The following is a 57,671-nucleotide window of genomic DNA, read 5'->3' as shown; positions in this document are numbered from 1 at the left end:
GGCACGGACCCGGGGAAGGTGCTGCGCAAGGCCATGAAGGCGCGCGTCGACGACACCCGCTTCGTCCTCGACCGGCTCGGTGGACTCGGTGACCGTCAGCACCGGCTGTCCCTGCCGCATGGCCTGGCCGCCGCCATGGACCTGCGGCACGTGGGAATGGTGGGCCACTCGGCGGGCGGCTTCACGGCCGTCCAGGCGATGCATGACGACCGGCGTATCCGGGCCGCGGTGAACATGGACGGGACGATGGAGTTCCCCGGGCCCGGGGGCATGAGCTCGGCGTCCCGCGACGGGGTCGACCGGCCGTTCCTGCTGATGGGCACGGACGCGGCGGATTCCGGCGAGTACCGGCGCCAGCCGTCATGGAAGGCGCTGTGGCAGCACTCGCGCGGCGGCGAGTGGCGGGGTGACGTGACGCTCACCGGGTCGGAGCACGGCGCCTATACGGACGCGGCGGCGCTGCTGCCGCAACTGGCGCGGCGGGGGGTGGTGCCGTGGGGGACGGTGCGGGGGGATGTGGGGTCGGTGCGGGGGGAGCGGGCGGTCGCGGCTACGCGGGCGTATGTGGCGTCGTTCCTCGACCGCTTTCTGCGGGGGCGGGACGACGGGCTGCTGGACGGGCCGTCGGGGCGCTTCCCGGAAATGCGCATCGCGCGCTAGGGCGCGGTGAGGAGTCCCCGATCCCGCCCCTTCCCGTAACCGGGGGCTCCGCCCCCAGACCCCCAGACCCCCAGACCCCCAGACCCCCAGACCGCGCTCCGCGCGGTGTCCTCAGGCGCCGGACGGGCTGAATTCAGCCGCTCCGGGGTCCGGGGGCAACGCCCCGGGAAACGGCGGAAGGGCGGGGTCGGGGCCCCTCACTCCACGAACAAGCCCCGGGCAGCGGCCTTCGCGTCGAACTCCTCCAACCGCGCCTGCGCGTCCGGCAGCGCATCGCACATCGCCTCCAGCAGCACCCGCCCCAGCAGCATCGGCGCGCACGCCGTGTCGAAGGCGAGCCCCGTGCCGACGGCGGCAGGCAGCAGGATGTCGCTGTGGCGCGCCACCGGGGCGAAGGTGGAGTCCGCGACGGTGACGACCGTCAGGCCGGCCCCCCGCGCGTACTCCAGCGCCTCCACCACCTCGCGCGGATGCCGCGGCAGCGCGAAGCACAGCAGGGCGCTCGCCCCGGCCCGCACCGCCGCGTCGATGCGGTCGACGAGCAGCGTGCCGCCCTCGTCCAGCAACCGCACATCGGGGTGGACCTTGCGCGCGAAGTAGGCGAACCCCGCCGCCTGGGCGGTCGCGGCCCGCAGGCCGAGGACCGGCAGCGGACGGGAGGCGGCCAGCAGTCGGCCGGCCCGGGCGACGGGGGCCGGGTCGGCGAGCAGGGAGGCGAGGTGGCGGAGGTTGTCGATCTCGGCCTGCACGGCCTGCTGGTACTCGTTGTACGAGTCCTCGGCGGGCGCCTCGGCCGCGGGGACGACGTCGCGCAGATGGCGGCGGAGCGCGGGGTAGCCGTCGAAGCCGAGGGCGACCGCGAAGCGGGTCACCGACGGCTGGCTGACGCCCGCGAGCTCGGCGAGCTCCACGCTGGAGAGGAACGGCGCGTCGGCCGCGCGGCGCACCATGCAGTGGGCGATGCGACGCTGCGTGGGCGTCAGCCGGTGCCCTTCGAAGAGCTTCTGCAGCCGCGCGGTGGCTTCCGGCTCGCCCCCGGTCTCGCTCATGGGCCCTCCTCGGTCAGTCAGTCATTCATCCGGCCCGTACCCTGCATGAAATTATGCAGGGTACGGCACCGGGACCGCGCCTCACAGCGGAGGCAGCAGCTTCTTCTGCGGCTTGCCCATCGCGTTGCGCGGCAACGCGTCCATGAAGCGGATCCGGCGCGGCCGCTTGTGGACGGAGAGATGGCCCGCCACGAAGTCGATCAGCTCGCGCTCGCCGATCCCGTCGGCCACCACATAGGCGACGATCTCCTGCCCCAGGTCGTCGTGCGGCAGGCCGACGACCGCCGCCTCACTGACCGCCGGGTGGTCCAGGAGGGCGTTCTCGACCTCGCCGGCGCCGACACGGTAGCCACCGGACTTGATCAGGTCGGTGGAGGCCCGGCCCACGATGCGGTGGGTGCCGTCCGCCTCGATCGCGGCGATGTCGCCCGTGCGGAACCAGCCGTCGGCCGTGTACGCGGCCGCCGTCGCCTCCGGGCGGCCCAGGTAGCCGGCGAAGAGCGTCGGGCCGGACACCTCCAGCTCCCCGATGCCGCCCTCCTCACCGGTCTCCACCACGCGGGTGCGCACGCCCGGCAGCGGCAGGCCCACCGAGCCGGGGCGGCGCTCGCCGTCCGCGCGGGCGGAGACGGTGATCAGGGTCTCCGTCATGCCGTAGCGCTCGACGGGCCGTTGCCCGGTGAGCGCCTCCAGGTCGCGGAAGACGGGCGCGGGCAGGGCGGCGCTGCCCGAGACCAGCAGCCGGGCGCCGGAGAGGGCGCGGGCGGCGGTGTGCTCGCGCACCACCCGCGACCAGACCGTCGGCACGCCGAAGTAGAGGCTGCCGCCCGCCGCCGCGTACGCCTCCGGCGTGGGGCGGCCGGTGTGGACCAGCCGGCAGCCGGTGCGCAGGGCACCCAGCACGCCCAGCACGAGGCCGTGCACGTGGAAGAGCGGCAGCCCGTGCACGAGGGTGTCCTCGGCCGTCCACTTCCAGGCCTCGGCGAGCCCGTCCAGGCCCGCCGCGACGGCACCGCGCGGGATGAGCGCGCCCTTGGGCGCGCCGGTGGTGCCGGAGGTGTAGAGCACGAGGGCGGTCGACTCCGGGTCCGGCTCGGGCGCGGACCAGGTGCCGCGTTCGCGTATGTCCACGGGGACGTCCTCGCCGAGGACCAGTTCGGCACCGGAGTCGCGCAGGATGTGGCCGCGCTCGGCGGACCCGGCGTCCGGCGGCAGCGGTACGACGGGCACCCCGGCGAGCAGCCCGCCGACGACGGCCACGACGGTCTCGGGCTCCGCCACCGCCCGTACGGCCACCGACGGGGCCCCGGCGATCCGGGCGGCCACCGCGCCCGCCGCGCCCAGGAGTTCCTCCCGTGACATCGTCCGTCCCGCGATGGTCAGGGCGTCCGGGCGGTCGGCGGCGTCCGGGGCGACCAGGGACGACAGCAGGGGTTCGGGCACGGAATCGCTCCTTCCACGGGGCCCCGGCGGACCGGGGGGCATCCCCTCTGCGGATACGGGTGCTGGCCCCACTGACGCGGGGCCCTCGCCGACCGTACCGTCATGGCCATGATGGCCCGTGACACCGATGACCCGAAGGACCCCGGTCGCGCCGACGACCCCGCCCTCGGCCTGAAGAAGGACCCCGAGCTGCGCCGGGAGCTGGACGCGACCGCGCACACGCTCAAGGAGCTCGGGCCGGAGTACGAGGCGGAGCTCATCGACTCCTTCCTGGAGAAGGTCGGGGAGCGCATCGACCGGCGGATGGACGCCACGGCGGACCGTCAGGTGCGCCGGCATCTCGCCGAGCGGCAGATGGGCGCGGCGCGGGGGGCGGCGGGGCGACACGGGGGCGACGGGGCGGCCCCGGCCCTCGGGAGCTTCGGGGAGCGCTTCGGTTTCGCGGCGGTGTCGCTGGTGCTGGCGGTGCCGCTGTCGGCGATCGCCGCGTATCAGGCGCATCTGGCGGGGCTGATGGTGACCTGGGCGGGGATCGTGGGGGTCAACGTCGCGCAGGCACGGGTGTCTTGGCGGCGGCGGTCCGCCCCGGAGCGGGAGCGGTCTTCCGAGGACTGGGGCGTCTGAGCGATCCGGTCGCCCGCGCGCCGGTGGGGGCTGATCGCGCCCACGCGGCGGAGCCGCACATCGACACCGCCCCGCGCCCCTTGCGGGGCGCCCCCGGCGGGGCCCGCCGCACCGCCCGGAAAAGCAGTTGGCGCGGGGGCCGCCGCACCCCGGCTGTGGCCGGGGTCGGGACGACGGCGGTCCCCGCGGAGGACGTGGGCCGGATCCCGTGTGCCGGGATCCGGTGCCGCGTCCGGACGGCACTGGAGTCCGGGAGCCGCTCCGGAGTTCCCGCCGCCTCGATGCCCCTCACTATGCCGGTCCCGTGTTAAGCCCGTGCTGCGCGCACGTGACGCATACGTACCTTTTACGGACCGGTAGTTGGCTCAAAGGGTCTTACTTCGTTCCGCTGTTGCCGCCCTCGGCGAGGAACGCGAGCAGGTCCTGCCGGCTGACGACACCCTTCGGCTTGCCCTCGACGATCACGATGGCCGCGTCCGCCGTGCCGAGGACGTTCATCAGGTCGCCGACCGGCTCGCCGGAGCCGACCTGCGGCAGCGGCGCGCTCATGTGCTTCTCCAGGGGGTCGGTCAGCGAGGCCCGCTGGGCGAACAGCGCGTCCAGCAGGTCGCGTTCGACGACCGAGCCGATGACCTCGGCGGCCATGACGTCGGGGTGACCGGCGCCGGGCTTGACGATGGGCATCTGCGAGACGCCGTACTCGCGCAGCACCTCGATGGCCTGACCGACCGTCTCCTCGGGGTGCATGTGGACGAGCGAGGGGATGCCGCCGTCCTTGCGGCGCAGCACGTCGCCGACGCGGGCGGCGTCGCCGGGCTCCTCCAGGAAGCCGTAGTCGGCCATCCACTCGTCGTTGAAGATCTTGCTCAGGTAGCCGCGGCCGCTGTCCGGCAGCAGCACCACGACGACGTCGTCCTCGCCGAGGCCCTCCGCGGCGCGCAGGGCGCTGACGACCGCCATGCCGCAGGAGCCGCCGACCAGCAGGCCCTCCTCCTTGGCGAGGCGGCGGGTCATCTGGAAGGCGTCCTTGTCGGAGACCGCGATGATCTCGTCGGTCACCGTGCCGTCGTAGGCGGTGGGCCAGAAGTCCTCACCGACGCCCTCGATCAGGTACGGACGGCCCGAACCGCCGCTGTAGACCGAGCCCTCGGGGTCGGAGCCGATGACCTTGACCTTGCCGCCGCTGACCTCCTTCAGGTACCGGCCGGTGCCACTGATCGTGCCGCCCGTGCCCACGCCCGCGACGAAGTGCGTGATCTTCCCCTCGGTCTGCTCCCAGAGCTCCGGACCGGTGGAGTGGTAGTGCGAGAGCGGGTTGTTGGGGTTGCTGTACTGGTCGGGCTTCCAGGCGTTGGGCGTCTCGCGCACCAGGCGGTCGGAGACGTTGTAGTACGAGTCCGGGTGCTCGGGGTCGACGGCGGTCGGGCAGACGACGACCTCTGCCCCGTACGCCCGCAGTACGTTGATCTTGTCCTGGGAAACCTTGTCAGGGCAGACGAAGATGCACTTGTAGCCCTTCTGCTGCGCCACGATCGCGAGACCCACGCCCGTGTTGCCCGAGGTGGGCTCCACGATCGTGCCACCCGGCTTGAGTTCGCCGGACTTCTCGGCCGCCTCGATCATCCGCACGGCGATGCGGTCCTTCACCGAACCACCGGGGTTGAAGTACTCCACCTTGGCGAGCACGGTCGCCTTGATGCCTTCGGTCACATGGTTGAGCTTCACGAGCGGGGTGTTGCCAACGAGCTCAATCAACGAATCGTGATACTGCACGGTGATCTCCGCGGTCGGGGGCACTAGCGGTCGTCGCGTACCCATACCGCCAGCCTAGAGCGCGTGCGACCGCTCCAACGGCGCGTTGCGAAGGCGAGTGCGCGGGGCAACCTGCTCATAGCGCGCACTGGCAAGGGCGCGCCGGATTCATGAAGCTTTTGTGAAGCGTTTGTAAACCGTCTTTCGGAGCGCTTCGGAGCGCTGAGGAGGCTGTCCGGTGTCGATGCTGAGGGCGAGGGCCGCGCGGCGGATCGCGGCCGCTGCGGCATACGGAGGCGGTGGCGTCGGCCTGCTCGGCGGGGCGGCGCTCGGGGTGCTGATCACGGAGGTGGCGCTGGCCCGGCGGGTCGTCGGCGGGGCCGGCGGCGCCCCGCCGCACGCGGACGGCCGCTACGGCTCCGCCTTCGTCCACGGGGCGGGGCGGGAGCCGCTGCTGCTGGGCGTGCTGGGCGACTCCACGGCGGCGGGCCAGGGGGTGCACCGGCCCCGGCAGACCCCGGGCGCGCTGATGGCCACGGGGCTCGCGGCGGTCGCGGAGCGGCCCGTGGAGCTGCGCAACGTGGCGCTGTCCGGGGCTCAGTCCTACGACCTGGAGCGGCAGGTCACCCAGATCCTCTGCGATCCGGAGCGGATCCCGGACGTCTGCGTGATCATGATCGGGGCGAACGACGTCACCCACCGGGTGCCCGCCACCCGCTCCGTCCGGCTGCTCACGGAGGCCGTACGCAGACTGCGGGAGGCCGGGTGCGAGGTGGTGGTCGGCACCTGCCCCGACCTGGGCACGATCGAGCCCGTCTACCAGCCGCTGCGCTGGCTGGCCCGGCGGCTGAGCCGGCAGCTGGCGGCGGCGCAGACGATCGGGGTGCTGTCGGCGGGCGGCCGGACGGTCTCGCTGGGCGATCTGCTGGGGCCGGAGTTCGAGGCCAACCCCCGGGAGCTCTTCGGGCCCGACAACTACCATCCGTCGGCCGAGGGTTACGCGACCGCGGCCATGGCCGTACTGCCCACGCTCTGCGCGGTGCTGGGGCTCTGGCCGGAGGAAGAGGAGCGGCCCGACGCGGCGCGCCGCGAGGGCATCCTGCCGCTGGCCCGGGCGGCCGCCGAGGCGGCGGCGGAGGGCGGCACGGAGGTCACGGCCCGGGGCCGCTGGGCGCTGCTCAAGCACCGCAAGCGGCGGCGGCTCCCGACGGGCGCGGAGACCGTTCCGGACGGGGAACGGCCCGCCCATACTGGAAAGAGTCCGGCGTCACAGCCCGGAGACCGTGACCCGGGACGTACTTGCGGGTAACTTCCGGGGAGTCTTCGTTCCCGCGCAACTGGAGCCGTGTGATGCCCGAAGCCGTGATCGTCTCTACCGCCCGCTCCCCCATCGGTCGCGCCTTCAAGGGCTCCCTGAAGGAGCTGCGGCCCGACGACCTCACCGCCACGATCATCCAGGCCGCGCTCGCGAAGGTCCCCGGGCTCGACCCGCGCGACATCGACGACCTGATGCTCGGCTGCGGCCTCCCCGGCGGCGAGCAGGGCCACAACCTGGGCCGCATCGTGGCCGTACAGATGGGCATGGACCATCTGCCCGCCACCACGATCACCCGCTACTGCGCCTCGTCCCTCCAGACCTCCCGGATGGCGCTCCACGCCATCAAGGCCGGCGAGGGCGACGTCTTCATCTCGGCGGGCGTCGAGATGGTCTCCCGGTCCGTCAACGGCTCCTCCGACGGCATGCCCGGCACCCACAACCCGCTCTTCGCCGACGCCGAGGCCCGTACGGCCGCCCGCGCCGAGCAGGGCGGCGAGGGCTGGCACGACCCGCGCGAGGACGGCCTGGTCCCGGACGCGTACATCGCGATGGGCCAGACCGCCGAGAACCTGGCCCGCCTCAAGGGCGTCACCCGCGAGGACATGGACGAGTTCGGCGTCCGCTCGCAGAACCTCGCCGAGGAGGCCATCAAGAAGGGCTTCTGGGAGCGCGAGATCACCCCGGTGACGCTGCCCGACGGCACGGTCGTCTCGACGGACGACGGCCCGCGCGCGGGCGTCACCCTGGAGGGCGTCGCGGGCCTCAAGCCCGCCTTCCGCCCCGACGGCCTGATCACGGCGGCCAACTGCTGCCCGCTCAACGACGGCGCCGCCGCCCTGGTGATCATGTCCGACACCAAGGCGCGCGAGCTGGGCCTGACCCCGCTGGCCCGGATCGTCTCGACGGGCGTCTCCGCGCTCTCCCCCGAGATCATGGGCTACGGCCCGGTGGAGGCCAGCGAGCAGGCCCTGCGCCGGGCGGGGCTGACCATCGGCGACATCGACCTGGTCGAGATCAACGAGGCGTTCGCCGCGCAGGTCATCCCCTCCTACCGCGACCTGGGCATCGACATCGACAAGCTCAACGTCAACGGCGGCGCCATCGCCATCGGCCACCCCTTCGGCATGACGGGCGCCCGCATCACCGGCACGCTCATCAACTCGCTCCAGTTCCACGACAAGCAGTTCGGCCTGGAGACGATGTGCGTGGGCGGCGGCCAGGGCATGGCCATGGTGATCGAGCGGCTGAGCTGAGCCGCGGCGGAGGGCAGGGGTCGCCCGGCCCGATCGACGTGCGGCTCCACCGCGTGGCGAGGGCGGCACCTGCCCGGAGCGGAGGCGAAGCCCAGCGCGGCCAAAAGCACGAGCGGCTGAGCCAATCGGCAAGCGGCATCTGCCAATAGCAACGTTCGGCCACCTTGCCGGAACGTGACCGAATCTCCCCCAGGATGTGACCAACATCCCGGGGGAGATTCGTTTCCCCAGGTCAGGGTGGTTGAAGGAACAACGTCCGGGCCCTTGGTCCCGTCCGTTTACTGACGTTTTGCACTGTGGACCTCCAGAAGCATGCGCGAAGCTGAGGTAGGAATTCGGGGGATCCAAGCAACCGGGAGTACGTCAGTGAGCGCCATGTCCCTTGCCCTGCTGCTGGGCGCTGCCGCCGCCACGGCCGCGGGCGCCGCCGCCCTGCACAGCACTCGCGGTCTGCGCCGGCAGATCACCGCCCTGCGCGAGGAACTGGCCGCGGCCACGGCCGGCGCCGCCGAGCGCGGTGCCGTACCCGCCGCCCGTACCGCCCCCGTCGCGGAGCTCTCCGAGATACGCGCGGCCGTCGCCGACGCGCTCGCCGAGGAGCGGGAGCGCGAGCTGGCCGAGGCCCGGGCGTTCTGGGCCGCCCAGGAGGCCCGCGACCTGGCCGGGGCCGGCGACGCGCCCTCCCTGCCGGTGATCCTGCCCGGCCTCGACGACGCCCTGTTCCTGCCCCGCCAGGCCGACCTCGCCGGGCTGGACGTCGCTGGGCTGGACCTCGCCGGACTGGACCCGCTGGCCGACCTCGAGCCGCTCGAATCGGAGGCCGCGGACTCCCCCGAGCTGGCGGCGGCCCGCCGCCGCCATCCCTCGCACCCCGACTTCACCCCCATGGCCTCGTCCGTCACCGACCACGAGCGCACGGTCGAGCGCCTCACCGAGCTCGCCGACGACGGCGTGCCGCTCACGGATGTCCGCCCCGGCCCGCTGGGCACCCTCGACGTCTATGTCTTCGCCGACGGCACCACGATCTGCATGACCCCCGGGCACCGCGAGACCGCCGAGCGCCTCGCCGAGGCCCTGCGGGCCGGCGACGCGCCCGTCCTGCTGGGCGGCTCCGGGGTCTCCGGCGCCTACGCCCTGACCTTCGACTGCGCGTCGGGCACGGTCTACGTCCTGGCCGACCGCGTCATCGCGTCGCTGTAGCCGGGACGCCGCCTCCCGGCGGCCCGGCGGTCACAGCCCGCAGCGCCCCGCGGCCTCCTCGATCAGTCCCACGGCCCGGGTCACCCCTTCGGCGACCCCTCCGGAGGCGAGCAGCGCTTCGGCCAAATCATGGCCGGCCACCGCCACTTGATCGGCCACCGCGAAGATCCCGGCGTCCGGCATCTCCCGTACCGCCGGGGCGTCCGGCTCCTCGATCCGCTGGGTCCAGGCGGCCAGCTCCCGGGCCAGGGCCAGCGCTTCCGCCGCCGCGCCCCGGCTCAGCCGGGACTGGGGCAGGGTCCGCAGCCGGTCGGCGAAGGTGTCCACGGCGGCCAGAAGAGGTGTCACGTCATCCACGCCATGAGACTATGCGCCGCCCGCCGACTGTTGCCAACGCTTGAACACTCGGGCACGGTGACATGAAGGACCATCATTCGACGCGTCCGGAGGCGCCGATGTCCCACGTCTTCTCCGCCGAGACCCACCGGAACCTGCTCTCCCGAATCCCCCAGTGCACCGGCCGCGAAGTGGCGGACTGGCTGCGCACGGTCGAAGAAGGCCCCTCCCTGTTCCGTTTCGAGGAGAAGGTCAGCTGGCTGCGCGGCGAGCACAATCTCGCCTACGGCCACGCGAAGGCCATCGTCCACGAGTACGACCTCCGCCGAGCGGCGCGAAAGCTGGGCTGAGCCACGCGCCACGCGTGAACGGAACAGGCCCGGGAAGGCGTCGCCTTCCCGGGCCTGTCATGCCATGGATATATCCAGATATACCCACGCGGATGTTTAGTCGTTGTTCAGGATCGCGATGATCCGGAGAATCTCCGTGTAGATCCAGACGAGCGACAGCGTCAGACCGAAGGCCGCCAGCCAGGACTCCTCGCGGGGAGCACCATAGGCCACGCCGTCCTCGATCTGCTTGAAGTCCAGCGCCAGGTAGGCCGCACCGAGCAGCACACCGACGACGCCGACCGCGATACCGAGACCACCGCTGCGGAAGCCCAGACCGTCACCGCCGCCGAAGACCGCGAACAGCGAGTTCGCGACCATCAGCAGAAGGAATCCGATCGAGGCGCCGATCACAAAGCGCGTGAAGCGCCGGTCGACCCGGATGATCCGGGTGCGGTAGGCGATCAGGACACCCGCGAAGACGGCCATCGTGCCGAGCACGGCCTGCATCGGGGCGCCGTAGGCGACCGCGTTGTAGTACTTGCTGATCACGCCGAGGAAGAGACCCTCGAAGGCCGCGTAGGCCAGGATCAGCGCCGGGGAGGGCTTGGCCTTGAACGACTGGACCAGGCCCAGCACCATGGCCACGAACGCGGCGCCGAAGCCCACGCCGACGGGCAGCGAGAGCGCCCAGGCGGCACCGGCCGCGACGATCACCGTGCCCAGCGTGATGCCGGTCCGCGTGACGACGTCGTCGATCGTCATCCGGCCGGCGGCCCGCGCCGGGGCCTGCGGGTGGCCCTGCTGGAGATCCGGCCCGCCCTGCGCGTACGGATTCGTCGCGTAGGGGTTGCTGGGCTGGGCGTACGGGTTCCCGGCGTACTGGTTGCTCGCGTACGGGTTCCCCTGGGACGCGGCCCCGGCCTGCGCCCCCGCGCCGAAGCCCGCGTAACCGCTGTTGTCGCGGCTGAACCCCCGTCGCGAGAAGACCGGGTTGCTGCTCCTCATCTCACTCCTCCGTGGCCACCCTGCGCGGCCTTGGCGTCAAGGGTAATGGGCTAGCAAAGGAAAGGCTCTCCTGCTACGGGACGATCTTTTCTCTGCCGGCCCCCGTACCCGACAACGCGATCCGGGGCCCACCGGTTCCGGGAGAACCACGAAATGCGGCACTCTTAACGCGATGCCGACGGCAATACGGCTCTCGTGAAGTGATCGCGAAGCGACTCGCGAAGTGATGAGGTGCCCGGAGCCGGACTTGAACCGGCACGGCCCTGAGGGCCAGCGAGGTTTAAGCTCGCCGTGTCTGCATTCCACCATCCGGGCGGGGGACTCTCGGGCAGCCCGGCGGTGAGGCGCGCGAGCCTCCCCTCAAGGAGAGCAGCACGAGCCTAGCCGTGGCGCGCCCCCCAAACAGCGGAACATGAACCCGAGGTTGTCTTATTTTATGGGCAACTGAGCCCCCATCAGCGCTGGGATGACGCCGTTGGCACATGCCAGGGGCCGATCTCCGCCGTTCACCACCCCGCCCCCACGGGCAACGGGAATTGTCGCAATCTCGTCGCCCTCGGTAAGGGTCTGTCTCCTACCCAGGGATGACAGGGCCCTCCCGGCATACCTCCGGAGGCTGTCCCGGGAACGGTAGCTACGGCTGATCCGGGCGGCCGAAGCGCGTCGGACCATGGTGTACATGCCCTGATTCCGTGGACGACGAGTCCCGGAGCCCGCCGTCCCGACAGGAGAGGCCCCACCGTGACCACCATGCCCTTCGGCGCCCCGACCGCCGTCCGCAGCACCGCTGTGGCAGCCCGCGCCACGGACCTGACCAAGGTCTACGGCCAGGGCGAGACCCAGGTGGTCGCCCTGGACGCCGTCTCCGTGGACTTCCGGCAGGCCGAGTTCACCGCGATCATGGGCCCCTCCGGCTCCGGCAAGTCCACGCTCATGCACTGCATGGCCGGCCTCGACAGCGTCTCGGGCGGCTCGGCCCGCATCGGCGACGTCGAGCTCACCGCGCTGAACGACAAGAAGCTCACGCGGCTGCGCCGCGACAAGATCGGCTTCATCTTCCAGGCCTTCAACCTGCTGCCGACGCTCACCGCCCTGGAGAACATCACGCTCCCCATGGACATCGCCGGACGCAAGCCCGACCAGCAGTGGCTGAACATGGTCGTCGACACCGTCGGCCTCTCCGGGCGCCTCAAGCACCGCCCGAACCAGCTCTCCGGCGGTCAGCAGCAGCGCGTCGCCGTGGCCCGCGCCCTCGCGGGCCGACCGGAGATCATGTTCGCCGACGAGCCCACCGGAAACCTCGACTCCCGCTCCGGCGCCGAGGTCCTCGGCTTCCTGCGCAACTCCGTGCGCGAGCTCGGCCAGACCGTCGTCATGGTCACCCACGACCCGGTCGCCGCCTCCTACGCGGACCGCGTGATCTTCCTGGCCGACGGCCGGATCGTCGACGACATGCGCGAGCCCACCGCCGACGGCGTCCTCGACCGCATGAAGCGGTTCGACGCCAAGGGCCGCACGAGCTGACCCCCGCCGGACTCGAACTTCAGGACTGAACCCCATGTTCCGCACCGCGCTGCGCAATGTGCTCGCGCACAAGGCCCGGCTGCTGATGACCGTCCTCGCCGTCATGCTCGGCGTGGCCTTCGTCTCCGGCACCCTGGTCTTCACCTCGACCATCTCCGACGCCTTCCAGAAGAGCTCCCAGAAGGGCTTCACGGGCGTCGACGTCGCCGTCCAGCCCCACAAGGAGAGCGGCGACAAGGGCGTCCCCGGCGCGGCCCCCCGGCTGACGCAGGACCTCCTCGACCGGGCCGCCAAGGTCCCCGGCGCCGCCTCCGCCACCGGCTCCGTCAGCGGCTTCGCGGCGATCGCCGACAAGAAGGGCAAGCTGATAGGCGAGGGCTTCTCCTCGTCCGGCGCCAACTACTACGCGGGCCAGGGCGGCAAGGACGCCCGCTACCCGATGAAGACCGGCCGCGCGCCCCAGGGCGCCGGCGAGATCGCCCTCGACGCGAAGACCGCCGACCGGGCCGGCTACAAGGTCGGCGACACCGTCCGCGTCTCCGTCGACGGCCCCGTGCTCCAGCAGAAGATCAGCGGCATCTTCACCACCGAGGACGGCAACGTCTCCGCCGGTGGCAGCCTCGCCCTGTTCGACACCGCCACCGCGCAGAAGCTCTACGGCAAGCCCGGCGCCTTCGACGAGATCGACGTCAAGGCCGCCGCGGGCACCTCGCAGACCGCGCTGAAGTCCTCGCTCGAGAAGATCCTCCCCAAGGACACCGAGGCCACCACCGGCAAGCAGCTCGCGGACGAGCAGAGCCGGATGATCTCCCAGTCCATGGACGGCATGCGGACCAGCCTGCTGGTCTTCGCGGGCATCGCCCTCTTCGTCGGCATCTTCATCATCGCCAACACCTTCACCATGCTGGTCGCCCAGCGCACCAAGGAACTGGCCCTGATGCGCGCCGTCGGCGCGAGCCGCCGCCAGGTCACCCGCTCGGTGCTCATCGAGGCGTTCGTCGTGGGCACGGTCGCCGGTGCGACCGGTCTGGTCGCGGGCATCGGCATCGGCGCCGGCCTGCGGTCGCTGATCGGCGGCACGGGCGCCACCATCCCGGACGGCCCGCTGGTCATCTCCCCCAGCACCGTCCTGGTCTCGATGGTCGTCGGCATCGTCGTCACCATGCTCGCCGCCTGGCTGCCCGGCCGCCGCGCCGCGAAGATCCCCCCGGTCGCCGCGATGAACAGCGTCCACGCCGTGGCCACCACCAAGTCCCTGGTCGTCCGCAACTCCATCGGCGGTGTCATCACCGCCCTCGGCGCCGCGATCGTCCTGACCGCCTCCAGCTCGACCATGATGGGCCTGGGCGCGGGCCTGGTCCTCATCGGCGTGTTCGTGCTGACGCCGCTGCTGTCCCGCCCGGTGATCGCCGCCTCGGCGCCGGTCCTGCGCCTCTTCGGGATGCCCGGCAAGCTCGCCCGGCAGAACGCGGTCCGCAACCCGCGCCGCACCGCCGCCACCGCCTCCGCGCTGATGATCGGCCTGACCCTGATCACCGGTCTGACCGTCATCGCCGGCAGCGTCCAGCAGGCCATCGACAAGATGGCCACGGGCTCCCTGAAGGCCGACTACGTCGTCTCCATGGCCAGCATGACCCCGCTGTCCACCGACGTGGAGAAGAAGCTCTCCACCCACCCGGACGTCGTCGCCTCCAGCCCGCTGCGCTCCTCCCCCGCCCGGATCGACGGCGAGCACCAGAGCCTCACGGGCGTCAACGGCAAGGACATGGGCAAGCTGACGAACCTCGACTTCACGTCGGGCTCGTTCGCCGCCCTCTCCGGTGACAAGGTCCTCGTGGACGACGCCACGGCCCGCACCAAGCACTGGAATCTCGGCTCCTCCTTCGACGTCACCTTCGAGGACGGCAAGAAGGGCAAGCTGACGGTCGGCGGCGTCTACAAGGGCAACGACCTGATGCGCGGCGTCTGGATCGACGCCCCGACCCTGGCCCCGCACCAGCAGCAGGTCGACGACCGCCAGGTGATGGTCAAGGTCAAGGGCGGCGCCGACGAGAAGGTCAAGGACTCCCTGGCCAAGGCCCTCGGCGACAACCCCGCCATCCAGATCCAGACCAAGCAGGACATCTCCGACGGCATCTCCAAGGCCATCGGCCTGCTGCTGAACATGCTCTACGGCCTGCTGGCCATGGCCGTGGTCGTCGCCGTCCTCGGCGTCATCAACACCCTGGCGATGTCCGTCTTCGAGCGTCAGCAGGAGATCGGCATGCTGCGCGCCATCGGCCTGGACCGCAAGGGCATCAAGCGGATGGTCCGCCTGGAGTCGCTGGTCATCTCGCTCTTCGGCGGTGTGATGGGAATCGGCCTGGGCGTCTTCTTCGGCTGGGCCGCGGGCGACCTCATCAAGAAGGGCCTGGACACCTACGAGCTGGTGCTCCCCTGGAGCCGGATGGGCGTCTTCCTGCTGCTGGCCGCGGTGGTCGGCGTGCTGGCCGCGCTGTGGCCCGCCCGCCGGGCGGCCAAGCTCAACATGCTGTCGGCCATCAAGGCCGAGTAGCGACAGCCGTATCCGCTGAAGAGAAGGGCCCGGTCCTCCCCCAGGACCGGGCCCTTCGCGTTGTCCCGCGGTCTCAGTTCCAGTCGCGGGTGCGCAGCGGCAGCCCGGGCTCCCCGGACTCGGGCGTGCGGATCGCCAGCACCTGGTTGACGCCGATGCGGTTGCGCTCGAAGGACAGCGCGCAGGCGGCCATGTAGAGCCGCCAGACGCGGGCGCGGCCCGGGGAGGTCAGCCGCACGGCCTCGTCCCAGTGGGCCTCCAGGTTGGCCACCCAGCTCCGCAGGGTGAGCGCGTAGTGCTCGCGCAGCGCCTCGACGTCCCGGACCTCGAAGCCCGCCTCCTCCAGCTGGGCCACGGTCCGCCCGACGGGGGCGAGCTCGCCGTCGGGGAAGACGTAGCGGTCGATGAACTCGTCGACGCGGTAGTCGCCCTCGTCCCGCAGCGGGCGGCGGGCGATCTGGTGGTTGAGCAGCCGGCCACCGGGCCGCAGCAGGGCGTACAGGTCGGCGGCGTACTCGGCGTAGCGCTCGGAGCCGACGTGCTCGGCCATGCCGATGGAGGAGACGGCGTCGAAGGGCCCGTCGGCGACCTCCCGGTAGTCCTGGACGCGCAGCTCTATGCGGTCCGCCAGTCCGGCTTCGGCGACGCGCTTGCGGGCGTAGGCGGCCTGCTCCTCGGAGAGGGTGACGGCGACGACGTCCGCGCCGTACTCGCGGGCGGCGTGGAGGGCCATCGAGCCCCAGCCGCAGCCGACGTCGAGCAGCCGCATTCCGGGTTTGAGCCCCAGCTTGCGGCAAACAAGGTCGAGCTTGGCGCGCTGGGCCGCCTCAAGAGTCGACCCGGGACTCTCCCAGTAGGCGCAGGAGTAGACCATGGAGGGGCCGAGGACGTGCTCGTAGAAAGCGTTGCCGACGTCGTAGTGGTGGCTGATGGCCTGCTTGTCGCGGCGCAGGGAGTGAAGGGGCCCGCTGCCCCGGCGGGCCTCCTCGGCGGGCGGCGCGGGCGGCGTCCAGGGCCCGGTGAGCTTCAGGAGCTCGCGTCCGGCGGCCCGGATCTCCGGGTCGCGCAGGGCCTTGAGTACGGCCGTGGGGCCGGTGGGGCGGTCCGCGTCCTCGTCGCGCTCCCAGAAGAACCCGGAGAGCAGGCTGAGGGCCTCGTAGAGATCGCCCTCGACGTCGAGGTCCCCGGCGACCCAGGCGCGGGCCAGGCCGAGCTCACCGGGCTTCCACAGCAGCCTGCGCAGGGCGCGCCGGCGCCGGACGATCAGTACGGGCGGGCCGGGCGGGCCGGACTCACTGCGGTCCCAGGCACGTACCCGGACCGGGAACGGGGCGCCCAGGGCGCGCTCCGCGAGCGCGGTGAGCCGTCGAGCGGCCTCGGCCATGTCGCACACCTCCATGATGAAGGGTCAGCAGATCGTTTCGCCTGACACCTGAAACACCGGCAGGTCGTGCTCTAGTCCTTCCCCGCGCGAGGGTTCAGGCCTCGTCCGGGTACGCCGAAGGGCGTCCACCCCACGGATAGGTGGACGCCCTTCGGCTGTCGTTCAGTTGTGACCGGGGGTCAGGAGGCCTTGGCCTTCTCGGTCTTGGCGGGGGCCTGCGGGGCCGGCTTGGCGGCCTCGTAGAACTCCTCGCGCGGGTTCTCCATGGCGCGCAGGGAGACGACCTCGCGCTTGAGGAACATGCCCAGGGTCCAGTCCGCGAAGATGCGGATCTTACGGTTCCAGGTCGGCATGGCCATGCCGTGGTAGCCACGGTGCATGTACCAGGCGAGACGGCCCTTGAGCTTGATCTTGGTCTTGCCCATGACGATCATCGCGACGCCCTTGTGGAGGCCGAGGCCGGCCACCGCGCCCTTGTTGGCGTGCGAGTACGTCTTCTGCGGGAAGCCGCGCATGCCGGACAGGACGTTGTCGCCGAGGACCTTGGCCTGGCGCAGCGCGTGCTGGGCGTTGGGCGGGCACCAGGCGTTCTCGTTGCCCGCCTTGCGGCCGACCATGTCCGGGACCTGGGCGTTGTCGCCCGCGGCCCAGATGTAGTCGGTGCCCTGGACCTGGAGGGTCTCGGAGGTGTCGACGTGGCCGCGCGGGCCCAGCGGCAGGCCGAAGCGGGCCAGGGCCGGGTTGGGCTTGACGCCCGCGGTCCACACGATCGTGTTGGAGTCGACCTCGAGGCCGTTCTTCAGCACGACGTGGCCGTCGACGCAGGAGTCCATGGAGGTCGAGAGGTAGATCTCGACGCCGCGGCTCTCCAGGTGCTTCTTGCCGTACTCGCCGAGCTTGGGGCCGACCTCCGGGAGGATCTTGTCGGCGGCGTCGACGAGGATGAAGCGCATGTCCTCGCGCTTCACGTTCGGGTAGTACTTGGCGGCGTCGCGCGCCATGTCCTCGACCTCGCCGATCGTCTCGGCGCCGGCGAAGCCACCACCGATGAAGACGAAGGTCAGCGCCTTGCGGCGGATCTCCTCGTCCTTCGTCGAGTCGGCCTTGTCGAGCTGCTCGAGAACGTGGTTGCGCAGGCCGATGGACTCCTCGATGCCCTTCATGCCGATGCCGTTCTCGGCGAGGCCGGGGATCGGGAAGGTGCGCGAGACGGCGCCCATCGCGATGACCAGGTAGTCGAAGGGCAGCTCGTACGCCTCGCCGACGAGCGGGGCGATCGTCGCGACCTTGCGGTCCTGGTCGATGGTGGTGACGCGGCCCGTGAGGACCTCCGCCTTGGGGAGCACACGTCGCAGCGGCACCACGACGTGGCGGGGGGAAATGCTGCCGGCGGCTGCTTCGGGAAGGAAGGGCTGGTACGTCATGTACGAGCGCGGGTCGACGACCGTGACGGTCGCCTCCGCGTACCGCATCTTCTTGAGGATGCGACGCGCCGCGTACAGGCCGACGTACCCACCGCCTACTACGAGGATCCGTGGACGCTCCGTGGTGCTCATGATTCGAGTATCCAGCACTCTCCCATGGGGTGCTCGTGAGCCCCTTCACAAGGCTCGAAAAGGGGTCTGCTACACTCCGCCGCCCCCGTGATGGACGCCATACCTCCGCAAGGGAACCGCAACGGGCGGACGGGCGTTGAGCACCCCCGCTGAACTGGCCTTGGGGCACGAACGGCGACTGGACCACGGTCCGGGCCGGGCCCGCATAAGGCTTCCTTTAACCCGGCCGAAACCGGCTGGTTTCCCACCGCCAAGGCCCCGGAGGGCCGGAAAGAGGGACCGAAGGCCCTCTTCCGACGCTCCGGAGCCGCTTTTTCATGTGAAGGATTTCACGAACATTTCCCGGCGGCCTGCCCGCGGGCCGTCCGGTACGTCCCTTAAGGCAGGCTCCGGGCGTTCCCTGCACGGCGCTCCACGCACCCTCGTCGGGGCCCCGCCGCAGCCTCGCCCGAGCCCGCCGCCGCGAACCGCCTCGACGAAACCGCGCATCTGCCTGCGGTCGAAGAGGAGCGCGGGCCCCGTGGGACGCTTGCTGTCCCGCACCGCGATCACTCTTTCCTCATCGCTCACGATGCCGACCTCGACACAGTCGGACACCGCCCCGGACGCGCTCGCCTTCCACCACTTCACGGGAAGTATCGAGGTGTCGACAACGTGTGTCATGCCGTCTTCCTTATCTCTGCGATGCGCTCGGCGGACGCCTCCGGCGTAAGCGCCGTAACGCTCAGCCGTTCGAAAGCGCTCTGATGCACGGCTACCTCCTGGCCGCCCTGGGTGTAAAGGCCGGACGTCAGGCTCTCGGTGTGAACGAGGTCGCCGGCGGCCTCGCCCGCGCCACCGGAAACCCTTTTGCGTTGTTGACGCTCGACCCGACCAGCCCCCGTGCACCGGCCTACCATCGGAACGACGCCGAGCTCTACTAACTCCCCGAGGTGAACGTGAGCAGCTGGGCCAATATGACCACCGGGGCGCGGATCAAGCACCTGCGCGGCTCCGATCTGACGCAGCAAGGGCTCGCCGAAGCTGCGGGCGTATCCCTTGCGTTGGTGCAGAAGGCCGAGCAGGATCGCGGCGAACTCTCGGTCGGTTCGCTTCTGAAACTCGCCAACGTCCTTAACACCGACGTGGGCACGATCTTGGGTCAGCAGGCACCGCGCCGCGGCATGACCCGAACGGACCGCGCCGCGCTGCGTCGGCTGTCCGATGCCGTACACGAAAGCGCCCTTGATGCATGGGAAGGCATTGACGACCCGAGCAGCGTCGCCGAGTTGGCCAGGGCGCGCGACCTCGCATGGTCGGCTTTCTGGAGCAGCAATACAGCAGACATCAGTACCTATGCCTCGAAAGTCCTCCTGGAGGGACAGGTGAGGTATGAATCCGCAACTGGTTCCGAACGGGAACAAGTTGGCCTCATCCTGGCCAGCACCTACCGCGTCGCCGCTTCCTGTTCGAATGGCTTCGGGCTCCGAGACCTCGCCCTAAGCGCGCTCACCTCAGCGAAGCGCCACGCCAAGGAGGTGGACGACCCGATCATGACGGCGCTGCTCGAGTCCACGCTGTCATGGATCTACCTGCGAGGCGCCAAGACGGCACGCTCGCAGGCAGTGGCCGAGCGCGCTGCACTCGCGGTCGAACCCTCCTTCAGGAAGGCCGACCGCCCCCGACTCATCGCATACGGACGCCTCATGATCTCCGCAGCCGTGGCCGCGTCACGCCGCGAGGACGAGACCGGCGCCGCCGACTACATTTCGCAGGCGCACGCCGCTGCCGCCCGCCTCGGCAGCGACGAAAAGCTTTGGGGAACCGCGTTCGGCCCCACCGCCGCGAAGACAGAAGCGGTCGGCATCCACGTCGCCCTCAAGAACTACGGGAAGGCGTTGAAACTCGCGAACCAAAAAGGCATGAGCGATATTCCGGCCCAAATGTCCAAGGTAGCGAGGAACAGGTACAAACTTGACATCGCCCTTGCCCAGTGCGCCGCAGGACTTTACGACCAAGCCGCAGACGTCCTCATCGAGGTTGGTCTCGACGCTCCCGAGTGGGTCCGACACCAAGCCCTCCCCGGCGTGATCGGTCAGCGGATCGCGAAGGTTTCCACGGCGAAGGTGCGACACATCAGCAACGTCATCGGTGTTCCCTTGATCGCGTAGGTGATACGGAGCGTGCGAGTTCTCGGCGATGATCTCGCCAAGTCGTACGCTCCGTCGCTTCACCAGCGGCTCCGCCAAGAGCACCATGCCCGTCATGCTCAGCAATCAGAGTCCCGAATCTCACGAGCCGCCGGGCGTGCGCCGAACCGAGCACGACCAGCAGCGCCGCCGCGCCCTGGCAGACGCGGCGGCCGGCTTTTCACCGTCAATCGGGCGGGTGAAGTGCCTCATCTATCTGTCCGGCAGCGATGGCGCCCTCACCCGGCAGGCACGCGACACGTGCGAGGAAGCGGCCGAAGCGTTCTGCTGGGAGGTTGTGGGCGTCATTGAAGAGGACGACGCCCAGCTCGCCCCCAGGGAGCGTGGCGGACTGGCACAAGCGCTCAGCCGCCTCTGCGAAGGCGAGATCGACGGCATCGTCACGGGCTGGCCCTCGATGATCTCAACCTCGGCCACCGAACGTAAGAGCGTCAAACACGAGGTCCGTCAGGCCGGCGGATTCCTGTACACCGCGAAGCTGGCGGACCCGGATGCTTCGGGCACCACCGCCGGGGGGACGGCGTGACGTCGAAGCCGGATCGCACCCCCCTGATCGGGCAGGTGGTGAACGACTTCGCCACAGGCCGTATCGGCAAGGTCATGGACAAGGTCGGGCCGCGCTACCAACTGCGCCGACTCGACGGTGGGCGTGAGTGGGAGGCGAAGGGCGACTCCCTCGAAGTCGTCACCCCGCTGCGATGCGACTACATCGCCAGGCTCAAGGCCGAGCGCAGGAAGGCGGTGGAGGAGGGTCGTACCGACGCCGCCCACTTTCTCACCGTGGCCATCTGTCGCCACCTGCGGGTGATGCACCCATGAGTTGGCTTTGGCGCCTTCTTCGTCGGGTTCGGCACATCGGACAACCGACGCCGCCGCGTTCGGAAACCTCCAAGGCGCCGTCAGTGCCCGCGCCACCGGCGAAACGCCTCACTTGGGCCGAAGCGGTCGGGCCGTTCTTCTCCCCGCCCTCCATGCCGCACCCGGAACTGCCGGCCGCTGTCCGCAGGCACTACGCACCCGTGATCTGCCCGGCATGCCAGGAGGCACGCATTCCGCGACAGACCACCCGATAAAGGCGACACGCCACCCCGGCCCCGGCCGTGCCCCTACGATCCGGGACCACGCACCCCCTCCCTAGACCCCTGTCCGGTCGCCACCTCACAACGGTGAGGACGGTCGGCGGCCGGGCAGGTGCAAGTGCCCATCCGACGAACGAGCGAAAGGGTACAAGGTGCATATTCAGTTCGTAACCGCCATTGACGGCGGGCGCGGCAAGGACGAAGGCGAGGGGGACGGATACCCCGGGCAACCGTGGACACCGCCGTCCGAGCCCCCGTCCCCCGACGGCGGTAGCCCCGAGGGAGACGGGGCCCACCGCAAGTGACGTCCAACCCGCAGGTGGAGCGCCCCAGCCGAAATGAGCTGGGGCGCGTCCTCTTTAAGACGAAGGCGATGTCGTCGGACTGGGCGCCGACCTTCGCCGCAGTGGATCGGGCCGCCTTCCTGCCCGATCTCATCTGGCCGTGGGACATGGAGACCGGTACGAGCGTCGCCGTCGACCGGACCACCGACCCTGACGGCTGGTACGCGGCTGTGGACAGCAACCAGCCCATCGTGACCCAGTGGGACGACGGCGAGCACTCCGGCACCGCGCCGGGGCGCGTGTCGACGAGCTCGTCGTCCGCGCCGTCCGTGAACTACGGGCTGTTTCAGGATCTGGGCGCGGACGAGGGCATGAACGTGCTGGACGTGGCCACCGGGACGGGTGAGACCGCCGGGGCCCTGTACCACCGCTGCGTGGGGTCACGGGGGCGCGGACGCGTCACCACGATCGAGATCGACCGCACGGTGTCCATGCGGGCCCGCGAGCGGCTGTGTGCGGCCGGGCTGTACCCGGACGTGGTCGAGGGCGATGGGTTCAAGGGCTACGCGGACCATGGACCGTACGACCGCGTCCTCGCCACCGTGGGACTCCGGGAGTCCCCGGGGGCGTGGCTGTCGCAGATCCGTAAGGGCGGGATCATCGTCGCCCCGTGGGGCACGCACTACAGCAATGCGGACGCCGTGCTCCGCCTGAGGGCAAACGGCGGAGTCGCGCTCGGCCACTTCACCCGCCCCGTGGAGTTCATGAAGATCCGGGCCCAGCGTTCGCCCCGCCGACCGCACGCGGAATACGTTCCGGCGGGCACGTTCGCCAAGGCGGACACCTCCACCACAGCGATTACCGAGTCCGAGTTCATCACCGGTCGGTACACCGCCCTCCCATTCGCCCTGGGTCTCCGTGTGCCGCACTGCGTTCAGGCCGTGGCCGACGCCCGTGACGGCGCGCGTCCCGTGTGGTTCTACGGGCTGGGTGACCGCTCCTGGGCCTGCGTGATGTTCCGGGAGGGGGAAGAGACACGCGTCTGGCAGTCGGGCCCGCGCCGACTGTGGGATGACGTGGAAGCCGCCTTCCGGTGGTGGCAGAAGCAGGGCAGACCCACGCATGACCGCTTCGGGCTCACCGTGACACCGGACGGGCAAGAGGCGTGGCTCGACACGCCAGGCGACTCCTGGCCGGTGTGAAGCAACCGTTCAGATCGTCGCTGAACCCGGAAGGAGCGCCACCGTGCGAGAGACCTGGGACACCGACTACAGCACCCACACGTACGCCCCTGTCACCCCACCGCCGGACGTCGAGCGGGCGCTCTTCGCCTACCTCCGGCACTTCGGGCTCGTCTTCGGCGCGTTCGACTTCGCCCTGGCCCCCTCCGGCGAGTGGACGTTCATCGAATGCAACCCCTCCGGGCAATGGGCATGGCTGGAACCCCCCACGGGCCTACCCATGACTGCGGCCCTAGCTGACCTTCTGGAACGAGGTACCCATGACGGCCGAACCTGACATCGACTCCATCGCCGCCGACCTGCGGTACAAGCTCACCGCGCGTCTCGCCGACGCAGGGCGGTTGCACTCGCCGCAATGGCGCGCCGCCGTCGAAGCGGTCCCCCGCCATGAGTTCGTCCGCCGCTTCTACCGGGAAACCGACGCCCCCGGGCTGACCACCTGGGCGCCCGTCACCCCCGAACTCTCCGGCGCTGAGGAATGGCTGCGGCAGGCATACGCCGACGACACCCTCATCACACAGTTCGACGGCCGCGAGATCGACTGGACAGACCCACAGCCGATCAGCGGCGCGCACCCGACGTCGTCCTCGACGCTGCCGGCCCTGGTCGTGACCATGCTGGAAGAACTCCACGTACACGACGGCATGAACGTGATGGAGATCGGCACCGGCACCGGCTACTCGACCGCCCTCATGTGCCACCGCCTCGGTGCCCGACAGGTCACCTCGATCGAGACCGACCCCGACATCGCCGCCCGCGCCCGCGACGCGCTCAACCGCTGCGGATACGCCCCACGCCTCATCGTCGGTGACGGCCTCGCCGGAGACCCCGGGGGCGCCCCGTACGACCGTACGATCGCCACCTGCGGCGTCCGTCACATCCCCCACGCATGGGTGCGGCAGACCCGCCCCGGCGGAATCGTCCTCACCACCCTCCGCGGCTGGATGCGCTCCCTCGGTCTCGTCCGCCTCACCGTCGGCCATGACGAACGCGCCGAGGGCCGGCTCGTTGCCGGCGACCCGAGTTTCATGATCGCCCGCCAGCAGGACGCACCCGAAAGCCTCGGCATGATCCCCGGGCCGGAAGCCGGCGTCTCACGCAGCACCCCGTACGGACCCGACACGCTGACCCGGCCCGGCAGCGGATTCGTGGCCCAGCTCGCCATGCCGGGCGCCCGATTCTTCACCATGCCGGCCGACGACGGCACGCCCTGCACGTACGTGCTGGACGACGAGTCGTTCGCCGTCCTTACCCCCAAGAGCGGCGACGAATGGCACGTCCGTCAGGGCGGCTCGGTCGCCCTGTGGGACGTACTGGAAGACTCGCTCGACACCTGGCGCGCTGCTGATTCCCCCATGCCGACGGAGTTCGGAGTCACTGTCACGGCAAAGGATCAGCGGGTGTGGCTCGGCTCGCCGGACGGTCCGAACTGGCGCCTGCCGATCCCGGCGGAGGACACGGACAGCTCCGCCTGATCAGACCGGCACCGACCGACACCGGCAGCCGATCGGCCCCGGCACCGCTCAAAGCGGTGCCGGGGCATCGGCGCAGGTCAGTGGCGCAGCTTCCGGGCGGTCGTCAGGCGACGCTCCACGCGATGCCGTCGAGGATGTCGTGCTCGCTCACGACGACCTCCTTGGCTCCCACACGCTCCATCACGCACTGAAGGATCAGCGCGCCCGCGGCGATCACATCGACCCGGCCGGGGTGGAGCACCGGGATCGCGGCGCGCTCCTCGTGAGTGGAGGCGAGCAGCCGGGCGGTGATCTCCCGGACCCGCTCCAGGGGGATCCGCGCGTGGTGGATGGCGGCGGAGTCGTACTCCGCCAGGCCGAGGGCGATGCCCGCGACGGTGGTGACGGAACCGGCCAGGCCCACGAGCGTGCGGGCCTCGGTGAGCGGGACGCTCTGCTCGGCGAGGTCCAGCGCGGCCTCGACGTCGGCCCGTATGGCGGCGATCCGGTCGGTGGCCGGCGGGTCGGACACCACGCCGTCCGTCACGAGATGACGCTCCGTCATCCGTACGCAGCCCACGTCCACGCTGCGCGCGGCCCGGACGTGCTCCTCGCCCACGACGAACTCCGTCGAGCCGCCGCCGATGTCCACGACGAGGAACGGCTTCGCGAGGTCGGCGCGGCCCGCGAGCTCCTTGGTGGCCCCGGTGAAGGAGAACTCGGCCTCCTGGTCACCGCTGATCACCTCGGGCTCCACGCCCAGGATGTCCTTGACGCCGCGCACGAACTCCTCGCGGTTGGAGACGTCCCGGGAGGCGGACGTCGCCACGAAGGACACCCGCTCGGCCTTGAGCTCGCGGATGACCTCGGCGTACTCGCGGCAGGCGGCGAAGGTGCGCTCCAGCGCCTCCGGCGCGAAGCGGCCCGTGCGGTCCACCCCCTGGCCGAGGCGGACGATCGTCATCCGGCGGTCGAGCTCGATGAGTTCGCCCGTGGCCGGGTCGGCGTCGGCCACCAGCAGCCGGATGGAGTTCGTACCGCAGTCGACGGCGGCGACACGGGTCACGCGCAGCCCTCCTCACCGGCGCACGGGTTCACGCACGGGCCCTTGCTCCACCACTCCGGGAGCAGGGCGATGGCCTCGTCGCCGAACGGGTTCACGCCCGGGCCGGCCGCCAGCGAGTGGCCGACGAGCACATGGAGGCACTTCACCCGGTCCGGCATGCCGCCGGCGCTGGGGAAGCCCTCCAGGACCTCGATGGCGTCGCGGCGCGCGATGTAGTCCTCGTGGGCGGCCCGGTAGGCGGCGGCCAGCTCCGGGTCGGTCGCCAGCCGGTCCTGCATCTCCTTCATCAGGCCGGAGCCCTCAAGGGTGCCGATCGCGCCCGCGGCGCGGGGGCAGGTCAGGTAGTAGAGGGTGGGGAACGGCGTGCCGTCCTCCAGGCGCGGCGCCGTCTCGACCACGTCGGGGTTGCCGCAGGGGCAGCGGTGCGCGATGGAGCGCAGTCCGCGCGGCGGGCGGCCCAGCTGCTCCTTGAACGCGGCGATGTCCGCGTCCGTCGGCTCGGTGGGCTCGGTCTTCGGAGGAGGCGTGTCCATGTGCTCGCTCGTGCTCGATCGGTCGTGTGCGTCGGTCGTGTGCGTACTAGGTGTGGGGATGCGCCGTCAGCGATGGCTGTCGGAGGCGTCCACATCGTCGAAGAGATTGCTGTACCAGGGCCGGTCGGCGGCGCCCTGGTCCTTGTGGCGCCCGCCGTCGGCGGTGCCGTCCACCACGGTGTATCCGGTCTCGCCGGGGCGTACGAAGTGGAGGTGCTCGCGCGCCAGCTGTTCCACGTACGCCGGGTCCTCCAGCCGGGCCTTCTCCTCGTGCAGCCGCTTGACCTCCTCGCGCGCCTGCTCCGTCCGGTGCCGCTGGTCGGAGATGTCCGAGCGCTGGGTGACCCACTGGCGCATGGGGTAGGCGAGGGCGACGACGAGCGAGCAGACGACGAGCGCGAGCAGGGCCGCGCGGCCGGTGAGCCGGGAGCGGCGCTGCGGGCGGGCGCGGTAGACCCGGGCCGCGGTCGGCCCCTGCACCAGCGCCGTGCCCAGCGCCTTGAGCCTGGTCGCGGTGGAGAACCGGTCCGCGCCCACGTCGCCTCCCCTGGAGAGTCCGTTACGAACGTACGTCCCCGGACACGGTACGGGACCGCGGCCGGGGACGTACGGAGACTGGCGAGAAGGTCAGCCCTTGAGGCTTACGGCCTCATCGCTCAGGCGAAGCGGGACGGCTCAGCCCTTGAAGCGCGGGAAGGCGCTGCGGCCGGCGTAGACCGCGGCGTCGTCGAGGATCTCCTCGATGCGCAGCAGCTGGTTGTACTTGGCGACGCGCTCGGAGCGGGCCGGGGCGCCGGTCTTGATCTGGCCGCAGTTGGTGGCGACGGCCAGGTCGGCGATGGTGACGTCCTCGGTCTCGCCGGAGCGGTGGGACATCATGCACTTGAAGCCGTTGCGCTGGGCCAGCTCGACGGCGTCCAGGGTCTCGGTCAGCGAGCCGATCTGGTTGACCTTGACCAGCAGGGCGTTGGCGGAGTTCTCCTCGATGCCGCGGGCGAGGCGCTCGGGGTTGGTGACGAACAGGTCGTCACCGACGAGCTGGACCTTGTCGCCGAGCTTCTCGGTGATGGTGTTCCAGCCGGCCCAGTCGTCCTCGAACAGCGGGTCCTCGATGGAGACGAGCGGGTACGCGGCGACGAGCTCCGCGTAGTACTCGGTCATCTCGGCCGCGGTGCGGTCCTTGCCCTCGAACTTGTAGACGCCGTCCTTGTAGAACTCGGAGGCGGCCACGTCCAGGGCGAGCGCGATGTCCTGGCCGGGGGTGTAACCGGCCTGCTTGATGGCCTCGAGGATGAGGTCGAGGGCCTCGCGGTTCGAGCCCAGGTTCGGGGCGAAGCCGCCCTCGTCGCCGAGACCGGTGGACAGGCCCTTGGCCTTCAGCACGGCCTTGAGGGTGTGGTAGACCTCGGTGCCCCAGCGCAGGGCCTCGGAGAAGGACTCCGCGCCGATCGGCGCGATCATGAACTCCTGGATGTCCACGTTGGAGTCGGCGTGCGAGCCGCCGTTCAGGATGTTCATCATCGGAACGGGCAGCAGGTGCGCGTTCGGGCCGCCGAGGTAGCGGAAGAGCGGCAGGTCGGACGCCTCGGAGGCGGCGTGCGCGACGGCAAGGGAGACGCCCAGGATGGCGTTGGCGCCCAGGGAGCCCTTGTTGTCGGTGGCGTCCAGGTCGAACATGGCCTGGTCGATCAGGCGCTGCTCGGTGGCGTCGTAGCCGACGAGCTCCGGGCCGATCTGCTCGATGACGGCGAGGACGGCCTTCTCGACACCCTTGCCGAGGTAGCGCTTGGGGTCACCGTCGCGGAGCTCGATGGCCTCGAAGGCGCCGGTGGAGGCGCCGGACGGTACGGCGGCACGGCCCGTGGAGCCGTCGTCGAGGCCGACCTCGACCTCGACCGTGGGGTTGCCTCGCGAGTCGAGGATCTCGCGAGCTACGACGACGTCGATGGACGGCACGAGGGTCTCCTTCGTGTGTGTCTGGAGTTCTGCACCACGAGCCTAACGGGCCCCGGAGCGTGCGCCCGCCCTTGCCCTGTCACCCGCGCCGAAAATTGGCACAAACGCCGAGATCCCCGGACGAATCGTCGGTGTGTTCGCTCAACAAGTGGTCGACAGAACGAGCGGAGCCCCGCTCCGATGCGGCTCGGGGGGAGGTCGCATCGGAGCGGGGCGGTCGCTCGGCCGGCCGGGGCCCGGTGGGGCCCCGGCCGGCCCTTGCTCAGCGCAGGTGGAGCTGCTGGCCCGGGAAGATCACGTCGGCGTCGGGCACGATCTTCTTGTTGAGCTCGTGCAGCTTCTGCCAGCCGCCCTGGACCTTCTGGGACGCGGCGATGGTGCCGAGGGTGTCGCCCTCCTTCACCTGGTACTCGCCGTCGCCCTTCTGAACGGTCCGCGGGGCGGTCTGCTTCGGCGCCGGGGCCTCGTCGTCGGAGTCGTCCGACTGCTGGACCGGCTTGCTGCTGTGCTTGCCCTGCGGCGCGGCCTCGCGCTTGCTGCGGTCGGCGTGGGCCTTGCCGTAGGCGCCGGAGGCGGACTTCGTGGACTTCTTCGCGACGTAACCGCCGTCGGAGTCGTCCGTGTCGACGTTCGCCTTGGCGCCGCCACTGGTCAGACCGCCGTAGCCGGCGCAGCCCCAGGCGCCCGGGCCCTGCATGGCGAGCAGGCGCTCGGCGGTGGCGATCTGCTGGGACTTGGTGGCCAGGTCGGCGCGCGGGGCGTACTGCCCGCCGCCGGCGGCCTTCCAGGAGGACGTCGAGAACTGCAGGCCACCGTAGTAGCCGTTACCGGTGTTGATGTGCCAGTTCCCGCTGGACTCGCACTCGGCGACCTTGTCCCACGTGGAGACGGAGGCGGCGTTGGCGGAGGTCGCGACCATCAGAGGGGCTGCGACAGCCGCGCCGGTGACGCCGGCGAGCGTGACGATGCGGACGGCCTTGGACGGACGACGGTGCTTGCCCTTGGACATGAGTCGGTTTCCTCACCGACGCCTACGAGGTGAGCTGTCGGGTTCGGGCTGTGAGTTCGCCCGGCCCGGTGCGCTTTCGCGTTCCGGGCTTCACCCCGAGCCGTCCCGCTCCTTCGGCCATTGGCCTTGGGACCGTTACGGCGACTTACCTTGGTTCCCCCGCTCCTGCCTACGGCGCTTGCGCGACGACTCCCCCGGCCGCCGGCAGGATTCGGCGTGCGGCCGTGGTGCTCGCGGTGGCGAGCGGTGACGACGGTAATCACAGGCGGCCGACGGGTTCAAACCCCACTTTTCAGCCACCGACGGCCGGAGTCAGCCCCAGAAACTTGACGTTTCCGCAGGTGAGAGGCCATTCGAGCAAATCGGATTTGAGGCATCCGACGGGTCGTCAACGAGACCCATGTCTCACTTTCGACTGGAACGGACATTCGCCTCGAACCGGAGCGCTACTGCTTGATGTCAAGCCGCTGACCAGGACGGATAAGGTCCGGATCAGAACCGACTGCTTTTTCGTTCTTCTGATACAGCGTCTGCCAGCCTCCGGCGACCGAGTGTTGCTCGGCGATCGCTGACAGGTTGTCACCGGGCCGCACGGTGTAGTCGTTCGCGGCGGGCAGATCCGTCCGGCCCTCGCCGCCCCGGGAGGGCCGCTGAGCATCGCCGGAGGGCGACGGGTCGGCACGGTGGCGGCCCGTTCCGGAAGGCGTTCCGGCATCACCGGGAAGCGGCGAAGCGGAAGGCGAGGATCCCGTTCCAGGGGTGTCCGAGGGCGTGTTCGCCGGGGTGTTCGAGGGGCTGCCGACCGGTGCGGTCGGGATGGCGGTCGGATCGGCCGACGCGCCGGGGGTCGTACCCGTCGTCGGCTGCCCCGACGGGTCCTTGCGGTGCTTGCCCGGGGAGGTGTCCGGGGACGGGCTCGTGGAAGCGGACGGGGTGCCGGAGGAGCCCGGCGTGGGCGAACCGGACGAGCCGGGCGCGGGCTTGGGCGACCCGGAGGACGGGGCGGACGGCGCGGGCGACGTGCGCTCGGGAGCGGGCTGGTTGCCGCGCCCGGGCGTGCGCGGGCGGCCGGCCTCCGGCGCGGCGGAGGACGACCCGTCGCCCGGGTCCACCTCCGGCGCCTTGTCCTCGCCCTGGGCCGCCTCGCCGGCCAGGCCCGAACTCACCGCGCAGCTGCGCCAGGTGTCGGCGCCCTCCGCCTTGAGGATCCGCTCGGCCACGGCTATCTGCTGGGACCGGCTGGCCAGGTCGGGGCGCGGCGCGTACGCGATGCCGCCGTTCTGCTCCCACATCCGCTGGGTCATCTGGAGACCGCCGTGGAGGCCGTTGCCGTTGTTGGCGCTCCACATCCCTCCGCTCTCGCACTGGGCGACCTTGTCCCAGGTGCCCGCGTCCGCCGCGACGGCGGATCCCGACGCCAGCAGCGGCAGGGCCGCGCTGGCGCCGGTCACCCCGACGGCGAGCACGATGGCGGGTGCCTGGCGGGGGCGGCGATGTCTACCGGTTCCTGAGCGCATGTGTGGGCCTCTCGTGTGGGCGGCGTCCGGTTGGTCGCAGACCATAGCGACGGCTTCCGGGAGTCACAAGCCGGTGTAGCGGAGGTCACGCGCCGATAAACGCCGATTGACCGGGCGTCACACGAGGGGGCTTTTGGGCGTGAACTCCACGGGCAAAGTGCGCAATCCACGCATGATCAGGCCGCCGCGCCAGCGCAGGTCCCCGGGTTCGGCGGCGAGGGAGAGATCGGGCAGCCGGCGCAGCAGCGTCGCGATCGCGGCCTGGCCCTCCAGACGGGCCAGGGGCGCGCCGAGGCAGTAATGGATGCCGTGCCCGTAGCCCAGATGCTGGTTGTCGCGCCGGGACAGATCAAGGGTGTCGGGGTCGGTGAAACGCTCGGGATCGCGGTCGGCGGCGGCCAGGACGACCAGCACGGGATCGCCCTCGGCGATGCGCTGCCCGCCGATGGTCAGGTCCTGGGTGGCGAACCGCCAGGTGGCGAGCTCCACCGGGCCGTCGTAGCGCAGGAGTTCCTCGATGCCGGTGGCGAGGAGGCTCTCGTCGCCGTCGGCCAGGGCGTTTTGGAGCCTTTCGCGCTGATCCGGGTGGCGCAGCAGCGCGTAGGTTCCGTTACCGATCAGGTTCACAGTTGTTTCAAAACCGGCGAACAACAGGATGAAGGCCATCGCCGCGGCCTCGTTCTCCGTGAGGTGCTCGCCGTGGTCGCTCGCCCGGATGAGACCGGAGATGAGGTCCTCCCCGAGGTCCTCCCGCTTCCGGTGGATCAGCTCCGCGAGATACGTCCGCATCTTCTTGACCGAGCGGGCCACTCCGCCGCGTGGCCCGCCGCCGTGGCGGATCATCATCCCCGCCCAGTCCCGGAAGTCGTCCTGGTCCTCGCGGGGGACGCCGAGCATGTCGCAGATGGCGTAGATGGGGAGGGGGAAGGCGAACTCGTGGATGAGGTCGGCCTCCCCCTTCTCCACGAAGCCGTCGATCAGCTGGTCGGTGAGCTCCTGGACGCGGGGCGCGAACTCCGCGACCCGGCGCGGGGTGAACGCCTTGGACACCAGCCGGCGCAGCCGGGTGTGGTCCGGCGGGTCGATATTGAGCAGGTGCGTCATCAGATTGGCGCTGCGCTCGCCGGGGATGCCCACCTTTCCCTTGCCGTGGGCGCTCTCGGAGTGGTGCACGGGATTCTTCGACAGCCGCTGGTCGGCGAGCGCCTGCCGGGCGTCGGCGTAACGGGTGACCAGCCAGGCCTCGACGCCGCTGGGGAGCTCGGTGCGGTGCACCGGCGCGTGTTCGCGCAGCCAGGCGTACGCCGGGTAGGGGTCGGAGGCGAATTCCCAGGTGAAGAGGGGTGGGGCGGGGGGCGTGTGATTCTCGTGCACGCCCCGACGCTACCTACCCGGCGCCAGCTGGGCGCCCCCTAGTGGTGTCCACCGCCGCCGCTGCCGAAGGCGCCGCTGCTGCCGGGGTCCCATTTCTTGCGCTCCTCGGAGAGCTCCTCGGGGTGGCTGCCCGGGTTCCTCATCTCATGCGGAAGGCGGCGCTCCCCATTGGCCTCCGTCTGCATCTCGTCCGACTCGTGGTGCTCGGTGACGTACCCCACCGACTCCTCGTCGTGGGTGTGCCCCGGACCGTGGTCGGGCGAGGTGGGCCCCCGGTCGTGCTCCTGCCGGGTCTGCCACGCGCCCTGGCGGCGCTGCGGCTGGCTCGGCGGCGGGGGCTCCCGGTCGCGGACCCTCCGGCCGACGACGATGGCGCCGATCAGGATGGCGACGACGAAGAGCCCCACGATGAAGGGGGCGATGCCGCCGAGCTGAGCGGGAGCGGCGAGGGCCGCGGCTGTGACGAGGGGATCGGTGCGCATGGGATTCGGGTACCCGTTGGCCGCGCCGTCAAGACCGCCACTGGGCCGAACGGGTGAGCGAACGCCCCGTCCGCGCTACTCCGGGGCCCCGCCACCGGCATCGCCCCGGGCCTCCTCGGCGGCCCGGATCGCGTCACGGTAGGTGCGCGCGGCGGCCCGCAGGGCGGTCTCCGGCTCCACTCCGGCCGCCTCCGCCCGTACGGCCAGCGCCAGCAGCTCGTAGCCGACGCCGTCCCCGTCCGGCAGGGCCACCTCCAGCCGCTCGTGGCGGGCCCGGGAGGCCAGCTTCGCGGCCAGGGCCAGGGCGGGCTGCCCCAGCGGCACGCCCTCGGTGACCGACTCCCGGCGCTTCTCGTCGGCCTTCGTCCGCATCCAGTGCGCCTTGACCTCCTCCGGCGTCTCGGCGGACTCCTCCCCGAAGACGTGCGGGTGGCGGTGGATGAGCTTGTCGACGATGCCGGCGGCGACGTCGTCGACGGAGAACGGCTCGTCCGGGTCGTCCTGCGCGATCCGGGCGTGGAAGACGACCTGGAGCAGAACGTCGCCCAGCTCCTCCCGGAGCTCCTCCCGGTCACCGGTCTCGATGGCCTCCAGGAGCTCGTACATCTCCTCCAGCCCGTACTTCGCCAGGTCCTCATGGGTACGGACACCCGTCCACGGGCAGGACACGCGGATCCGGTCCATCACCTGCACCAGGTCGAGCAGCCGGGCGCCGGGCAGGTCGTACGAGCCGGGGAGCAGCTCCAGCGCGGGCATCGACTCCCGGCCGGAGCCCGCCAGCCGGGCCAGACCGTCGGTGAGGGCCGACTCGCCCTCGGCGGAGGTGAGCACCACGGCGGTGCGCCCGCCCGCCGCGCAGTAGTCGACGAGCTCCCGCGCGACCGGCGCCGCCCGCTCGACCACGACGCCGGCCTCCCCCAGATACGGCAGCTGGGGGTGGCCGGCGTCGGCGCACAGCACCCGGTCGGCGGCGCGCAGCGTCTGCCACGCCGACCAGGACAGCAGACCGGGGGCGACCCGGTGGCTGGTGGTCAGCAGGACGATACGGCCGAGGGAGTCGCCCTCGGGGGCGTCGGCGGGGGCGTTCACGCGGTCATTCACACGACGGTCATTCACACGCCCGAGCCTAGGCGACCGGCACGGCGCCCGGCCCGGGGCCGAGGGCGCCGTGCCGGGCGCTCAGGCGGGCTGCTCGGGGGCGGGCTGCCCGGCGGGGCGCAGCCAGGGCTCCTGGACGGTCCGGGCCGTGCCGCGCTTGGCGTCCCACGTGCCGTAGCGCGGATTGACGTCGACGCGCAGGGCCTCGGACGTCTTCATCAGCTCGTCGACGGCACGGGCCTGGCCGAGCTTCTTCTCCAGCTTGGCGCGGACGAGCCCGGCCGACAGCTCCTGGTCGACCTGGTCGGGGGCGATCCCGGCCGCGAGGAACCGGCTGTCGACCGCCGTCGGGCCGCCGAGCAGCTTCTCGACCTCCTCCCGGCGCTCCTGGAGCTCCCGCCGGGTCACGTCGACGCCGTTGTCCCGGCCGGCGGCCTCGATGACCCGGTACTGGATCAGCCGCACCAGGGTGTCCTGGCTGAGCCGGGCACTGCCCGCCAGCAGCTGCCGTCCCTGCGGCGAGGACCGCTGCGCCTTCCGTACGTCCTCCACCTGGTTCTGGAGCTGGGCGACGGTAATCCGGTCCTTGCCCACCACGGCGGCGGCACCGGGGTGCGGGGTGGAGCCGCAGCCGGTGAGCAGGGGCACGGCGAGCAGCCCGGCGGCGGAGACGGAGAGCGCTGTCCTGCGGCGGATCATGAAGCCTCCCGGCAACGGAGATCGTGCGGCATGCGTGGGCAGGGGCGTAGGGCGGGGCGGCGCCCCGCGACGTGCGGTCCATCGGCCTGGCGTTGATCGATGGTAGGCAGTCCGCGTGGCCCAAGCCACTGATTCGGCCAACGATTCGCGGTCCGCCGGGATGCGCGAACGCCCCGGGAGACTCCCGGGAGAGTGGCATCGCGCGTGCGTCCGGCCCAGCCGCCGGAGAGAGCGCCGGATCCTGGCGTGCGACGCCATCATGACGCCCGCCGCCGAGGACGCATACTTCAAGACCAGCGGGGAGCACGGACCGCAAGAAAACCGGCTGAAGCCAGCCAAGGGGCGCGAAGCCCCGGAAGCCGTAGGAAGAGAGAGGACCACCCATGGACTCGGCCACCGCCGACGTGTCGGCAGCAGGCCACAGCCCGGCCGAGGCCACGCCGGCCGGACGCCCCCCGTCCGCCCGGCTGCGCGCACCGGGACTGGACCCCTACTGGGTGGGCGCCGCCCTGTTCGTCCTCTACACCACCCTGTCCGTCAGCCGTCATCTGCGGATGCTCACCATGTCCTGGGACCTGGGCATCTTCGAGCAGGCGATACGGGCCTACGCCCATCTGCGGGCGCCCATAGCCGACCTCAAGGGCCCCGGCACCAACATCCTCGGCGACCACTTCAGCCCCGTCACCGCGCTGATCGCCCCCCTCTACCGGGTCTTCCCCACCCCCGTCACCCTGCTCGTGGTGCAGGCCGTGCTGTTCGCGCTGTCGGCCGTGCCGGTCACCCGGCTCGCCGCCCACCTCCTCGGCCGCGGCCGGGGCCTCGCGATCGGCATCGCCTACGGACTGTCCTGGGGAGTCCAGCGCGCGGTCGAGTTCGACTTCCACGAGATCGCCTTCGCCATGCCGCTGCTGGCCTTCTCCCTGGAGGCACTGGTCCGCCGGCGGTGGACGGCCGCGGTGCTCTGGGCGGCGCCGCTGGCCCTGGTCAAGGAGGACCTCGGAGTCACGGCCGCGGCCATCGGCGTGGTGATCCTGCTCCGGCTGCGCGGCACGGGCCGCGACCCCAGGGCCGTGGCCCTGGCCTCCGGACTGGTGGCCTTCGGACTGGCGGCCACCGCGCTCGCCCTCGGCGTGATCATCCCCGGCTTCAACAACAGCGGCTCCTACGACTACTGGAACAAGCTCAGCGGCGACGGCGGCCCCGCGCCCACCATCCCCGTCGACACCGCCGTCCGCACCCTGCTGTGGATCCTGCTGCCCACCACCGGACTGCTGGCCCTGCGCTCGCCGGTGCTGCTCGTCGCCCTGCCCACCCTGGGCTGGCGGTTCGCCTCCCACGACGACCACTACTGGGGCACCGACTGGCACTACAGCGCCGTCCTGATGCCCATCGTCTTCATCGCCCTCACCGACGCGCTCACCAAGGCGCGCGGCGCCGGCCGCGCCTGGCCGCGCCGCTACGCCCACCAGCTGCCCGCCGCCGTCCTCGCCGCGGCGCTCGCGCTCAGCGCGTCCCTGCCGGTGTACTCCCTGACGATGCCGGACACCTACCGGATACCCGAGAGCGTCAAGGCCGCGGAGCGCCTCTTCGACCGGATCCCCGACAACGCCACCGTCGAGGCCGACATCACCCCCATAAGCCGGCTCGTCCACCGCTGCCGGGTCTTCTGGACGGGCGACACCCGCGGCATCGTCCCCGACTACATCGCGCTGCGCATGACCGACGGCCGGACCGCGCAGGACCTCGTCGAGGACGCGCGGCACCGGCACCCGGGGGCCGTGTTCACCGTGCTCGGCACCGAGAGCGGCTACGCCGTCCTGCGGCACATCGGCTAGTCCGCGCCGGGGTGCCCGGGGGCTTGACCCCTGGGCACCCGGCCTCAGCCGAGGATCGTGGTGAGGAACTCGCCGGTCCACGCGAGCAGCTCGCGCCCGACCAGCGGCTTGCCGCCGATGGGCCGGGTCGCCGGGCGGGGCACCAGGATCTGCTGGGTGGCGGGCTTCATGACCGTGCGCGGGTGGAGCCGCTTGAGCCTCAGCTCCTGGGACTCGCGCAGCTCCACCGGGCCGAAGCGCACGTTGGAGCCCTGGAGGGTGATGTCGGAGACCCCGCAGGCACGCGCGAGCATCCGCAGCCCGGCGACCAGCAGCAGGTTCTCCACGGGCTCCGGCAGCTTGCCGTAGCGGTCGGTGAGCTCCTCGCGGACGGCCTTGATGTCCTCCTCGGAGTTGGCCGAGGCGATGGCCCGGTACGCCTGGAGGCGCAGCCGCTCGCCCGGCGCGTAGTCGTGGGGGACGTGCGCGTCGACGGGCAGCTCGATCTTCACCTCGAGCGGCGCCTCCACCTCCTCCGCGCCCCCCTCGACCGAGGCCCGGTAGTCGGCCACGGCCTCGCCGACCATCCGGATGTAGAGGTCGAAGCCGACGCCCGCGATATGACCGGACTGCTCGCCGCCGAGGAGATTGCCCGCGCCGCGGATCTCCAGGTCCTTCATGGCGACGTACATGCCCGCGCCCATCTCCGTGTGCTGGGCGATGGTGGCCAGCCGCTCGTGCGCGGTCTCGGTGAGCGGCTTCTCCGGCGGGTAGAGGAAGTAGGCGTAGCCGCGCTCACGGCTGCGGCCCACACGGCCGCGCAGCTGGTGGAGCTGCGACAGGCCGAAGTTGTCGCCGCGCTCGACGATGAGGGTGTTGGCGTTGGAGATGTCGATGCCCGACTCGACGATCGTCGTCGAGACCAGCACGTCGAACTTCTTCTCCCAGAAGTCGACCACGACCTGCTCCAGCGCCGACTCCCCCATCTGGCCGTGGGCCGTGGCGATCCGCGCCTCGGGCACGATCTCGCGCAGCTTCGCCGCCGCCCGGTCGATGGACTCGACGCGGTTGTGGATGTAGAAGACCTGACCCTCGCGCAGCAGCTCGCGCCGGATCGCGGCGCCGATCTGCTTCTGGTCGTACGGACCGACGAAGGTGAGCACCGGGTGGCGCTCCTCCGGCGGGGTGGTGATCGTGGACATCTCGCGGATGCCGGTGACCGCCATCTCGAGCGTACGGGGGATGGGGGTCGCGGACATCGTCAGGACGTCGACGTTGGCACGGAGCTTCTTCAGCTGCTCCTTGTGCTCGACGCCGAAGCGCTGCTCCTCGTCGACGATGACCAGACCCAGGTCCTTGAACTTGGTCTCGGAGGCGAAGAGGCGGTGGGTGCCGATGACGATGTCGACCGAGCCGTCGCGCAGGCCTTCCAGGACGGCCTTGGCCTCCGTGTCGGTCTGGAAGCGGGAAAGGGCCTTGGTGACCACCGGGAACTGGGAGTAGCGCTCGGAGAAGGTGCCGAAGTGCTGCTGCACCAGCAGCGTGGTGGGCACCAGCACGGCCACCTGTTTGCCGTCCTGTACGGCCTTGAAGGCCGCGCGGACCGCGATCTCGGTCTTGCCGTAGCCGACGTCGCCGCAGACCAGGCGGTCCATGGGGACGGTCTTCTCCATGTCCTCCTTGACCTCGGCGATGGTGGTGAGCTGGTCGGGCGTCTCCGCGTAGGGGAAGGCGTCCTCCAGCTCGCGCTGCCAGGGGGTGTCCGGTGCGAAGGAGTGGCCGGGGGCGGCCATCCGGGCCGAGTAGAGCTTGATCAGGTCGGCGGCGATCTCCTTGACGGCCTTCTTGGCACGCGCCTTGGTCTTCGTCCAGTCGGCGCCGCCGAGGCGGTGGAGGGTGGGGGCCTCGCCGCCGACGTACTTGGTGACCTGCTCCAGCTGGTCGGTGGGGATGTAGAGGCGGTCGCCGGGCTGGCCGCGCTTGGCGGGGGCGTACTCGACGAGCAGGTACTCGCGGGTGGCGCCCTGGACGGTCCGCTGGATCATCTCCAGGTAGCGGCCGACGCCGTGCTGCTCGTGGACGATGTAGTCCCCGGCCTGGAGGGTCAGCGGGTCGATGGTCTTGCGGCGGCGGACCGGCATCCGGCCCAGGTCCTTGCTGGCGGACTTCTGGCCGGTGAGGTCGGCCTCGGTGAGCACCGCGAGCTTGAGGGCGGGGTCGACGAAGCCGTTGTCGAGGCTCGCGCAGGAGACGTGGACGAGGGCGGGCGTCAGCCCCGGCAGGTCCGCGTCGAGGCGCGCGGGGATGCCCTCGCCCGCCAGCACCTCGGCCGTACGGGCGGCGGGGCCGTGGCCCTCGGTGAGGAAGACCGTGCGCCAGCCGTCGGCGACCCAGCCCTTGGTGTCGGCCAGGGCGCGGGCGGTGTCGCCGCGGTAGGTCTCGGGGGCGTGCATGCCGAGCCGGAGCACATCGCCGCCCAGCTCCGTCCCGCCCGCCGCGCTGTGCTCGATGTCGCCGAAGGCGAACGGACTGACCGACCACCACATGATGCCGAGCTCACGGGCCCGGTCGCGGACGTCGGCGATGCTCCACAGGGACGCGGCGTTCACATCGATGGGGGCCTCGCCGCCGCCGGCCGTGGCGGCCCAGGACGCCTGGAGGAACTCCTGGGAGGTGGCGACCAGGTCGGCGGCTCGCGTCCGGACCCGCTCGGGGTCGCAGACCACGGCCATCGCGCGGGCCGGGAGCACGTCCAGGAGCAGCTCCATGTCGTCGACGAGGACGGGCGCGAGGGACTCCATGCCCTCGACCGCGATCCCCTCGGCGATCTTCCCGAGGAGCTCGCCGAGCTCGGGGTGCTCCTCGGCGAGTGCCGCGGCCCGCGTCCGGACCTCGTCGGTCAGCAGCAGCTCACGGCAGGGCGGGGCCCACAGGCCGTGCTCGGAGACCTCCAGGGAGCGCTGGTCGGCGACCTTGAAGTAGCGGATCTCCTCGACGTCGTCGCCCCAGAACTCGACGCGGAGGGGGTGCTCCTCGGTCGGCGGGAACACGTCGAGGATGCCGCCGCGGACGGCGAACTCGCCGCGCTTCTCGACCAGTTCGACACGGGAGTACGCGGCGGCGGCGAGGGCGGCCACGACCTCTTCGAGGTCGGCGGTCCGGCCCGTGCGCAGGCTCACCGGCTCCAGGTCGCCGAGGCCCTTGACCTGCGGCTGGAGCACGGACCGGATGGGCGCCACGACGACGCTGACGGGCCCCGCGGCCGGGTCGTCCCCGCTCGGGTGCGCGAGGCGGCGCAGCACGGCGAGACGGCGGCCGACGGTGTCCGAGCGCGGGGACAGCCGCTCGTGCGGCAGCGTCTCCCACGCGGGGTACTCGACGACGGCGTCCTCCGGGAGGAGCGAGCGCAGCGCCGCCGCCAGATCCTCGGCCTCCCGGCCGGTGGCGGTCACGGCGAGCACGGGCCGCCCCGCGTCCCGGGCGAGCGCGGCGATCGCGAAGGGACGCGCGGCGGGCGGGCCGACCAAGTCGATGTGCGGCCGGTTGCCGTCGCCGGCGGCCTTCACCGCTTCGGCGAGCGCCGGATCGTTGACGACGGCGTCGAGCAGACCGTGCAGGCTCATGAAGTGCATCCCGTCCCGGGGGTGGACAACGCGACTAGCCCGACGCGGGTGCCCTGCGGGCGGCCGAGCCGGGGGTTCCAGACTACGACGGGGTGCCGACACCCGCCGGGGCTCGGCACGGGGCGGGGGCCGGTTCGGTACCGCCGGGCACCTTGCGGGCCTCAGAACCGCCGCGACGGCGATCAGCCGTCGGCGAGGGGCCCGGCGGCGCCGAACGGCCCGGACCCGCACCCCCGTGGCGCGTCCGGGCCGTTCGTGTCCGCGAGGCGGCGAGGCGGCTAGTCCGTCGCGATCGCCCGCAGGACGTTCATCCGTCCCGCCCGGAACGCCGGGATCAGCGCGGCGAGGAGGCCCACCACCGCGGAGCCGAGGAAGACCGTGGTGATCGTCGGCCAGGGGATGTCCAGCACGCCCAGCCCCTGCGTGGCCAGCAGTCGCTGGGACGTGGTGCCCCAGGCCATGCCCAGACCCAGGCCGAGCAGCGCGCCGAAGAGGGCGATGACCACCGACTCCAGGCGGATCATGCGGCGCAGCTGGCGGCGGGAGAAGCCGATGGCGCGCAGCAGGCCGATCTCGCGGGTGCGTTCGACGACCGACAGGGCGAGGGTGTTCACGACGCCCAGGACGGCCACGATGATCGCGAGGGCCAGCAGGCCGTAGATCATGTTGAGCAGCTGGCCGACCTGGTCCTGGATGAGCTTCTTGTAGTCGGCCTGGTCGCGGACCTTGACCTGCGGGTAGTCGGCGACGGCGGCCTTGAGGGAGGCGGCGGCCTCCTTGGCGTGGCCGTCGGTGGCCTTGGCGAGGATCAGCATGTCCAGCGGCATCCGGTCCGCCGGCAGGTACTGCCGGGCGGTGTCGAGGCCGATGAACATCCCGCCCTTGTTGATGCTGGTGTCGTCGGAGGTGATGGCCTTGACCTGGAGCCTGGCCTCGCGGCCGCCGGTCATCGCGACGGTCAGCCGGTCGCCCAGCTTGATCCTGTGGTCCTTGGCGAAGCCCTCGGGGACGGTCATGGCGTCCTTGCCCCAGGCGTCGGCGAGGGTGCCCTGGACGGTCTCCGTGCGGAGGTCCTCGCCGTAGGTTGCCTGGGAGGCGTTCAAACCTTGGGTGACGGACGTTCCGTCGGGGAGGGCGATCCGGGCCTTGACCGTGGTGATCGTCGTGAAGTGGGCGATGCCGGTGGCCCGGCGGACGGCCTCGCTCTGCTTCGGCGTGAGCGGCCCGTGGTCGCTCTGGACGATGAAGTCGGCGCCGACGGACTTGTCGAGCTGGTCCGTGGCCGAGGCGACCATGGAGGAGCCGACCACCGACAGGGCGGCGACCAGCGCGAGGCCGATCATCAGGGCGGAGGCCGTGGCGCCCGTGCGGCGCGGGTTGCGCAGGGCGTTGCGTTCGGCGAGCCGGCCGACGGGGCCGAAGACCCGCAGGACGACGGCGCTGATGACGCGGACCACGAAGCCGGCCAGCAGCGGGCCGACGACCACGAAGCCGACGAGGGTGAGCAGTACGCCCAGGCCCAGCAGGCCCGAGCCGGCCGACGGCTCGTCCGCGTTCGCGGCGGCCAGCAGCGCGGCGCCGCCGGCGGCCGAGACGGTCAGGCCGATGACGGCCCGGATCCTGCCGGCCTTGCCGTCGGCGGGGGTGCCCGCGTCGCGCAGGGCGGCGATCGGGGAGATCTTCCCGGCCCGCCGGGCGGGCAGGAAGGCGGCCAGCACGGTGACGACGACGCCGAGGAGCAGGCCCACGACGGGCGTGGTGGCCTTGACGGTGAGCTCGGAGGTGTCGAGGTTCATGCCCATGGAGCCCATGAGCTCCATCAGTCCCACGGCCAGGGCGATACCGCCGCCGATGCCCAGCACCGAGCCGACGACGCCGAGGAGGACCGCTTCCACCAGCACGGACCGCAGGACCTGCGAGCGGCTCGAGCCGATGGCCCGCATCAGGCCGATCTCGCGGGTGCGCTGGGCGACGAGCATGGAGAAGGTGTTGACGATGAGGAAGACGCCCACGAGGACGGCGATGCCGGCGAAGCCCAGCAGCGCGTACTTCATGACGTCGAGGACCGAGCCGATGTCCTTCTTGTTCTCGGCCTTGGTCTCGGCGGCGGTCCGGATCGCGAAGTCCGCGCCGTCCGCGCCGAGGGCGGCGGTGACGTCCTGCTTCAGCTGCTCGTCGGTGACGCCGGGGGCGGCGGTCAGCCCGTAGCCGCTGTAGGTGCCGGCGCCGCCGAGCAGCCGGGCCTGCGCGGTGGGGGTGTCGAAGTAGAGGACTGCCGCGCCCGGGTTGGTGGTCTTGTACGTGGCGATGCCGACGATCGTCACGGAGAAGTCACCCGGGGCCGCCATGACCCGGAGCTTGTCGCCCGTCTTCAGGCCGTGCTTCTTGGCGGTGTCGGCGTCCAGGACGGTCTCGCCGGGGCCGTGCGGCTCATGGCCGCTGGTGATCTCGACGGACTTCTTCTGGCTCTCGTCCCAGTTGGTGCCGACGGTGGGGGCGCCGGACTCGGGGCTGATGCTCTTGTTCTTCGCGTCGGCCGCGGTGAGCTGCCGGCTGGTGGCGTGCGGCTCGACCTTCGCGACGCCGGTCACCTTGGCGAGGCGGGGCGCCAGGGACGCGGGGACGGTCTCCGGCCGGCCGGTCTCCTGGGCGTCGTCGGTCTTCTTCGGGGAGACGCTGACGTCGGCGGCGGTGGAGGCGAAGAGCTTGTCGAACGTGGCGTTCATGGTGTCGGTGAAGACGAGCGTGCCGCACACGAACGCCACCGACAGCAGGACGGCGACGGCGGAGAGCGCCATGCGTCCCTTGTGCGCGAGAACGTTGCGCAGGGAGGTCTTGAGGACGGTCACGACACCCGCCCACGGGCGTCGAACTTCTTCATCCGCTCGAAGACGGCGTCCGCCGTCGGGGCGTACATCTCGTCGACGATGCGCCCGTCGGCGAGGTAGAGGACGCGGTCCGCGTACGAGGCGGCGACGGCGTCATGCGTCACCATGACGATGGTCTGCCCCAGTTCGTCCACCGAGCGGCGGAGGAAGCCGAGGACCTCGGCGCCGGAGCGGGAGTCCAGGTTTCCGGTGGGCTCGTCACCGAAGATGATCTCGGGCCGGGCGGCGAGGGCGCGGGCCACGGCGACGCGCTGCTGCTGACCGCCGGAGAGCTGGTTCGGGCGGTGCTTGAGCCGCCCGGACAGACCGACGGTGTCGACGACCCGGTCCAGCCACGCCTGGTCGGGCTTGCGGCCGGCGATGTCCATGGGGAGCGTGATGTTCTCCAGGGCGTTCAGCGTCGGCAGCAGATTGAACGCCTGGAAGATGAAGCCGATCCGGTCCCGGCGCAGCCGCGTGAGCTTCTTGTCCTTCAGCGACGTGATCTCGGTGTCGTCGATGAATATCTGCCCCGAGCTGACGGTGTCGAGCCCGGCCAGGCAGTGCATCAGCGTGGACTTGCCGGACCCCGACGGGCCCATGATGGCCGTGAACTGGCCACGGGCGATGTCCACGTCCACCTGGTCGAGGGCGACGACCCGGGTCTCCCCGGACCCGTACGCCTTGACGACCTGTCGGGCCCGCGCCGCGACGGCCGCTTGACCTCCGGTGCCCCCGGCCTTGGGAATCGATACAGCGGTTGTCACGGTGTGCTTCTCCTATATACGGGTGTGGGCTCATGCCGAAGCGCCCCGAGCCCCACCCCCCGCACTCCGGCCGCTCACAGAAATGTAGGCAGCGGCCCGGGCCCCACTCCTCCTCCTGCGGTACGAACCGGGAGGTGGAGAACGTACGGCGATACCCCTAGGGGTTCGCAGGACCGACCCTGACGGAAGCTGGAGGTCCGCTACGCACCGGCCACGCGTCGGCCGCGCGAAGGCCTGGAAGTACCCACTCCGGAAGGCCACTTGTGGAAGAAGAGGCCGCGAAGAATCTGTGAAGCCAGTCCCCGGACAAGACAATTGCGGCCACTGGGAATTAATGTTCGGGTCTATGGCCGAGGGGAGAGACGGGCGAACCCCTTCACACGGCCGCCGGTCTCCCGAGGAAGCAGCCTCCGTGAAGATACTTCGTACCCGCGCTGCGAGCGTCTCGCGCCAGGGACTGTGCACCGCTCTGCTCGTCGCCAGCCTCACGACCGCCGCGGTGGGCGCCAGCCCCGCGAGCGGCGCGTTCGGCGGCGACCCGTCCCCCGGGCCCGACAATCCGCAGCGGAAGCCGCACGGCGTCCCCAACCTCACCCTCCCCGACCTCGTCCCGCGCCCCGGCGCCTCCGGCAAGCCCGGCAGCCCCGTCGGCCGCGGTGACACCCCCGACGGCAGCACGGGCATCCCGGTGACCGCCCTCGCCGCCTACAAGAACGCCGAGAAGCTCGCCGCCGAGCGCTACCCGGGCTGCCACATCCCGTGGCAGCTCGTCGCCGGCATCGGAAAGGTGGAGTCCGAGCACGCGGCCTCCTACGGGCTGCGCTCGGACGGCACGACGGACAGACAGATCCTGGGGCCCCGGCTGACGGGCGGCCAGTTCGCGGAGATCAAGGACACCGACGGCGGCCGCTGGGACGGCGACGCCCAGTACGACCGGGCCGTGGGGCCGACCCAGTTCATCCCCTCCACCTGGGAGAGCTACGGCGTCGACGGCAACGGCGACGGCAAGGCCGACCCCAACAACATCTTCGACGCGGCCGCGGGCACCGCCCGTTACCTCTGCGCCGGCAACAAGGACCTGCGCGACCCCGCCGACCTCGACCGGGCCATCCTCAGCTACAACAACTCGCGCGAGTACGTGAACGCCGTCCTCGCCTGGATGCGGACGTACCAGAGCGGCCAGGTCGGCACCACGCCCGACACCGGCACCGGCACCGGGCCGTCCCGCACGCCGACCCCCCCGTGGAGCGGCCCGAAGCCCACGCCGACGCCGCCCTGGAACGGCGGCAATGGCGGCAATGGCGGTACGGGCAGCGCCAAGCCCGGTACGCCCTCGAAGCCCTCGACACCTTCGACGCCGGACAAGCCGACGCCGGACAAGCCCAAGCCCGACAACCCGAGCAAGCCCGACAACCCGGACAAGCCCACCCCGGAGAAGCCGGCCGCCGTCTCCCGCCTCGACCGCGTCGGCGACGAGCAGCTGACGGCCACGGCCGGCGAGACCTTCGCCGGCCAGCCGGCCGTCCGCGCCCTGACCGCCGGCGGAAAGGCCGCCCCGGCGGGCACCCGCGTCACGTTCGAGGTCGTCGGTCTGAGGACCGAAGCCCGCTTCGAGGACAAGAGCCGCACCGCCACCGTCACCGTCGACAAGGACGGCAAGGCCGTCGCCCCGAAGCTCACCGCGGGCAGGCTCGCCGGCGACTTCACCGTGCGCGCCACGGTCGACGGCAAGGGCGGCGCCAAGATCACTGTCGACTTCGCCGGCACCGTCAAGGCAGCACCCGCCCCGCGCGCCACCGCCCTGGAGCGCGACGGCAAGGGCGACCTGACGGCCGCTCCGAAGAGCTCCTTCAAGGGGCAGGTCAAGCTCAAGGCCACGGACAAGGGCAAGGCCGTCGCGGGCGCGATGGTCACCGCCACCGTCCTGGAGCGCGACGGCAAGACGCCCGCCACGACCGGCCCGTACTTCCTGGACGGGGACGAGACCCCGCAGCGCCGGGTCACCCTCGTCAAGACGGACGAGAACGGCTACGTCGCCCTGCCGACGCTGTTCACCGACGAGCACGCCGGAACGTACATCCTGCACCTGACCACGACCGACGGCGCGATCCTCGACCTGGAACTGACCGTCGCGGCCCCCGCGACACAGAGCCCGGCCCCGGCCACACCCCCGGCCACGCCCTCGGCGACACCCACCAAGAAGTAACGAGAAGCAGCGCGCACGACGGCCCCGCCCCCACATGGAGGCGGGGCCGTCCGCTACTCGTTCGCCGCCACGTCCTCGGCCACCGGCTTGCCCGTCAGGGCCGCCAGACTGTGCCGGACGTGCGCCATGTGCGACTTGAGCTCCTCACGCCGCTCCTCGTGCTCACGCAGCACCCGCTCCGTGTCCCGCGCGATCCGCTCCTCGCGCACCCGCGCCTGCGCGATCACCGCCGCCGCCTGCGCCTCGGCGTCCTCCTGGCCGTGCCGCGCGGCCTCCTCCGTGTCCGCGTACCGGCGCCGCGCGTCACCGAGCGCCGTACGCGCGTACTCCTCCAGCGCCGCCACCCGCGCGTCCATCGCCGCCTCGCGCTCGGCGATCTCCCGCCCCGCCGCGTCCCAGCGCTCCGAGTGCTCCTTCTCCTGCTCGGCCAGGATGTGGGCCGTCCGCTGCCGCATCTCCTTCAACGAGGCCAGCGACTCCTCACGCCGCTCCGTCGTCTCCTGACGCACCGTGGTCCGCAGATCGTCCGCGACGGTCTGCGCCGCCAGCTGCGCCTGCCGCGCCCACTCCTCCGCCTCGCCACGCACCGCCACCGCGTACTCGTGCGCCGACTCCCGCACCGAACGCGCATGGGTCTCCGCCGCCTCGGCGAGCCCCGTCGCCTCGGCCTCGGCACGCTCGCGCAGCCCCGCCGCCTCCAGCTCGGCCGTCGCCACCAGGCCCTGGGCACGCGGACCGAGGGTCTCGTACGTCTGCGGCGGAAGCTTGGCGACGACCTGGGCGAGGTGCCGCACCTCGTCCTCCATCTCCCGCGCCAGGACCGTCAGCCGAGCGGCCCGCTCCCAGGCGGAGTCCCGCTGCCGGGCGCACTCCGCCACCGTGCGGTCGACCTGCTCGGGCCGGTAACCACGGCCTCGTACAACAGCGAAACCGTCAGGAGACACCGGTGAACTCATCCTTGTAGCCCCTTATATCCGGAAATCCGGTATGCGACAGGTCGGCGTCCATCATTCCCGGACAACCCGAGCGCCCATGACACGACACTCCGCGACACCGGACGCCCGGCCCCGAACCGGGGACCGGGCGCACCACGCCGTCCGGGCACGCCTCACCGACCGCTGGACCGGCCGCTAGAAGAGACCGTCCCACATCTGCTCCAGCAGCACGGCCCACCAGTTCTCCGGCGTGGACAGAGCGGCCGGGTCCAGCGCGGCCAGCTGCTCCTGAAAGTCCACGGTCCAGCGCCCGGCCTGCTCCGGCGTCAACCCGTAACGCCACCGCCACATCTTCCCGAGCAGCGCCAAAGAGCGAACGAACTGAGGAAGGCTCGTGTTGACGAACTGCGGCGGCACGGGGTGGCCGTCCGGCCCCGCCTCAAGAGGAACGGCCACGATGTGCGCCGTACCGTACTGCACACACAGCTGACGGCCGAAGTCCCCGCCCATCACCAGGTACGAACCCGCGTCCGCCGCCGGCCGCACACCGCGCTCGGCGGCGAGCTCCGCCAGCGTCGGCACAGGCCGGCCCGGCTGCGCCCGCGCCCAGAAGAACGGCCCGAAGTCGGCCGGCAGCCCCGCCCAGACCAGCGTCTGCGCGACGATCTCCGGCACACCCTGCCGGGACACGGCCCGCTGATCGAACCGGAACACCCCCTGCGGACCGAACGCCTCCGCCAGCTCCCGCCCGATCACATCCGGCCCGACCGGCGGCGCCGGCTGGATCGCGCCCGGGTGCGGCAACGGCACCGGATTCGGCGCGGGCCGCGCGGGACCGTCCGCGACCTGGTGCAGCTCGCCCTGGTGCGCCACGAGATGACGCATGCCCTGCTGACGGGTGGCGTGGTCACGCCCGTACGGGGCGGTGTGACTGACCCGCACCTGCGGCCACGTCTCACGCACCATCCGCGCGCAGTACCCGCCGGGCAGGTCACAGGACTCCAGCTCCGTGTGCAGCTCCAGCACCTGCTGCGGCGGCACGTTCATCGCCCGCAGCTCGTGCAGGATCTGCCACTCGGGATGCGGCGTACCGGGCGCGCTGCGCCGGATGATCTGCTGCTCGGACCCGTCCTGGGCACGGTAACGGAGCACGGCCATATAGCCCGGCCCGACGGTGGGCAGCCCGGTGGGGGCGGCTTGCGGGTAGCCGTAGGCGGGAGCGGGGGCCTGCGGCGGCTGCGGAGCGCCGGGGGTGCCGGGGGTGCCGGGGCCGGCGAGCATGGTCGCGGCCGCGTGCGCACCACCGCCGGGCGGCGGCGCGGCACCGGGCCGCCCCGGCGCCTGCGGCGGCACGGCGAGTGCGCCGGGGGCGCCCGGCATGCCGGGCGCGCCCGGGCTCGCCAGCATGGTCGCCGCGTGGGCGACCCCACCGGGCCCCTGCGGGGCCCCGGGCCGCGCGGGCGCGCCGGGAACACCGGGCGGCGCGGGGGGCATGGGCCCCCCGGGGCTCGCCAGCATCGTGGCGGCGGCGTGCGCACCCCCACCGGGGCCCTGCGGGGCACTGGCGGGATCGGCGCCGGAGGCCGGCGGCGTGCCGGGCCGGCCGGGGCCACCGGGGCCGTGCGCACCCGGGGCCTGACCGGGGGCACCCGGCACACCCGGAGCGGGGACGGGCGGGACACCGGGTCGGCCCGGGAAGCCCGGGGCGGCCTGCGGAGCGCCGGGCTGCCCGGCAGCGGGAGCCGGCGGCATCCCGGGCTGACCGGGCGCGCCCGGAACCGGCGGAACGCCAGGCACCTGCGCACCGGGCGCGCCCGGAACCGGCGGCGTCCCCGGCTGACCCGGAACGGCCGGCACCTGCGCGTCCGGGGCCTGGCCCGGGGCGCCCGGAATACCAGGCGCGGCACCCGGAACCGGCGGAACGCCGGGCTGACCGGGCGCGCCCGGAACCGGCGGAACGCCAGGCGCACCCGGAACACCGAGCGCAGGCGGCATGCCCGGCGCGTCCGGGCCGTCGATCGCCGGGGCGATCGCCGTGCGCGGCAGGGCGCTGCCCTGTGGGAGGAGCTCGGTCTTGGCCTCCGGGCGCGTGATCGGGGGCGGGGTGTCGTCGAAGTCCGAGCCCGAGAGGGCAGGGGCCAGGACCGTGGCGGGCAGGCCGACGGAAAGGTCGTCCTCCTCGTCGTCCGGGCGGACGTCCGCCCCCGCCCACGCCTCGGCGGCCACAGCCGGAACCGGAGCAGGCTCGGAAGCCGGCTCCTTGACCAGCACAGGTACAGGCACAGGCACAGGCACAGGCGCGGATGCAGGCTCGGGCGCCCGCTCAGGCTCGGCCTCGGGCACAGGCTCGGCCTCGGGCACGGGCTCAGGCCCGGCCTCCGGCCGCGCAGGCGCAGGCGTCGACGCCTGCGACGACCCCGACCGCCGATCCGGAATCCCCATCGCGTCCGCCGCGTCCTGAAGCCACTGCGGCGGACTCAGCAGGAACGACGTCGCCTCCAGGTCGAGCCGCCGCGGCGCGGCATCCCCCGTACCCCCGGCCGGCTGTTCCTCCACCGTCCCGTACTCCTCCTCGTACCGCCGGATCACCTCGCCCACCGGCAGCGCGGGCCACAACGTCGTCTCACCGCTGTCCCGCGCGATGACCAGCCGCACCCGGCCCCCGTCACCCCGGGGACCGTCCTCGCGGTCCTCCGCCCAGCAGACGAAGCCCAGGTCGAACTCCCGGACCTTCACCTCCCGTTGGAGATAGGCCGGCACATCACCGTTGACCCAGCGCTCCGCGCGCTCCTGCGCCTGCGCGAACGTCACCATTGCGCCGCTCATCCCTCCACCGGGACGGTGTGCGCGAAGCCACCGTCCACCATCAGGTTCGCCACCGTCTCCAGCTCCGGCGGACCACCCGCCAGCCGCGACAGGAACGCGTCGAAGTCCTCACCGCAGGGCAGCAGCAGCCGCTCCACCCGGTCCTGCACCGTCCAGCCGTCACGGTCGCGCGCGTCGTCGTACGGACAGAACCAGACCGAACCGGTCGCCTCGCCCCTGACCTTCACCGCCAGCACACCACCCTGGACGAAGCCGACGCCCAGATAGTCCTTGGTGAAGTGATCGCGCAGACACTTGTTGACGTACACGAGGTCGTTGACGGCCGCCTCGTCGCGCACCGTGAAGAACGGCTGGTCGACCAGGAGCCCCAGCTCCGCGTCGAGCGCCGCGCCCACCGGCGCGCAGCCGCCCGCCGCTTTCAGGAACGCCCGGTACGCGCCGGGCAGCCGGTAGCCGAGGTCCTCCTCGACGCCCTGCACCTGCTCCTCCGTCACGGCCAGATCCCGCTTCGGCAGCGCGAAGTGCACCGGACGGGTCTCCTGAAGCGGACGCGTCCCCCGCTTCTCCTGGTCGACGACGGCCGACGCCAGCCCGCCGTGATGCCGCAGCAGCGCCTTGATCTCCACCGGCACCAGCTCCAGCCGGCGGGTCCCGGCGACGTGATGCCAGGTCCAGCCGTGCGGCGTCGCCACCGGCGACAGACTCGCCCACAGCTCGTGCCCCTCGGCGTGCTGCGCGGCATTGGCCGACACGTAGTCGGTCAGCCGCAACTCGTCCACACCGAAACCCTCCGGCGGCTCGGCGATCTCCGCGGCCGCCCGCGCGTACGGCGAGAAGTCCGGGAAACCGTCGTCGTCGACGCGCACACCCTTGGGATAACGGCTGCGACGCACCGGATCCGGGAAGTGCACGACCTGCCCGGCATAGGCCGCGTTCGGTGGCGCGGCCTGCTGCCCGAGCCGACCTGTCGTCATGGCGGAAGCCCCCTGCTGAACTGTGTCTCCCCACAGGACCTACCGACCCCTGCGGGACTGCTGAACACCCCGGCCATGCGGCGGACGCCGGGAACACTCGTGCCCGACAGCCTATGCGCTGCCGCAAGAAGGACCCCGCGCCCATGGCCGCACCCGTATGCGAATGCGTACGAACCCCTTACGCCGACGACCGGGCCGCGACGACTCGTGACCTCACAGTGACCGTTCGACACACCAGACCCGTACAACACCGACCTGCCTTCCACACCCGCCGCCCCGTTTGGCAGGCTGATCCCCGCAACAGGGGGATTGCACGGGAGGGAAGAACCGCCATGCACACGACTCAGGAACGGCACACCGACGCGAGCACCCCGGGCGACCCCCGGCTCACCTGGAGCTCCACCGAGGACGCCGAGCGGCCGCCCGTCCTGCTGCACCGCCGCGACGGCTTCCTGCCCGCCGTGGCCGCCGCCCTGTCCGTCCGCGGCGAGACACTCACCTGCACCGCGGCCAAATCCGACCAACCACCCAGACTCCACCCCCTCGTCCAGGACTTCCTCGACACCCTCACCCACGAACGCCGCGAACGCTTCACCGGCCGCTGCCCCGAAGCCGTACTCCTCACCCGCTACCTCACCGCCCACGAGACCGGCCGCAGCAAACGCGCCGCCCGCAAACCCCTCACCCACGGCGAGGCACGCCGCGCCCTCAAACAGGCCAAGGTGACCGCCCGCCACATCCGCGAGGACGGCGACCCCCGCCACGGCTGCTACGCCCCGCCCTGCCGCTCCTGCACCGAACTCCTGGCCCACTTCGGCGTACGGGCCGTCGACCCCGCCGCACCGACCAACGGCAGGAGCTGACCACCCGCCATGCGCGCATTCGACCGCACCGCCGCCACCCGATTCCCCGTCGCCGTCGACGCCGCCCTGCACGAAGCGGGCTGGAAACCCGGCCGCTGGGACATCAAAGCCGCCGAGAACTGGGCCGACGCGCTGCGCGCCCACGTCTCCCCCGGCGGACACCGGCACACCGTCTTCCCCGCCGCCGTCGAAGCCTGGGCGGAATTCGGCGGACTGCACATCACCGGCCCCGGACCGGGCCGGCACATCGCCCCCACGCCCTTCCACATCGACCCCCTGCACGGCCTCCACCTCGCCCGCACCGTCGCCGACCTCGGCCGCGCACTCGGCACCGAGGTCTGCCCCCTCGGCCAGGAACTCGACGGCCAGGCCCTCCTCGCCATCGACGCCCACGGCCGCGTCTACAGCCTTGACCACACCGGGGACTGGTACCTCGGTTCCGACATCGACCACGCGATCGGAACACTCGTGACGGGCGTCAGGCCCTCACGCCTCTCGGCGGCGGGCCCGCACTAGCGCTCCGCGGCGGCGCGCTACGCCGCCGCCGCATCCGGAATGACCGCCGACACCCGGAATCCCCCCGCGTCCGTCGGCCCCGACACGAACACCCCGCCCAGCGCCGTCACCCGCTCCCGCATGCCCACCAGGCCGTTGCCACCACTCGGCAGCCCCGCGTCCGTACCGCCACCGTCGGACGGCCCGTTCTCCACCTGCAAGGCCACCTCCGCGTCCCGGTGCGCGAGCCGTACGACGGCCTTGGCGCCCGGCGCGTGCTTGTGGACGTTCGTGAGAGCCTCCTGCACCACGCGGTAGGCCGTCCGCTCCACACCCGGCGCGTACGAACGCCCCTCACCCACCACGGACAGCTCCACGGCCATCCCGGCATCCCGGGACTGACCCACCAGGTCCTCCAGCCCCTCCAGCGTCGGCCCACCGTCCACGACGGCCACCACCGGAACACCCGGAGCCGCCGAGACCGCCGAGACCGCCGAAACCACCGGCACACCCGACGCCGCCCGCGCCCGGGCCGACACGGCCACCGCGACCTCCGCCAACCGCTGCGACTCCGCCGCCCCAGGCCGCTCGGCGGCCGGCGACCCGTCCTGCGACGTCCGCAGCACGCCCAGCATCTCCCGTAGCTCCGTCAGCGCCTGGCGCCCCATGTCACCCACCAGCCCCGCGTTCCGCGAAGCCTTCTCCGGATCCTTCAGCGCCACGGCCTGCAACGCGGCAGCGTGCACGACCATCAACGACACCCGGTGCGCCACCACGTCGTGCATCTCCCGGGCGATCCGGGTCCGCTCCTCGTTACGAGCCCACACGGCCCGCTCCTCCGCCCGGTCGGCCAGCAGCGACAGCTCCCGCTCCAGACCGTCCGCCCGCTCGCGCAGACTCTCCACCAGCCGGCGTCTCGCCCCCACGTACAGCCCCATCAGCACCGGGGGCGCGGTCAGCCCCAGCGCCAGCAGCACGGAGATCGCGAGCATCGACCACCAGCCCGGGTGGTAACCGTCCTGGGCCATGTCCTGATGGAACCGGGCGACCGCCACGACCAGCGTGCCCAGCAGCGACGCCGCCGACAGCACGACGATGATCCGCCGGGGCACCTCGGAGGCCGCCAGCGAGTACAGACCGACGATGCCGAGCAGGAAACCCATCTCGGCCGGAGTCGTCGCTATGGAGATCAGCACCACGGCGACGGGCCAGCGCCGCCGCACCACCAGAGCGGCCCCCACGGGCACGCCTATGAGCCCACCGAGCTCGGCGGGCATCCCCACCTCGTGCGCGAAGGAGACACCCTCCAGCAGACACTCCAGAGCCGACACCAGAGCCAGCGCCACATCGAGCACCATGCTCCGCCGCCGCGCCCACCACCACGGCCCCGAGGGCGCGCCGCGCGCGCCCTCTTCCACGATTGCCCCCGTTGCGGTCATACCACCCAGACTACGGGCGGGCGCCATCGGTTTTCCCGTGCGCGCGGCAGCACGGAGCGGATCCGAACGGGGGCGAAAGGAGCATGTTTCGCCCGAACTGTTGAATCGATCGCGGATTCGATCCGTCCGGTGGGGCCGGGCGCGGACGCTGGCGTCATGGTCCAAGCGAAGACGGACATGCGGGCCCGCGCGCGGGAGCTACGGCTGGCCGGGAGGACGTACGACGAGATCGTCGCCGAGCTGGGCGTGGCGAAGAGCTCGGTGTCGCTGTGGGTGCGGGATCTTCCCAAGCCGCAGAAGACGGCGAGACAGATGCACGAGATGCGGGAGGCCCGATGGGCCCCTCACAGACGGGCCCGCACGATCAAGCAGATCGAGACGAAGCTGGAGGCGGCGTACGAGATCGGCCGGATGACCGAGCGGGAGCTCTTCCTCATCGGGGTCGGGCTCTACTGGTCGGAAGGCACCAAGAGCAAAACGCACCGTCCCAGCGAGTGCGTGAATTTCGTCAACAGCGACCCCGACATGATCAAGGTCTATCTCGCATGGCTGCGCCTCCTCGGCATCGAGAAGGGCCGGTTGCGATTCCACTTGATGATCCACGAGTCCGCCGATGTCGCTGGCGCGGAAGAATTCTGGGCCGAGATCGTGGGCGTCGACGCCCGAAGCTTCTGCAAGACGACGCTGAAGAAGCACAACCCGAAGACCGTCCGCAAGAACGTCGGGGAGGGCTACCGAGGCTGCTTGGCCGTCCGCGTGATCGAAGGTGCCGACTTGTACCGTCGCATTGAAGGCTGGTGGTACGGCATAGTGGTGGGGGCCAAAGCGATGATCTAGAGATCGTCCGGTTTGGCATGCTTTACCATCCCCCGTGGTGTAATTGGCAGCACTGTGGCTTTTGGTGCCATCTGTCCGGGTTCAAGTCCTGGCGGGGGAGCGTGACGCTCCAAATCACCGGGTCCTGACCTCCCAGGTCAGGACCCGCGCGCGTTTCGACCTTCTTACGCCCCGGTATCCTGCGGATGTCCACCCCCCCTCGAAGCCGAAGGGCACACCCGTGAGCGCCAACCGCCCGGCAGCCGTCGTCGTCCTCGCAGCGGGTGAGGGCACCCGCATGAAGTCCACGACCCCCAAGGTCCTCCACGCGATCTGCGGCCGCTCCCTCGTCGGGCACGTCGTCGCCGCCTCCCGCGAGCTCGACCCCGAGCACCTCGTCGTCATCGTCGGCCACGCCCGTGAGCAGGTCTCCGCGCACCTGGCCGAGACCGACCCCGAGGTCCGTACCGCCGTCCAGTACGAGCAGAACGGCACCGGCCACGCCGTGCGCATGGGCCTGGAGGAGCTGTCGAACAGCGGTATCGCCCTCGACGGCACCGTGGTCGTCGTCTGCGGCGACACCCCGCTGCTCACCGGTGAGACCCTGAAGCGCCTCGCGGACACCCACGCCGCCGACGGCAACGCCGTGACCGTGCTCAGCGCCGAGGTGCCCGACTCCACGGGCTACGGCCGCATCGTGCGCGACGCCGCCTCGGGCGCCGTGACCGCGATCGTCGAGCACAAGGACGCCACCGACGAGCAGCGCGCCATCCGTGAGATCAACTCCGGGGTGTTCGCGTTCGACGCCCAGCTGCTGACCGACGCGCTCGGCAAGGTCCGTACGGACAACAGCCAGGGCGAGGAGTACCTGACCGACGTCCTGGGGATCCTGCGCGAGGCCGGGCACCGGGTCGGTGCCGCCGTCGCGGGCGACCACCGGGAGATCCTGGGGATCAACAACCGCGTCCAGCTCGCCGAGGCCCGCAAGCTGCTCAACGAGCGGCTGCTGCACGTCGCGATGATGAGCGGTGTGACGGTCGTGGACCCGGCCTCCACCTGGGTCGACGTGACGGTGACCTTCGAGCCGGACTCGCTGGTGCAGCCGGGTACCCAGCTGCTGGGCGCCACCCATCTGGCGTCCGGTGCCGAGGTCGGCCCGAACACGCGGCTGACGGACACCGCGGTGGGCGAGGGCGCCCGCGTGGACAACACCGTCGCGGAGTCCGCCGTCATCGGCGAGGGCGCGCTCGTGGGCCCGTACGCCTATCTGCGGCCGGGGACGAAGCTGGGCCGGAAGTCCAAGGCCGGTGCCTACGTCGAGATGAAGAACGCCGAGATCGGCGAGGGGACGAAGGTCCCGCACCTGTCGTATGTCGGCGACGCGACGATCGGCGAGTACACCAACATCGGCGCGGCGAGCGTCTTTGTGAACTACGACGGCGTGGCCAAGCACCACACGACGATCGGCTCGCACTGCCGGACCGGATCGGACAACATGTTTGTGGCTCCGGTCACGATCGGGGACGGCGCGTACACCGCCGCCGGCTCGGTCATCACCAAGGATGTGCCCTCGGGCTCGCTGGCCGTCGCCCGTGGCCAGCAGCGGAATATCGAGGGCTGGGTGGCCCGCAAGCGTCCCGGGAGCGCGGCCGCGCAGGCCGCTTCCGAGGCCCAGCGGGACACCGGCGACGAGCAGTGACCGTGACACCGGCACGCCACGCGGGGCGTACCGTGATAAGCGCACACAAAGCGACATCCAAGGAGACTGTGCTGTGACCGGGATCAAGACGACCGGCGAGAAGAAGCTGATGCTCTTCTCCGGCCGCGCCCACCCCGAGCTTGCCGAGGAGGTCGCGCACCAGCTGGGCGTCGGCCTGGTCCCGACCAAGGCCTTCGACTTCGCCAACGGTGAGATCTACGTCCGCTTCCAGGAGTCGGCGCGTGGCGCCGACTGCTTCCTGATGCAGAGCCACACGGCTCCCATCAACAAGTGGGTCATGGAGCAGCTGATCATGATCGACGCGCTGAAGCGCGCGTCGGCCCGCAGCATCACCGTGATCCTGCCGTTCTACGGCTACGCCCGTCAGGACAAGAAGCACCGCGGCCGTGAGCCCATCTCGGCCCGTCTGATCGCGGACCTGATGAAGACGGCCGGTGCCGACCGCCTCCTGACGGTCGACCTCCACACCGACCAGATCCAGGGCTTCTTCGACGGCCCGGTGGACCACCTGTTCGCGCTGCCGATCCTGGCGGACTACGTGGGCGCCAAGGTCGACCGCGACAAGCTGACGGTCGTCTCCCCCGACGCCGGTCGTGTGCGCGTCGCCGACCGCTGGTGCGACCGTCTGGGCGCGCCGCTGGCGATCGTCCACAAGCGTCGTGACAAGGACGTCGCCAACCAGGTGACCGTCCACGAGGTCGTGGGTGACGTCAAGGGCCGCGTCTGCGTGCTCGTCGACGACATGATCGACACGGGTGGCACGATCTGCGCCGCCGCCGACGCGCTGTTCGCGCACGGTGCCGAGGACGTCATCGTGACGGCGACGCACGGTGTGCTCTCCGGTCCGGCCGCGGACCGGCTGAAGAACTCCAAGGTGAGCGAGTTCGTCTTCACGGACACGCTGCCGACGCCGAACGAGCTGGAGCTCGACAAGATCACGGTGCTGTCGATCGCGCCGACGATCGCCCGCGCCGTGCGTGAGGTCTTCGAGGACGGTTCGGTCACGAGCCTCTTCGACGAGCTGGGCTGAGCCAAGCCGGGCCGAGTGCTGTAACGATCATGCAGATCCGCTGATCCGCTGATCGATCGCACTGATCGATTTCTGAGCGGCCTCCCCCGCCGGGTAGACTCCTGGAGTTGCTCGGCGAGGGAGGCCGCACTCATGTGCGGCGGTCCGTTATCGACGCGCTCTTCGTAGCAGGCCTCGTTGGGCCGGGTGACCGTCCGCATCAGCTGCTACTCGAGGAGTGCACCATGGCCGAGATCAAGCTCGCCGCTGCCGTCCGCACCGACTTCGGCAAGGGCGCCGCCCGCCGCATCCGTCGCGCCGACCAGGTTCCCGCCGTCATCTACGGCCACGGCGCCGAGCCGCTTCACGTGTCCCTGCCGGGCCACGACCTGATGATGGCCCTGAAGAACCCGGGCGTCGTCCTGTCCCTGGACATCGAGGGCCGCAACGAGGTCGTCGTTCCCAAGCAGGTTCAGCGCGACCCGCTGAAGGGCTTCCTGGAGCACGTCGACCTGCTGGTCGTCAAGGCCTGATTCAGGGCCTGAGCCACGCCCCTCGCGGGTTTGTTTCCCACCGCCGTCCCGTTCCCTCGCCGGAGCGGGGCGGCGGTTGGCGTATGAAGGAGGTATGCGCATGACGGACGACTCCAGCCCCTGGCTGATCGTGGGCCTCGGCAATCCCGGCCCGGAGTACGCGGGCAACCGCCACAACGTGGGCTTCATGGTCGCGGATCTGCTGGCCGAGCGGATGGGCGGCAAGTTCAAGGCGCACAAGGCGCGTGCGCAGGTCGTCGAGGGCCGGGTGGGCCCGCCGGGGCCGGGGAGCCGCCGGGTGGTGATCGCCAAGCCGATGTCGTTCATGAATCTGTCGGGTGGTCCGACGACGGCGCTGCGCGACTTCTACAAGGTGCCGGTGGAGCGGATCGTCGCGATCCACGATGAGCTGGACATCGATTTCGGGCAGCTGCGGCTGAAGCTCGGTGGCGGTGACAACGGCCACAACGGTCTGAAGTCCATCACCAAGGCGATGGGTGCGGACTACTGCCGGGTGCGGTTCGGCATCGGCCGGCCGCCGGGGCGGATGCAGGTGGCGGACTTCGTTCTCAAGGACTTCTCGTCCACCGAGCGCAAGGAGCTGGCCTTCGAGGTCGACCGTGCGGCGGACGCGGTGGAGACTCTGATCGTGGACGGTCTGGAGCGGGCGCAGAGCACGTACAACTCCTGACCGGAGGGGTGGGGGGGGGGGGGGGGGCCCCCCCCCCCCCCCCCGGGGGCCCCGCCCGGGGGAGGGCGGCCGCGCCCCCGGCCCGGGACGGGCGGGAGAGGGCCCCGGCCCCCCCGCGGGCG

The 57,671-nt window shown here is 71.4% G+C and carries 47 protein-coding genes, 2 tRNA genes, 3 pseudogenes and 1 riboswitch (1 of these 53 cut by a window edge); of the genes and pseudogenes, 25 read left to right on the top strand and 27 right to left on the bottom strand.

From position 1 onward, the window contains the following. On the top strand, window positions 1-660 hold the end of the coding sequence (locus AB0E98_RS25685; protein ID WP_361706726.1) for an esterase. The gene continues 660 nt to the left of window position 1, outside the view; the window shows 660 of its 1,320 coding nt (coding positions 661-1,320); the start codon falls outside the window, past its left edge; the stop codon is at window positions 658-660. A gap of 197 nt (window positions 661-857) precedes the next feature. On the opposite strand, the gene AB0E98_RS25680 is transcribed toward AB0E98_RS25685, so the two are convergent. Both AB0E98_RS25680 and AB0E98_RS25675 read right to left on the bottom strand, forming a co-directional pair. After that, window positions 858-1,709: a MurR/RpiR family transcriptional regulator gene (locus AB0E98_RS25680; RefSeq protein WP_361706724.1), complete on the bottom strand. Its 852-nt coding sequence runs from the start codon at window positions 1,707-1,709 to the stop codon at window positions 858-860. 81 nt (window positions 1,710-1,790) lie between these two features. Continuing rightward, the gene (locus AB0E98_RS25675; RefSeq protein ID WP_361706722.1) at window positions 1,791-3,152 is read right to left on the bottom strand and encodes an acyl-CoA synthetase; all 1,362 of its coding nucleotides are present in this window, start codon (window positions 3,150-3,152) and stop codon (window positions 1,791-1,793) included. Between the two features lie 108 nt (window positions 3,153-3,260). On the opposite strand from AB0E98_RS25675, the gene AB0E98_RS25670 reads away from it, so the two are divergent. Continuing rightward, entirely contained in the window at window positions 3,261-3,776 is a 516-nt protein-coding gene (locus AB0E98_RS25670) for a hypothetical protein (protein ID WP_361706720.1), read from the top strand. A 375-nt stretch (window positions 3,777-4,151) separates the two neighbouring features. Here the strand turns inward: AB0E98_RS25670 and AB0E98_RS25665 are convergent, their stop codons facing one another. Beyond that, window positions 4,152-5,549: a cystathionine beta-synthase gene (locus AB0E98_RS25665; protein WP_361706717.1), complete on the bottom strand. Its 1,398-nt coding sequence runs from the start codon at window positions 5,547-5,549 to the stop codon at window positions 4,152-4,154. A gap of 223 nt (window positions 5,550-5,772) precedes the next feature. Here AB0E98_RS25665 and AB0E98_RS25660 point away from each other — a divergent pair, with 223 nt between their 5' ends. The 3 genes from AB0E98_RS25660 (at window position 5,773) to AB0E98_RS25650 (ending at window position 9,299) form a co-directional block, all read left to right on the top strand. Beyond that, complete coding sequence (locus AB0E98_RS25660) at window positions 5,773-6,837, top strand: SGNH/GDSL hydrolase family protein (RefSeq protein WP_361706867.1); 1,065 nt, start codon at window positions 5,773-5,775, stop codon at window positions 6,835-6,837. Between the two features lie 41 nt (window positions 6,838-6,878). Further along, window positions 6,879-8,099 carry an acetyl-CoA C-acetyltransferase gene (locus AB0E98_RS25655; protein ID WP_361706714.1) on the top strand — a complete coding sequence of 407 codons (1,221 nt, stop codon included), beginning with the start codon at window positions 6,879-6,881 and terminating at the stop codon, window positions 8,097-8,099. Window positions 8,100-8,465: 366 nt separating this feature from the next. Continuing rightward, entirely contained in the window at window positions 8,466-9,299 is an 834-nt protein-coding gene (locus AB0E98_RS25650) for a hypothetical protein (protein ID WP_361706712.1), read from the top strand. Between the two features lie 30 nt (window positions 9,300-9,329). On the opposite strand, the gene AB0E98_RS25645 is transcribed toward AB0E98_RS25650, so the two are convergent. Beyond that, a complete protein-coding gene (locus tag AB0E98_RS25645) occupies window positions 9,330-9,656 on the bottom strand; it encodes a hypothetical protein (protein WP_311608575.1) in 327 nt (108 codons plus the stop codon). A gap of 98 nt (window positions 9,657-9,754) precedes the next feature. Here AB0E98_RS25645 and AB0E98_RS25640 point away from each other — a divergent pair, with 98 nt between their 5' ends. Further along, window positions 9,755-9,985, top strand: coding sequence for a DUF4287 domain-containing protein (locus AB0E98_RS25640; RefSeq protein ID WP_361706710.1), 231 nt, complete (start codon window positions 9,755-9,757; stop codon window positions 9,983-9,985). A 96-nt stretch (window positions 9,986-10,081) separates the two neighbouring features. On the opposite strand, the gene AB0E98_RS25635 is transcribed toward AB0E98_RS25640, so the two are convergent. Both AB0E98_RS25635 and AB0E98_RS25630 read right to left on the bottom strand, forming a co-directional pair. Further along, entirely contained in the window at window positions 10,082-10,972 is an 891-nt protein-coding gene (locus tag AB0E98_RS25635; RefSeq protein WP_361706708.1) for a Bax inhibitor-1/YccA family protein, read from the bottom strand. Window positions 10,973-11,204: 232 nt separating this feature from the next. Then, a tRNA-Leu gene (locus AB0E98_RS25630) sits at window positions 11,205-11,287 on the bottom strand. Between the two features lie 435 nt (window positions 11,288-11,722). On the opposite strand from AB0E98_RS25630, the gene AB0E98_RS25625 reads away from it, so the two are divergent. Both AB0E98_RS25625 and AB0E98_RS25620 read left to right on the top strand, forming a co-directional pair. Then, window positions 11,723-12,496, top strand: coding sequence for an ABC transporter ATP-binding protein (locus AB0E98_RS25625; RefSeq protein WP_361706866.1), 774 nt, complete (start codon window positions 11,723-11,725; stop codon window positions 12,494-12,496). Between the two features lie 34 nt (window positions 12,497-12,530). Then, complete coding sequence (locus AB0E98_RS25620; RefSeq protein ID WP_361706706.1) at window positions 12,531-15,050, top strand: FtsX-like permease family protein; 2,520 nt, start codon at window positions 12,531-12,533, stop codon at window positions 15,048-15,050. A 73-nt stretch (window positions 15,051-15,123) separates the two neighbouring features. Here AB0E98_RS25620 and AB0E98_RS25615 read toward each other — a convergent pair whose 3' ends face one another. The 4 genes and pseudogenes from AB0E98_RS25615 to AB0E98_RS25600 form a co-directional block, all read right to left on the bottom strand. Then, on the bottom strand, window positions 15,124-16,434 hold the full coding sequence (locus tag AB0E98_RS25615; protein ID WP_361706703.1) for a class I SAM-dependent methyltransferase: 1,311 nt from the start codon (window positions 16,432-16,434) through the stop codon (window positions 15,124-15,126). A 179-nt stretch (window positions 16,435-16,613) separates the two neighbouring features. Then, window positions 16,614-17,990: an NAD(P)/FAD-dependent oxidoreductase gene (locus tag AB0E98_RS25610; protein ID WP_361706700.1), complete on the bottom strand. Its 1,377-nt coding sequence runs from the start codon at window positions 17,988-17,990 to the stop codon at window positions 16,614-16,616. 468 nt (window positions 17,991-18,458) lie between these two features. Then, a pseudogene (locus AB0E98_RS25605) lies at window positions 18,459-18,653 on the bottom strand (DUF397 domain-containing protein); the annotation flags it as partial. Further along, entirely contained in the window at window positions 18,650-18,784 is a 135-nt protein-coding gene (locus AB0E98_RS25600; RefSeq protein WP_361706865.1) for a hypothetical protein, read from the bottom strand. The gene AB0E98_RS25600 and the pseudogene AB0E98_RS25605, both read right to left, overlap by 4 nt. Between AB0E98_RS25600 and AB0E98_RS25595 the strand changes: the two genes are divergently transcribed. From AB0E98_RS25595 to tgmC, 7 genes and pseudogenes are all read left to right on the top strand, one after another. Then, window positions 18,737-18,913: a hypothetical protein gene (locus AB0E98_RS25595; RefSeq protein ID WP_361706879.1), complete on the top strand. Its 177-nt coding sequence runs from the start codon at window positions 18,737-18,739 to the stop codon at window positions 18,911-18,913. The two genes, AB0E98_RS25600 and AB0E98_RS25595, sit on opposite strands and share 48 nt — an antisense overlap. Window positions 18,914-18,928: 15 nt before the next feature. Then, complete coding sequence (locus tag AB0E98_RS25590) at window positions 18,929-20,140, top strand: helix-turn-helix transcriptional regulator (protein WP_361706862.1); 1,212 nt, start codon at window positions 18,929-18,931, stop codon at window positions 20,138-20,140. 94 nt (window positions 20,141-20,234) lie between these two features. Next, on the top strand, window positions 20,235-20,705 hold the full coding sequence (locus AB0E98_RS25585) for a hypothetical protein (RefSeq protein WP_361706698.1): 471 nt from the start codon (window positions 20,235-20,237) through the stop codon (window positions 20,703-20,705). Beyond that, on the top strand, window positions 20,702-20,998 hold the full coding sequence (locus AB0E98_RS25580) for a hypothetical protein (protein ID WP_361706696.1): 297 nt from the start codon (window positions 20,702-20,704) through the stop codon (window positions 20,996-20,998). Before AB0E98_RS25585 ends, AB0E98_RS25580 begins: the two co-directional genes overlap by 4 nt. 561 nt (window positions 20,999-21,559) lie before the next feature. Further along, window positions 21,560-22,744, top strand: a complete 1,185-nt coding sequence (locus tag AB0E98_RS25575) for a protein-L-isoaspartate(D-aspartate) O-methyltransferase (protein ID WP_361706693.1) — start codon at window positions 21,560-21,562, stop codon at window positions 22,742-22,744. A gap of 55 nt (window positions 22,745-22,799) precedes the next feature. Next, window positions 22,800-23,060 (top strand): annotated as a pseudogene (locus AB0E98_RS25570) (ATP-grasp ribosomal peptide maturase); the annotation flags it as partial. Then, window positions 23,044-24,258 carry an ATP-grasp peptide maturase system methyltransferase gene (gene tgmC / locus AB0E98_RS25565; RefSeq protein WP_361706691.1) on the top strand — a complete coding sequence of 405 codons (1,215 nt, stop codon included), beginning with the start codon at window positions 23,044-23,046 and terminating at the stop codon, window positions 24,256-24,258. The pseudogene AB0E98_RS25570 and the gene tgmC, both read left to right, overlap by 17 nt. A gap of 103 nt (window positions 24,259-24,361) precedes the next feature. Here the strand turns inward: tgmC and AB0E98_RS25560 are convergent, their stop codons facing one another. The 10 genes from AB0E98_RS25560 to AB0E98_RS25515 form a co-directional block, all read right to left on the bottom strand. After that, a complete protein-coding gene (locus AB0E98_RS25560; RefSeq protein WP_361706688.1) occupies window positions 24,362-25,303 on the bottom strand; it encodes a Ppx/GppA phosphatase family protein in 942 nt (313 codons plus the stop codon). Next, window positions 25,300-25,836 carry a DUF501 domain-containing protein gene (locus AB0E98_RS25555; protein WP_311608584.1) on the bottom strand — a complete coding sequence of 179 codons (537 nt, stop codon included), beginning with the start codon at window positions 25,834-25,836 and terminating at the stop codon, window positions 25,300-25,302. The genes AB0E98_RS25560 and AB0E98_RS25555 overlap by 4 nt, the downstream gene beginning before the upstream one ends. A gap of 66 nt (window positions 25,837-25,902) precedes the next feature. Beyond that, window positions 25,903-26,373, bottom strand: coding sequence for a septum formation initiator family protein (locus AB0E98_RS25550; protein ID WP_361706685.1), 471 nt, complete (start codon window positions 26,371-26,373; stop codon window positions 25,903-25,905). Between the two features lie 138 nt (window positions 26,374-26,511). Further along, the gene (gene eno, locus AB0E98_RS25545) at window positions 26,512-27,792 is read right to left on the bottom strand and encodes a phosphopyruvate hydratase (protein ID WP_361706683.1); all 1,281 of its coding nucleotides are present in this window, start codon (window positions 27,790-27,792) and stop codon (window positions 26,512-26,514) included. 262 nt (window positions 27,793-28,054) lie between these two features. Then, the gene (locus AB0E98_RS25540) at window positions 28,055-28,801 is read right to left on the bottom strand and encodes a transglycosylase family protein (protein ID WP_361706681.1); all 747 of its coding nucleotides are present in this window, start codon (window positions 28,799-28,801) and stop codon (window positions 28,055-28,057) included. 4 nt (window positions 28,802-28,805) lie between these two features. Beyond that, window positions 28,806-28,988, bottom strand: a riboswitch (cyclic di-AMP (ydaO/yuaA leader). A 259-nt stretch (window positions 28,989-29,247) separates the two neighbouring features. Then, window positions 29,248-30,318, bottom strand: coding sequence for a transglycosylase family protein (locus tag AB0E98_RS25535; protein ID WP_361706678.1), 1,071 nt, complete (start codon window positions 30,316-30,318; stop codon window positions 29,248-29,250). 117 nt (window positions 30,319-30,435) lie between these two features. Next, entirely contained in the window at window positions 30,436-31,692 is a 1,257-nt protein-coding gene (locus AB0E98_RS25530; protein ID WP_361706675.1) for a cytochrome P450, read from the bottom strand. Between the two features lie 38 nt (window positions 31,693-31,730). Continuing rightward, window positions 31,731-32,174, bottom strand: a complete 444-nt coding sequence (locus tag AB0E98_RS25525) for a DUF6479 family protein (protein WP_361706673.1) — start codon at window positions 32,172-32,174, stop codon at window positions 31,731-31,733. 75 nt (window positions 32,175-32,249) lie between these two features. Continuing rightward, window positions 32,250-33,275: a nucleoside triphosphate pyrophosphohydrolase gene (locus AB0E98_RS25520; protein WP_361706671.1), complete on the bottom strand. Its 1,026-nt coding sequence runs from the start codon at window positions 33,273-33,275 to the stop codon at window positions 32,250-32,252. 78 nt (window positions 33,276-33,353) lie between these two features. After that, the gene (locus tag AB0E98_RS25515; RefSeq protein WP_361706669.1) at window positions 33,354-33,971 is read right to left on the bottom strand and encodes a SurA N-terminal domain-containing protein; all 618 of its coding nucleotides are present in this window, start codon (window positions 33,969-33,971) and stop codon (window positions 33,354-33,356) included. A 383-nt stretch (window positions 33,972-34,354) separates the two neighbouring features. Here AB0E98_RS25515 and AB0E98_RS25510 point away from each other — a divergent pair, with 383 nt between their 5' ends. Continuing rightward, on the top strand, window positions 34,355-35,806 hold the full coding sequence (locus tag AB0E98_RS25510; protein ID WP_361706667.1) for a DUF2079 domain-containing protein: 1,452 nt from the start codon (window positions 34,355-34,357) through the stop codon (window positions 35,804-35,806). Between the two features lie 44 nt (window positions 35,807-35,850). Here AB0E98_RS25510 and mfd read toward each other — a convergent pair whose 3' ends face one another. From mfd to AB0E98_RS25495, 3 genes are all read right to left on the bottom strand, one after another. Next, entirely contained in the window at window positions 35,851-39,408 is a 3,558-nt protein-coding gene (gene mfd, locus AB0E98_RS25505; protein ID WP_361706666.1) for a transcription-repair coupling factor, read from the bottom strand. Between the two features lie 278 nt (window positions 39,409-39,686). Beyond that, a complete protein-coding gene (locus AB0E98_RS25500; protein ID WP_361706663.1) occupies window positions 39,687-42,257 on the bottom strand; it encodes an FtsX-like permease family protein in 2,571 nt (856 codons plus the stop codon). Continuing rightward, window positions 42,254-43,042 (bottom strand): ABC transporter ATP-binding protein, encoded by a 789-nt coding sequence (locus AB0E98_RS25495; RefSeq protein WP_361706661.1) that lies wholly within the window; start codon window positions 43,040-43,042, stop codon window positions 42,254-42,256. The genes AB0E98_RS25500 and AB0E98_RS25495 overlap by 4 nt, the downstream gene beginning before the upstream one ends. Before the next feature lie 412 nt (window positions 43,043-43,454). Here AB0E98_RS25495 and AB0E98_RS25490 point away from each other — a divergent pair, with 412 nt between their 5' ends. Beyond that, window positions 43,455-45,248: a lytic murein transglycosylase gene (locus tag AB0E98_RS25490; RefSeq protein ID WP_361706659.1), complete on the top strand. Its 1,794-nt coding sequence runs from the start codon at window positions 43,455-43,457 to the stop codon at window positions 45,246-45,248. A gap of 53 nt (window positions 45,249-45,301) precedes the next feature. Here AB0E98_RS25490 and AB0E98_RS25485 read toward each other — a convergent pair whose 3' ends face one another. From AB0E98_RS25485 to AB0E98_RS25475, 3 genes are all read right to left on the bottom strand, one after another. Continuing rightward, on the bottom strand, window positions 45,302-46,192 hold the full coding sequence (locus AB0E98_RS25485; protein WP_361706656.1) for a cellulose-binding protein: 891 nt from the start codon (window positions 46,190-46,192) through the stop codon (window positions 45,302-45,304). A 186-nt stretch (window positions 46,193-46,378) separates the two neighbouring features. Beyond that, entirely contained in the window at window positions 46,379-48,997 is a 2,619-nt protein-coding gene (locus AB0E98_RS25480) for an SUKH-4 family immunity protein (protein WP_361706859.1), read from the bottom strand. Window positions 48,998-49,005: 8 nt separating this feature from the next. Then, window positions 49,006-49,983 (bottom strand): SMI1/KNR4 family protein, encoded by a 978-nt coding sequence (locus AB0E98_RS25475; protein ID WP_361706653.1) that lies wholly within the window; start codon window positions 49,981-49,983, stop codon window positions 49,006-49,008. Between the two features lie 332 nt (window positions 49,984-50,315). Between AB0E98_RS25475 and AB0E98_RS25470 the strand changes: the two genes are divergently transcribed. Both AB0E98_RS25470 and AB0E98_RS25465 read left to right on the top strand, forming a co-directional pair. Then, window positions 50,316-50,846 (top strand): YwqJ-related putative deaminase, encoded by a 531-nt coding sequence (locus AB0E98_RS25470; RefSeq protein WP_361706651.1) that lies wholly within the window; start codon window positions 50,316-50,318, stop codon window positions 50,844-50,846. Window positions 50,847-50,855: 9 nt separating this feature from the next. Further along, the gene (locus AB0E98_RS25465; protein WP_361706650.1) at window positions 50,856-51,362 is read left to right on the top strand and encodes an SUKH-3 domain-containing protein; all 507 of its coding nucleotides are present in this window, start codon (window positions 50,856-50,858) and stop codon (window positions 51,360-51,362) included. A 17-nt stretch (window positions 51,363-51,379) separates the two neighbouring features. Here the strand turns inward: AB0E98_RS25465 and AB0E98_RS25460 are convergent, their stop codons facing one another. Continuing rightward, on the bottom strand, window positions 51,380-52,780 hold the full coding sequence (locus AB0E98_RS25460) for a histidine kinase (protein WP_361706648.1): 1,401 nt from the start codon (window positions 52,778-52,780) through the stop codon (window positions 51,380-51,382). Window positions 52,781-52,936: 156 nt separating this feature from the next. On the opposite strand from AB0E98_RS25460, the gene AB0E98_RS25455 reads away from it, so the two are divergent. The 6 genes and pseudogenes from AB0E98_RS25455 (at window position 52,937) to pth (ending at window position 57,549) form a co-directional block, all read left to right on the top strand. Continuing rightward, entirely contained in the window at window positions 52,937-53,617 is a 681-nt protein-coding gene (locus AB0E98_RS25455; RefSeq protein ID WP_361706645.1) for a hypothetical protein, read from the top strand. Between the two features lie 28 nt (window positions 53,618-53,645). Next, window positions 53,646-53,717: transfer RNA gene (locus AB0E98_RS25450), tRNA-Gln, on the top strand. 120 nt (window positions 53,718-53,837) lie between these two features. Continuing rightward, window positions 53,838-55,295: a bifunctional UDP-N-acetylglucosamine diphosphorylase/glucosamine-1-phosphate N-acetyltransferase GlmU gene (gene glmU / locus AB0E98_RS25445; protein WP_361706642.1), complete on the top strand. Its 1,458-nt coding sequence runs from the start codon at window positions 53,838-53,840 to the stop codon at window positions 55,293-55,295. A gap of 73 nt (window positions 55,296-55,368) precedes the next feature. Beyond that, on the top strand, window positions 55,369-56,346 hold the full coding sequence (locus tag AB0E98_RS25440; protein ID WP_361706640.1) for a ribose-phosphate diphosphokinase: 978 nt from the start codon (window positions 55,369-55,371) through the stop codon (window positions 56,344-56,346). 224 nt (window positions 56,347-56,570) lie between these two features. Next, window positions 56,571-56,852, top strand: a pseudogene (locus tag AB0E98_RS25435) (50S ribosomal protein L25); the annotation flags it as partial. Between the two features lie 106 nt (window positions 56,853-56,958). Further along, window positions 56,959-57,549 carry an aminoacyl-tRNA hydrolase gene (pth, locus tag AB0E98_RS25430; protein WP_361706638.1) on the top strand — a complete coding sequence of 197 codons (591 nt, stop codon included), beginning with the start codon at window positions 56,959-56,961 and terminating at the stop codon, window positions 57,547-57,549. Window positions 57,550-57,671 lie beyond the last annotated feature (122 nt).

Source organism: Streptomyces sp. NPDC037389 (genome assembly GCF_040636475.1).
GTDB classification, from domain to species: Bacteria; Actinomycetota; Actinomycetes; order Streptomycetales; family Streptomycetaceae; genus Streptomyces; species Streptomyces hesseae.
Note: the sequence above shows the minus strand (reverse complement) of the source record. Positions and strands in the feature narration are given on the sequence as shown.

Bases quoted from the DNA above. Each gene is read 5' to 3' on its own strand.
- AB0E98_RS25475 (WP_361706653.1), bottom strand. From the start codon at position 49,983: ATGACGACAGGTCGGCTCGGGCAGCAGGCCGCGCCACCGAACGCGGCC.
- AB0E98_RS25585 (WP_361706698.1), top strand. From the start codon at position 20,235: ATGCTCAGCAATCAGAGTCCCGAATCTCACGAGCCGCCGGGCGTGCGC.
- AB0E98_RS25515 (WP_361706669.1), bottom strand. From the start codon at position 33,971: ATGATCCGCCGCAGGACAGCGCTCTCCGTCTCCGCCGCCGGGCTGCTC.
- mfd (WP_361706666.1), bottom strand. From the start codon at position 39,408: ATGAGCCTGCACGGTCTGCTCGACGCCGTCGTCAACGATCCGGCGCTC.
- AB0E98_RS25635 (WP_361706708.1), bottom strand. From the start codon at position 10,972: ATGAGGAGCAGCAACCCGGTCTTCTCGCGACGGGGGTTCAGCCGCGAC.
- AB0E98_RS25655 (WP_361706714.1), top strand. From the start codon at position 6,879: ATGCCCGAAGCCGTGATCGTCTCTACCGCCCGCTCCCCCATCGGTCGC.
- AB0E98_RS25535 (WP_361706678.1), bottom strand. From the start codon at position 30,318: ATGCGCTCAGGAACCGGTAGACATCGCCGCCCCCGCCAGGCACCCGCC.
- AB0E98_RS25680 (WP_361706724.1), bottom strand. From the start codon at position 1,709: ATGAGCGAGACCGGGGGCGAGCCGGAAGCCACCGCGCGGCTGCAGAAG.
- AB0E98_RS25470 (WP_361706651.1), top strand. From the start codon at position 50,316: ATGCACACGACTCAGGAACGGCACACCGACGCGAGCACCCCGGGCGAC.
- AB0E98_RS25465 (WP_361706650.1), top strand. From the start codon at position 50,856: ATGCGCGCATTCGACCGCACCGCCGCCACCCGATTCCCCGTCGCCGTC.
- AB0E98_RS25480 (WP_361706859.1), bottom strand. From the start codon at position 48,997: ATGGTGACGTTCGCGCAGGCGCAGGAGCGCGCGGAGCGCTGGGTCAAC.
- AB0E98_RS25510 (WP_361706667.1), top strand. From the start codon at position 34,355: ATGGACTCGGCCACCGCCGACGTGTCGGCAGCAGGCCACAGCCCGGCC.
- AB0E98_RS25610 (WP_361706700.1), bottom strand. From the start codon at position 17,990: ATGAGCACCACGGAGCGTCCACGGATCCTCGTAGTAGGCGGTGGGTAC.
- AB0E98_RS25640 (WP_361706710.1), top strand. From the start codon at position 9,755: ATGTCCCACGTCTTCTCCGCCGAGACCCACCGGAACCTGCTCTCCCGA.
- AB0E98_RS25660 (WP_361706867.1), top strand. From the start codon at position 5,773: ATGCTGAGGGCGAGGGCCGCGCGGCGGATCGCGGCCGCTGCGGCATAC.
- AB0E98_RS25625 (WP_361706866.1), top strand. From the start codon at position 11,723: ATGCCCTTCGGCGCCCCGACCGCCGTCCGCAGCACCGCTGTGGCAGCC.
- tgmC (WP_361706691.1), top strand. From the start codon at position 23,044: ATGACGGCCGAACCTGACATCGACTCCATCGCCGCCGACCTGCGGTAC.
- AB0E98_RS25620 (WP_361706706.1), top strand. From the start codon at position 12,531: ATGTTCCGCACCGCGCTGCGCAATGTGCTCGCGCACAAGGCCCGGCTG.
- AB0E98_RS25555 (WP_311608584.1), bottom strand. From the start codon at position 25,836: ATGGACACGCCTCCTCCGAAGACCGAGCCCACCGAGCCGACGGACGCG.
- AB0E98_RS25615 (WP_361706703.1), bottom strand. From the start codon at position 16,434: ATGGCCGAGGCCGCTCGACGGCTCACCGCGCTCGCGGAGCGCGCCCTG.
- pth (WP_361706638.1), top strand. From the start codon at position 56,959: ATGACGGACGACTCCAGCCCCTGGCTGATCGTGGGCCTCGGCAATCCC.
- AB0E98_RS25460 (WP_361706648.1), bottom strand. From the start codon at position 52,780: ATGACCGCAACGGGGGCAATCGTGGAAGAGGGCGCGCGCGGCGCGCCC.
- AB0E98_RS25670 (WP_361706720.1), top strand. From the start codon at position 3,261: ATGATGGCCCGTGACACCGATGACCCGAAGGACCCCGGTCGCGCCGAC.
- AB0E98_RS25595 (WP_361706879.1), top strand. From the start codon at position 18,737: ATGCACGGCTACCTCCTGGCCGCCCTGGGTGTAAAGGCCGGACGTCAG.
- AB0E98_RS25455 (WP_361706645.1), top strand. From the start codon at position 52,937: ATGGTCCAAGCGAAGACGGACATGCGGGCCCGCGCGCGGGAGCTACGG.
- AB0E98_RS25525 (WP_361706673.1), bottom strand. From the start codon at position 32,174: ATGCGCACCGATCCCCTCGTCACAGCCGCGGCCCTCGCCGCTCCCGCT.
- AB0E98_RS25540 (WP_361706681.1), bottom strand. From the start codon at position 28,801: ATGTCCAAGGGCAAGCACCGTCGTCCGTCCAAGGCCGTCCGCATCGTC.